We start from the raw sequence: 56419 nt of genomic DNA, 5'->3' as shown, positions 1-56419 counted from the left end.
GGAGGATCTCGGCGACCAGGGCGAGATCAACGCGCTGCTCGAGCGGCGCAGCGATGACGAGCTCGCGCAGCTGATGACCAATCTGGCGGGCCATGACCTGCCGACCCTTCTGGAGGCGTTCGCGCACCGGACGGACGACCGCCCGGTGGTTTTCCTTGCCTACACGGTCAAAGGCTTCGGCCTGCCACTGGCGGGTCACAAGGACAATCACGCCGGCATGCTGACACCGGCGCAGATGGACGGCTTCCGCCAGATGATGGGCATCCGGCCGGGGCATGAATGGGACAGATTCGAGGGCCTGAGATATGATGAAGCGGCTCTGTCCCGCTTCATTTCGGAGGTACCCTACAACCGGCTGAAGCAGCGCCGCCGGCAGGCCGAGGTGATTCCGATCCCGGACTCCCTGCCCGCGCCGCAGCAGCCCGAGATGTCGACACAGCAGGGCTTCGGCCTGATTCTCAACGAGATCGCGCGGTCATCGGAGGGCTTTGCCGACCGCATCGTCACCACCGCGCCGGACGTGACCGTCTCGACCAATCTCGGGCCCTGGGTCAACCGTCGCGGTCTTTTCGCCCAGGAGGCAATGGCGGATCTGTTCCGCAAGGAGAAGATCCCTTCCACCTTCACCTGGGAGTTCTCGCCCAAGGGGCAGCATCTGGAACTCGGCATCGCCGAGATGAACCTGTTCACGCTGCTCTCCGCGCTCGGCCTGTCGCATTCGCTGTTCGGCGAGCGGCTGCTGCCGATCGGCACGCTGTATGATCCCTTCATCTGCCGCGGCCTGGATGCGCTGAACTATGCCTGCTACCAGGATGCCCGCTTCATCGTCGTCGCAACGCCATCGGGCGTGACCCTAGCGCCGGAAGGCGGCGCGCATCAGTCGATCTCAACGCCGCTGATCGGCATGGCGCAGGACGGACTCGCCTCCTTCGAGCCGGCCTATGTGGACGAACTGGCTGTCATCCTGCGCTTTGCCTTCGATTACCTGCAGCGCAACGGCGAGGGTCAGCCGAACGAGCGCAACTGGCTGCGCGACGAAATCGGCGGCTCGGTCTATCTGCGGCTCTCGACCCGCAGCCTGGAGCAGATCCGCCGCGACATGACGCCGGACCTGCGCCACGGCATCGTTGACGGCGCCTACTGGCTGCGCCCGCCGGGCCCCAATACCGAAATCGTGATCGCCTATTCCGGCGCCGTGGCGCCCGAGGCCATCGAAGCCGCCGGCATGATCGGCGAGGCGCGGCGCGAAGTGGCGGTCCTCGCCATCACCTCGGCCGACCGGCTGAATGCCGGCTGGGCGGCCGCGCAACGCGTGCGGGAACGTGGTCTGGTTCATGCCCGCAGCCATATCGAGCGGCTGCTTGCCGGGCTGCCGGCGCATTGCGGCATCGTCACCGTCCTGGACGGCCATCCTGCGACCCTGGCGTGGCTGGGAGCCGTTCACGGGCACCGGGTCCGGTCGCTCGGCGTGGAGCATTTCGGCCAGACCGGCACGATTGGCGACCTTTACCGCCATTATGGCTTGGACGCGCAGGCCATTGCTGCCGCCGCGCAGGCCCTGGTGCCGGGCCGGCCGGTGCGGCGCCTGCACGCAATCTGACGGGAACCCCCAGCAACTCCCGGGGGTTACATTCGGGTGTAGCCCCGCCGTCACATGAGTTGCTGATGAAAGTCCTGGTTCTTGAAGACGACGAATTGCTCGCCAGCCTGCTGGCCGAAGAGCTCTCCGAGGCTGGCTACGAGGTGCTCGGCCCGGCCGAAACGGTTGCCGGTGCCTTCGGCATCATTGCCCAGGGGCAGATGCCGGACTTGGCCCTGGTCGATATCCGGCTGCGCTATGGCAGCCGCGGGACCGAATTCGTGAAGGAAGCGCGAGAGCGTTTCGACTTCCCCTGCATCTTTGTCAGCGCCGAGGCGAGCGAAGCCTTCCTCCACCGTCATCTGGCGCTAGGCTATATCGGCAAACCTTATCCGCCGGCGCATATCGTCGAATGCGTCGCCATGGCCGAAGAGATGATCGAGGGCAGGCAACCCGAGCGGATTCCCGAGGGCTTTCACCTCTTCGCCTGACCGGATTCAGGCAATCAGCTGGAGGAACCGCGCGAGTCCCTCGGACAGCGGCCCGTCATTTTCGCAGACCACGACGTCGTCACCGTTGGACAGATCGGCTGGAACCGCGCGCTGAAGCCGGGCGGCGATTTCCGCCTCGGTTTCGCGGCCGCGCTGCCGCAGGCGCGCGGCGATCACGGCCGGAGCGGCCGTGACGTGAACGATGCGGAGAGCGTGATACTGCCGTCGCGCCGCATCGAGTATGGCGCGGGACGCATTCACCACGACCTTCCGCTCCTGCCGCAGATCCTCGTCGATGTCGCGGGAAATGCCGTAATGCAGCCCATGTGCCGACCAGTGCAGGGCGAATCGCGACTGCCGCTGCAATTCCAGAAACTCTGCCTCGGACACCGCGATGTAATCCTCGCCCCCCAGCCCCGGCGGGCGCGTGATGATGCGGCGGGGAAACACAATGTCGTCGCGACCGGCCAGAGCCCTGCGCGCTCCGTCCAGCAGGCTGTCCTTGCCGACTCCGCTGGCGCCGACCACCAGAATCAGGCGCCCGCCAGGCAGATCGGCCGGATGGCGCAGAGACACGCCGTCCTCCTCTCCCATGATCAGGTCTGCTCTTTTGCCAGCATGGCTTCGACGCGCTGCCGCAGCTGGTCCTTGTGAAAGGGTTTGCGAAGGATCTGGAAGCCCTCCCGCAGGGCAACCTCGCTCGCCTCGCTGTAGCCGGTGGTGAGCAGGACGGGAAGCGAAGGAATGCGCTGGCGGATCGTGCGGGCAAGTTCGATGCCGTCGATGTCGCCGGGCATCACGATATCCGAGAAGACCAGATCGAAATCGCGGTCCTTCTCCAGGATGGCGAGCGCCGCCGAGGCATTCGGGGCCTGCACCACGCCATAGCCGAAATCCTCGAAATTGGCGGCATTGATCTCCGCCACATCGGGATTGTCTTCCACCAGCAGAACCCGGCGCGCGGGACCGGCGGGGCGCGGCGGCGGGGCATCCGGCCCCGGCGCGGCGGTGACGTCCTCCGTGCTGCGGGGCAGATAGATGAGGATCTCCGTCCCCATCCCCTGCCTGCTGATCGCCACCGCCGTACCGCGGGCCTGGGTGGCAAAGCCATAGACATGGCTCAGGCCGAGGCCTGTGCCCTTGCCAATGTCCTTCGTGGTGAAGAAGGGTTCGAAGATCTTCCCGAGCAGCCGTTCGGGTATGCCATGGCCGGTATCATGCGCGGAGAGGACGACGAAATCGCCGCGGATGCCGTTCGGCCCTTCCTTGATGGTCTCGTTGCGCGCCGTCAGCGTGAACCGCCCGCCTTCCGGCATGGCGTCGCGTGCATTGACGGCAACATTGATCAGCGCGAGTTCCAGTTCGGTCGGATCGATCTTCACCGGCCAGAGATCATCCGGCACCTCTGCCGAAAATGCGATATTGCCGCGCAGCGAGCTTTTCAGCGTGTCGCTGATTCCCGGCATGAGATCGGCCAGCCGGACGACGACCGGCAGAACAGGCTGCAGGCGCGAAAAGGTCAGCAGCTGGCGAGTCAGCTTCTCGCCGCGCTCGGCGGCGCGGGCGATCGCCTGCACGTAACGCCGGAACTTCTCCGGCATCTCCAGCTTGCCCAGACGGTCCGCGCCGCCGGAAATGATCATCAGCAGATTGTTGAAGTCGTGCGCCACGCCGCCGGTGATCTGGCCGATTGCCTCCAGCCGCTGACCCAGGCGCAGGCGCTCCTCGGCGGCATTGCGCTGCGCCACCTCCTGCCGCAGGCGCACCAGTGCAGCCTCCTCCGCCTGCGCCCGGCGGATGGACAGCCAGGAGAACAGCAGCAGGACCAGCGCGGCCACTGTGGTGATGATGCCGTAAACCGCCAGATTGTCATGCCACACCCCCAGTATCGCCGAGCGGTCGAGACCGAAGCCGACATAGACCGGGTGCGGGAAGACGCGGCGCAGATGGCCCAGTCTCTCGACGCCATCGATGGGTGATATGCCCTGGAAGGCATCACTGCTGCCAGCCTCGGCGATGCTGCGCAGCAGCGCGACCTGCTCGGGCCCCGGCGGGTCACCGCTGACTTCCGGATGCCGGGCCAGAATCTTGCCGTCATTGCGGATCAGAATCGCCAGATGCCCCGTCTTCGGCACGGCCTCGGCATAGAAGCTCTCGAAATAGGCCGAGCTGAGAGCAACGTGAACCGTGCCGTCGAAGCCGTCGCGACCCGGCCGCCGCCGACTGACGGCAAACGACGGCGTATGGGTTGCCCGGCCGGTGAAGGGCCCGCTGACATACGTTCCCACATCGCGCTCGACATGAACCGCAAAGAACTCCCGGTCGGCGATGGAGATGCTGCGATCCCAGTCGCGGCTGCCGGCCCGGACGAACCCGTCGCGATCGGCGATCCATATCGACACGATCTGGTCGAAGCGGGCATTCAGTGCCCGCAGCCGGCGACTGGTTTCCGGTGCGGCGATCTCGTCCCAGGACTTGTTTCCGGTTTCCGCCTCGACGAGGTCAAGGACGAGTTCGACCGTATCGAAGACCTTGCGGGCATGCTCATGCATGATCGCGGTGGTGCGCAGAACCGTCTGCCGGCCATCGGCGCGGACGTCGCGGTAATTCAGCCATGCAGCACCGGAAAACAGGGCGAGGGGTATCGCGACGGAGGCTACAACCAGCAGCTTGTGGATCAGCGGCTTCATTGTCCCGAGCCTAGCCTCACCTTCACCCTAACGGCAATTGCCCGATTCAGGGCGAAAGACTTCTCGGCCCGCTCAGGTATCGGCTGCCGCGCAGATAGAAGCGGAGCGGGCGGTCGATTTCGCGGCTGATGCCAATCCGCACGCTGACGCCGATTGCGTCGGGTGCAACCGCTTCGCGTATATCTGCGCCCAGCCACAACGGTCCGCTGCGGCAGAGATCGATGCCGTTCAGCGCCGACCCGATTGCCATCGCCTGGCAAAGCCGGCCGGGTCCCGCGGCAATGACGCGCTCGCTGGCACCCGGCCGGTTCCTCGCCATAAGATCGATGCCGAGGACCGGTTCAACGGCGCGGATCAGAACGCCTGCCCCGACGCCCGCGTGCTCACTGGAGACATTCAGCATCTGCCACATGCCGTAGGTGAAATAGACATAGGCATGGCCGCGCCGGAGAAAGAGCGCGGCATTGCGCTCCGTCCTGCCCTTGAAGGCATGACAGCTGGCATCGCCGACCGGATAGGCCTCCGTCTCGACGATTCTGCCCGCCATCGCGCCGTCAGCAACGACGCGGACGACGCTCTTGCCGATCAGGTAGCGGGCCAGGGCGGCGGTGTCGGCCGGCAATTCGGCGCGACGCAGCGGGCGCGGAATGGAACGAGCCATAAATTTGTTTGTAGCGCGAGGGCGGATTCGGGGGAACGGATGGCCCGGCCGGACGTTACCCATTGGTCTGCAAAAGCAGCTGTGCCCCCTCAACCGGGGCCGGAGGTGTGCCATGTCCGATCAACCCGCACTGCCGCGCCGCGACTTCCTCCGGACTCTGGGCACCGTGTCCACGGCCGCCGCTGCCGCTGCCGTGATCCCCGTCACCGCGGGCGACGCCCAGGCCTATAACCCGGGCCAGGAGGAAACCCGCGCCCGTTACCAGCCCGACAGTCCCGATGTGCAGGCCTTCTACCGCACAAACGGCTACGAGACGCTGAAGAAGTGAGGGCCGGGCCATGCTGATCAAACGCAGTGCCACGCGCGAAAATTCCGGAAAACCGCAGCGATTCATGTTTGCCGGCTCGCCAGCTGCGGCGCCGCTCGACCGTCGCAGCTTCCTGCGGCGCTCCGGCCTCGCCGCGGGCGGCCTGGCGGCCTTCGCCAGCCTGCATCCCGGGGCGGTGAAACCCGCCAGGGCGATTGTTGGCCCCGACCCGAAGGCGGAGATCACACGCCGCAAGAATATCTGCACCCATTGCTCGGTCGGCTGCACGGTGATCGCCGAAGTGCAGAACGGCGTCTGGACCGGCCAGGAGCCGGGCTGGGAAAGCCCGATCAACCGCGGCACCCATTGCGCCAAGGGCGCCTCGATCCGCGAGATCGTGCATGGCGAGCGGCGGCTGAAATACCCGATGAAGATGGTCAACGGACAGTGGCAGCGGGTGTCCTGGGACCAGGCGATCGACGAGATCGGCGACAAGCTGCTGCAGATCCGCGAACAGAGCGGCGCCGACGCCGTTTCCTGGCTGGGATCGGCCAAATTCACCAACGAAGCCGCCTACCTGATGCGCAAATTCGCGGCCTTCTGGGGCACCAACAGCGTCGATCACCAGGCCCGCATCTGCCACTCCACGACGGTGGCCGGCGTCGCCAATACCTGGGGTTATGGCGCACAGACCAATTCCTACAACGATCTGCGCAATGCCAAGACGATGCTGATCCTGGGCGGCAACCCGGCCGAGGCGCACCCGATCGCGATGCAGCATGTGCTGGCCGGCAAGGAGATCAACCGCGCCAATCTGGTCGTCATCGACCCGCGTTTCACCCGCACGGCGGCGCACGCCACGATGTATATCCGCATCCGCCCCGGCACCGACATCCCGCTGCTGATGGGCATCATGTGGCATGTCGTGAAGAACGGCTGGGAAGACAAGGAGTATATCCGCCAGCGCGTCTACGGCATGGACCAGGTAATCAGGGAAATCGAGAAATATCCGCCCGACGAGGTCGAGCGGATCACCGGCGCCAGCGGCGAGCAGTTGCGCCGCGTTGCCGAGATGATGGCCAAGGAAAAACCGGCGACGCTGATCTGGTGCATGGGGCAGACCCAGCACACGGTTGGCACCGCCAATGTGCGGGCTTCCTGCATCACGCTGCTGCTTACCGGCAATGTCGGCAAGCCGGGCACCGGCGCCAATATCTTCCGCGGCCACACCAACGTGCAGGGCGCGACGGATCTGGGCCTCGATGTGACCAGCCTGCCGCTCTATTACGGCCTGACCGAAACGGCATGGCGCCACTGGGCGCGCGTCTGGGAAGTCGATTACGAGTGGCTGCAGAACCAGTTCGACGAGGTACCGGCCAAGGGCGGGCGCAAGGCCCGCACGCGCAAGGAAAACATGGCTGTGCCGGGCATCACCTCGACGCGCTGGTTTGATGCCGTGCTGCTGCCGGACGAGGAGATCGACCAGCGCAGCCCCATCCGCGCCCTTCTCATCATGGGCCATGGCGGCAACACGGTGGCCCGCATCCCCGAGGCCGTGAAGGGCATGGAGAAGCTTGACCTCGTGGTGGTGGTCGACCCGCATCCGACCTCCTTCGCGTCGATGTCGGAGCGCAAGGACAATTTCTACCTGCTGCCGGCCTGCACCTCGCTGGAGATGGAGGGCAGCCGCACGGCATCCAACCGTTCGCTGCAATGGGGCGAAAAGATCGTCGAGCCGGCCTTCGAGTCGAAGAACGACTACGAGATCATGTATCTGCTGGCCAAAAAGCTTGGCTATGCCGACATGATGTTCAAGAACATCAAGGTCGAGGACAACAAGCCTTCGGCGGAAGACCTGCTGCGCGAGATCAACCGCGGCGGCTGGTCCACCGGCTATTGCGGCCAGTCGCCCGAGCGGCTGAAGGCGCATATGCGCAATCAGAGCAAGTTCGACATCGTGACGCTGCGCGCGCCGAAGGAGGAACCGGAGATCGGTGGCGATTACTACGGCCTGCCCTGGCCTTGCTGGGGAAAACCCGAAATCCGCCATCCGGGTTCGGCCATTCTCTACAATACCGGTCTGCATGTGATGGATGGCGGCAGCCCGTTCCGGGCGCGTTTCGGTCTCGAGCGCGACGGCGAGACGCTGCTGGCCGAGGACTCGTTCACGGTCGGGTCCGAGCTGACCGACGGCTATCCCGAATTCACCATGGGCGTGCTGAAGAAGCTCGGCTGGGATCGCGATCTGACGCCCGAGGAGCGGGCGGTCATCGAAAGCATCGGCGGCAACAACGTCGACGGCGTTTCCTGGGCCATTGATCTTTCCGGCGGCATCCAGCGCGTCTGCATGCAGCATGGCGTGATGCATTACGGCAACGGCAAGGCCCGGGCCGTGGCCTGGAACCTGCCCGATCCGATCCCGGTGCATCGCGAGCCGATCTACTCGCCGCGTCCGGATCTGGTGGCGAAATACCCCACCCTGCCGGACGCACGGCAGTTCCGCATGCCCAATATCGGCTTCTCGGTGCAGAAAGCGGCAGTCGACCGCAACATCCCGAGAGAATTCCCGATCGTCCTGAGCAGCGGCCGCCTGGTCGAATACGAGGGCGGCGGCGAGGAAACGCGCTCGAACCGCTGGCTGGCGGAACTGCAGCAGGACATGTTCGTCGAGATCAATCCTGCCGACGCTGCCGAACGCGGCATCCGCGACGGGCAATGGGTCTGGGTCTACGGCGCGGAGAATTCCGCCAAGGCGCGGGTCAGGGCACTGGTCACCGAGCGCGTCGGCAAGGGCGTTGCCTGGATGCCCTTCCACTTTGCCGGCTTCTACCAGGGCGCGGACCTGCGCAGCCGGTATCCGCAGGGCGCCGATCCCATCGTGCTGGGCGAGAGCGTCAACACCATCACGACCTACGGCTACGACCCGGTGACCAACATGCACGAGACCAAGGCGACGCTCTGCCAGATACAACCGGCCTGAGCCGGAGGAGGCTGCGATGGCCCGTATGAAATTCCTTTGCGACGCCGATCGCTGCATCGAATGCAACGCCTGCGTCACCGCCTGCAAGAACGAGCATGACGTGCCCTGGGGCATCAACCGCCGCCGCGTCGTCACGCTGAATGACGGCAAGCCGGGCGAGCGTTCGATCTCGATGGCCTGCATGCACTGCACCGATGCACCCTGCGCCGCAGTCTGTCCGGTCGACTGCTTCTACAAGACCGACGACGGCGTGGTGCTGCATTCCAAGGACCTGTGCATCGGCTGCGGCTACTGCTTCTACGCCTGTCCGTTCGGCGCGCCGCAGTATCCGCAGGTCGGCAATTTCGGCAGCCGCGGCAAGATGGACAAATGCACCTTCTGCGCCGGCGGCCCCGAAGCCGATTCGTCGGAAGAGGAATACCGCAAATACGGCCGCAACCGTCTGGCCGAGGGCAAGCTGCCGCTCTGCGCCGAGATGTGCTCGACCAAGTCGCTTCTCGCCGGCGACGGCGAAGTGATCGCCGAAATCTACAGGATGCGGGTGACACAGCGCGGCTACGGCTCCGGCGCATGGGGCTGGCAGACCGCGTACAAGGAGAACGTCACCTGAGCTTCCAGGAGGAATGAGCATGATGCCGGTCCGCTGTCTGCGGAGACTTTCCGTCCTGCTGCTGACGCTGCTGCTTCTCGTGCCCGGCACCCTGCCGGCGCAGGAGGCGCAGCCGTCTCCCTCCGGCTCCAACCCGACCGCCATGTCCGCCAACGAGCAGCAGCTTCTGCAGGAGCTGGGCAAGCTGCAGGGCCGGGTCACGCTGCCCTATCAGCATGCCGGCGTGCTGCAGCAGCCCCAGGGGCGCAGTTACCAGATGTTCCACGAGGCATGGCTGCCCTGGATCGGGGCCATTCTCATACTTGCCACCATCGTCGCCCTGGCCGCCTTCTATGTGTATCGCGGCAGGATCCGTCTGCGCGAGGGCGAGCTGACCGGCCGCAAGATTCTCCGCTTCAACGCCTTCGAGCGCCTCACGCACTGGATGACGGCCACCTCGTTCATCGTGCTGGCGATCAGCGGCCTGAACTACATTTTCGGCAAGCGGCTGCTGATGCCGCTGCTCGGCGCCGATACCTTCGCCACCTGGTCGCAATGGGCGAAATACGCCCATAATTTCCTCGCCTGGCCCTTCATGCTCGGCATCATCCTGATGTTCGTCCTGTGGGTCAGGGACAACATCCCCGACAAATACGACATTCCGTGGTTCAAGGCGGGTGGCGGTCTGGTCGGGAACAGGGAACCGATCGCCGGCCGCTTCAATGCCGGACAGAAGCTCGTCTTCTGGTCCGTCGTGCTCGGCGGCATCCTGATGTCGGCCAGCGGCCTCATGCTGCTCTTCCCGCTTGCCCTCCTGGACGTGAACGGCATGCAGATCGCGCAGTACGTCCATGCCGGCGTGGGCATCGCGCTGATCGCCCTGATCCTGGGCCATATCTATATCGGTTCGATCGGGATGGAGGGCGCCTATGGCGCCATGGGAACCGGCGAGATCGACCTGTCCTGGGCCATGCGGCATCATCGCGCCTGGGTGGAGGAGCAGCGCGCGAAAGGCAGGATTGCCGTGCCGCCTGCGGACCGGCGCTCAGGCCGCGCCGCACCGGCGGAGTGAGCGATGAAGGTCGTCATAGCCGGGATTGCCCTCGCCGTCGCCATCGGCATCGCCGTCGGACTGACCCTGCCCTCCGCGCGCGAGCCTGCCTGGCAGGCTTTCTCCACGTCAAGCACGCGGGTGGATGACCCCGGCTCGAATCTGGTCGGGCCCGACTGGCGCCCGGAGAAGTGAACGGAGCACGCCATGGATGTCTTCGATATCGGTGTGATCGTGGTGAAGCGGCAGGTGACGGCCGGCCCATGGACAAGCCATGCCTGGCTCCCCTATGCCGTGCTGCCGGCGGTTCCGGCCGCAACGCCCGGTGCGGAACTGGGTGGCGATGCCGAGGACACTTTCTTCTATGCCGGGCCGGCGCAGGTGGTTCTGGAGCGCAGCGCCACCGCGCATTACCGCGACAATCTCACGTCCACGCGCCCCTCGCTCTGGGTTTCCCTGAAAATGACCGAGGACGGCTGCGAGCTGACCTCCGTGACCGCCGATCCGTATGAGGGCGAGGCCATGACGGAAGCAATCGGCAGCGTCGTCGAGGCGGTTCCGATGCCGGAGAAAATCCGGGCCGGCATCGCGGATTTCGTGGCAGCCTTTCATGTAGAACGGCCCTTCATCAAGCGGCAGCGCAACCGGCATGATCCCGACCGCCGCCGCGCGGAGCCGGAGCAGCGGCCATGAACGAAGGCTTTCTCGAACGCTGGTCGCGGCTGAAGCGGGGAGCGGAAACGGCGCCGGATGCACCGGAACACGCGGAGCCCGCCGGGCCGGAAGAGCTGACGGAAGAGGAGATCGCCGCCCTGCCGCGACCGGAAGAGCTGACGGCGGACAGCGACGTCACCTGCTTCCTGCGGCCCGGCGTGCCGGCAGGGTTACGCAATGCGGCCCTGCGCCGGATGTGGCTGCTCGACCCCGCCATCCGCGATTTCGTCGGACCGGCACGCGACTATTCCTATGACTGGAACCTCGCGGGCGGCGTGCCGGGCAGCGGGCCGCTGGACTCCACGGAAGCGGTTGCCGCTCTGCTGCGTGGGGTGTTCGGCGATGCCGGGCCGCGACAGGAGCCGCCGGCGCAATCATCACCGGCAACCGACGATGTCGTGGCCTGCGAAGACAGACCTTCTGCATCAGGAGAGTCCCATGCGTAGCATTGCAGCAGCCCTTCTGGGCGGTTCGCTTCTCGTCGCCGGCAGCGTTCCGGCGCAGCCATCCGGCCCGGCCGATCTCTGCCGGGAATTGCTGGCCTTCGCGGAGAAGAAGGCGAGCGAACCGGAAAAACCCGATCAGGGTAAGCCGATGTCCGGCGAACGGCACGATGACAAGGCATCCGGCACCCAAGGCGGCGGCAGCACGAATTCGACCAGTTCCTCCGGCACGGCATCGCAGAAGGACGCTGCGCCGACGGCGCCCGTCTCGAGCGGTGCCGCCGCGGAAGCCAGCACCAGCGGCCATTCCACCGACCAGTCGAGCGGAACTGGCGGTCCGGGCGATCTCGGCGGCGGCGTGACCCTGCAGCAGGTCCGCGATGTTGCCGGCCAGGGCGACCGTCAGGCCTGCCGCGATGCGGCCCAGACCATGCGCCGTGCCGGCGCGGAAATGCCCGCCGCGCTGCTCGCGCTCGCCGCCTACGAACCGCAGCAGGCGCGCTAGACGGCCACCTGTTCGCGCAGTACACGCTTCAGCAGCTTGCCGTTGGCATTGCGCGGCAGCGGCTCGTCCAGCAGCGTGAAGCTTTCCGGCACCTTGTAATCGGCCAGCCGCTCGCCGCAGAAGGCCTTCAGATCCGCCTCTGAGACATCGGGCGACCTGCGCGCCACGAAGGCGTGCACGCGCTCGCCCAGCACCGGGCAGGCGCGTCCGATGATGGCGCTCTCCAGAACACCCGGATGGTGGCTCAGCACATTTTCCACCTCGACGGAAAAGATCTTGTAGCCGCCGCGATTGATCATGTCCTTGACGCGGTCGAAGACCCGCACGAAGCCGTCGGCGTCGATCGAGCCGATGTCGCCGGAATGCCAGAAGCCGGCGGTGAACTCACGCCGCGTGGCTTCGGGGTTGTTCCAGTAACCCGGCACCACCATGGGACCGCGGATCCAGATCTCGCCCGGCTCGCCGCGTGGCACCTCGCGTCCATCCGCATCCACCACGATCACGTCGGCGCAGGGCAGTTCGAGTCCGACGCTGTCGGAATGACTGGCCGTGAACCGCGGCGGCATCATGGTGGTCGGCGAGGTCGTCTCGGTGGCGCCATAGGCATTCATCAGCTGCAGCTGCGGCAGCACCTTCGCCAGCCCGGCAATGGTTGCCTGCGGCATCGGCGCGCCGCCATAGCCGCCGACGCGCCAGGAGGACAGATCGAATTCTCCGAAATCCGGCTGCAGCAGGCAGAGATTGTACATGGCCGGAACCATGATCGTATGCGTCAGCCGCTCGGCCGCCGCCAGCGCGAGGAACTCGCGCGTCTTGAATTCCGGCATCATCACCACGGCCCCGCCGCCCTGCCAGGCCGCGATGATGATGGCGACCAGCCCGGTGACATGGCTGGCCGGCACCGCCAGCAGCGAGCGGTCGGAGGGCGTCAACCCCATGCCGTACTGAAAATGCAGCGCCGAATGGACGATGTTGAAATGGGTCAGCATGGCGCCTTTCGGCCGCCCGGTGGTGCCGGAGGTGTAGAGGATCACCGCGGTCTCTTCCTCGGCCGGCGCGCCGGGCGCCGGCGCGTCTCCCGCATCCGCAAGATCGCTGAACGGCTGCGAGCCCGGGCAGGTGCCGCCGACGGCAAACCGGTGGCGCAGCTGCGGCAGGTCACGGGCGGCCGGCAGCCGTTCCGCCAGATCCGCCTCATGCACCAGCAGGCTGGCGCCGGCGTGGTCGAGGATATAGGCGATTTCGGGTCCCTGCAGGCGGGTACCCAGCGGCACGGCGATGGCGCCGAGCCGGAAAGCCGCCAGCAGGACGGTAACGAATTCGATCCGGTTGCCGAGCAGCATGCCGACCCGCATCCCCGCCCCAATGCCGCATTTGGCCATGCCCGCCGCAATGCGGCCGGCCTCCGCGTCGAGCTGGGCATAGGTCAGGCGCCGGTCGCCCGCCACCAGCGCCTCGGCATCCGGACGTTCCTGCAGATTACGGCTGAACAGTGCATAACAGTGAGGGGCACGATCGGCGAAACAGCGCACCACGCGGTCGCCGAAATGCGCTTCGTGTCGGATGACGATCTGCGGATCGAGGTTCCAGGCCATGGCAACTCCGGCGATGGATGGCGAGAATCCCGTTCCGGGATATGAACAGGCAGGGGACCCGGCAACTATACTGGGACGGACACAGGAGACTGCCCATGAAGATTGCCGCCGTAACCGGCGGGGCGCAAGGCATCGGTCGCGCGGTCGCGCTCCGTTTCGCCGAAGCGGGCTACGCCGTTTCCGTCGCCGATGCCGATGAAGAGGCCGGAACGGAGATTCGCCGGATGCTGGAGGAGCGCGGCGCCAGGGTGCTGGTCCGCAGCTGCGACATCGCCGATCCCGAAGCGGCGACGGCCTGGGTGACGCAGACCGTCGAGAGGCTCGGCTGTCCGGACGTTCTGGTCAACAATGCCGGCATCATGGTCCGCAAGCCGTTCCTTGAGCTGCCGCTGGCGGATTTCGACCGCGTGCTCGCGGTCAACCTGCGCGGTGCCTTCGTCTGCGCCCAGGCCGTGGCGCGGCAGATGGCGAGGAGCGGCAAGGGCGGCGCCATCATCAACATCTCCTCGACCCGCGCCTTCATGTCGGAACCGGATACCGAAGCCTATACCGCCTCGAAGGGCGGCATATCCGCGCTCACGCACGGCATGGCGATCAGCCTGGCGCCGCATCGCATCCGCGTGAACTGCATCGCGCCGGGCTGGATCGAGACCCGCGACTGGCAGTATTCGCCGCGGGCGCAGAAGCCGGTGCATTCGGAGGCCGACCGCGAGCAGCATCCGGTCGGGCGTGTCGGCCGGCCGGAAGATATCGCGGATGCCTGCATCTTCCTTGCCGAATCGGCCGGCTTCATGACCGGCCAGACCATCGTCATCGATGGCGGCATGAGCGTGAAGATGATCTATGCGGAGTGATGTGTTTCAGCGGTAGAAGACATGGTCGCCGATGCGGCCGATCCGCTGATGCTTGCCATCCCATTTCGGATTGACCGTGGTGCTGTGGAAGAACAGCGCCCCTTTCGTCGGGTCGCTGGCAGACCGGTTTCTGGCGGCCCGCGCGGCTTCCACCGACTTGTCCCACTGCTCCTGATCCTCGGGCGCGTCATGCTTGCCGTCGCACCACCAGGAAAACTGGCAGGACTTTCCGTTCGGCGTCTTCTGCGCCACGACGCCGCAGATCGTGTCGGGGAATTCGTCATGGCCGACGCGGTTGAGCACGGTATGGGCGATGGCCAGCTGCCCTGCCCTGCTCTCCGCGCGCGCTTCCCAGTACACCGCCAGTGCCAGGCACCGGGTTTCGGCATCCAGCTGCGCCGCGTCGGGCACCGCCACGGTCGCCAGCGCCGCGCCTTCGACGGTCTCAGCCCGGGGCGGTTCTGCCGCAGCGCGGCCGCCGGCCAGAAGGACGAAGGTGAGAACCAGATGGAGCTTGAGCAGAAGCCGTAGGGCTGCCATGTCCATATGCAGGGTTATTCCGGCTGCGGTTAAACCCGCCGCGCGAGCGCGCGTTCCAGGAAGTCGAGCCGGTCCTGGCCCCAGAAAAGCTCGCCGTCCAGCGCATAGGTCGGTACGCCGAAGACATTGGCGGCGATCGCGCGGTCCGTATCGGCCGCCATGGCCGCGGTTGTCGCCTTGGCATCCGCCGCCCGGAACAGGGGCGCGGGATCGAGGCCGGCTTCGGTGACGATCTCCTCCAGCACTTCCGGATCGGCGATGTTGCGCTCTTCCGCCCACAGCGCGCGCCCCAGCAGATGGGCGAAATGCAGCATGTCGATGCCCAGCTCCCGTCCGGCGGTGACGAGACGTGATGCCGGCTCCGGATCGACCGGCAGGCAGCGCGGCTGCGCGACCAGCGGCATATCGAGGAATTCCCGCCAGCGGGCGAGTTCGGTCAGACGATAGGCCTGGCGCTGCGGCGCGCGTTTGGCAAGCGGCAATCCGCCGGACACAGGAAAGACCTGGCCGAGATCGATCGCCATGATCCGCACGGTCGCCCCGTGGCGCCGGACCATGTCGTTGAACCTCAGGCTGCCGAGATAGGCCCAGGGCGAATGCGGTGCGAAGTAGTAGTCGATATGGGCCATCTGTTCGCGTCTCCGGTGCCGCTTACTGCAGGCCGCGCAGGCGCTGGAACTGCTTCAGCGCGTAAGAGTCGGTCATGCCGCTGATGAAGTCGGTGACGCTGAGCAGCCATTCATAGCGGCTGGCCGCGGGTCTGGGTTTCTGCGGCATCAGGCGCAGCAGCGCGCGCTGGCGCGGCGCCAGCTGCTTCAGGTCGCCGCCGGCCCGCTCCAGCGCAAGATGGGCATCGCAGAAGGCTTCCAGCAGGCTGGTGAGGATTTCGCCGCCCATCACCTCGGTCTGGAATCGCTCGCGGGTTTCGAAAATCCGCGTCCGGGTCAGCACCGCGATTTCCGCCAGCGCCGGCGCAGCAAGGGTCTGCTGCAGCAGGTCACCCTGCATGCGGCCTTCCATGATCTGCGCCTCGCAGTCGAGGAAGACTTCCACGGCCATGTCGATGAGGTCGCCGATCACCTTGGCGCGCAGATAGGCGATCTTCCAGGTCTCGTCCTCGATCTCGCGGTAGCGCGGCGGCATGCGGCGCAGCAGGCTGTGCAGCTGCGTCTCCGCCTCCCTGAAGGTGATGCGCCCCAGCTTGAAGCCGTCCTCGATATCGACGACCGAATAGCAGATGTCGTCGGCCGCCTCCACCAGATAGGTCAGCGGGTGGCGGGCATAGCGCCCCTCGCCGAGGCGCAGCAGGCCGACATTGCGCGCCATCTCCTCGAACAGCTCGGCCTCGGCGGTGAAATGACCGATCTTGCCCTTGGCCGGATCGGCCTGCAGTGAGCCGAAGGGATATTTCATGAAGGTGGCCAGCGTCGCGCAGGTCAGCCGCAGGCCGCCGGCATCGCGCCAGTTCTGCAGCCGTGTCATGACGCGGAAGCCCTGCGCATTGCCCTCGAAATGCAGGAAGTCGCGGCGCTCCCGCTCGCTCAGGCCGGCGACCAGCGCGGCGCCTGGGCCGGAGCGGAAGAAATGCTGGATGGTCGCCTCGCCGAAATGGCCGAAGGGCGGATTGCCGATGTCATGCCCGATGCAGGCCGCGGCGACGATATGGCCGAACTCGGCCGCGCTCAGCCCCGTCAGATCGCGGCCATGCCGCTCCATGACCGACTGGCCGACCTGGGCGCCCAGCGAGCGGCCGACCGAGGAAACCTCAAGCGAATGCGTCAGCCGGTTGCGCACATAGTCGCTCTCCGGCAGCGAATGGACCTGGGTCTTGTCCTGCAGGCGGCGGAAGGCCGAACAGAAGACGACGCGATCCCAGTCCTTCTGGAAGGGATTGCGCGCCGGCGTCACCGGCTCGGCACCCTTGTGCCCGAGCCGCTGGGCCGACAGGAGCCGGGACCACTGCATTGACATGCGCCGGAGTGTGAAGAGAGCAGGCGAGCGATGCAAGCGCTTCGCACGTGATACGTGCAAGGCGCAAGTTTTAATTGAAATGGAATCTTTTCAAACGAAAGATGGGCCGGAGAGACTGTCTGCCCATGCTGCCTGTCGTTGCCGTCACCACCCTGTCGCCCCTCGTGGTCGCGGCCATCTGCGTCTACGCCTGGCGGCGCCTCGGTGGCGGCCGGCATCTGCTGTTCTGGGCCCTGGGCCATGCTGCCCTGTCCGTTCCCATCCCCATCCTTGCCCTCGCCGACTGGCAGGCCGGCATTCCCCTGCATCTCATGGCGCTCGGCTCGGTCAGCACCTGCCTGGCCGTCGTTCTGATCGCCAGCGGCATCCGCGTTCTGACCGGCCGCAATGATCGCCTGCTGCCGGCAACCGGTCTGGCCATCATCATCGGCACGGTCATCGTCGTGCTGCAGCAGACGGTCATACCAGTGACCTCCGGACTGCCCGCCGCATTCGGGGGCGCGACCCTCCTGTATGCCGGCAGCCTGCTGATCATCCACCGGCGGTCACCGCTCTATATCGCGGTCGGCATCCTCATGATCGCGCGCGGCGTCTTCGCGCTTTCCTATACGGGCCAGGTCGCCGAAGCCGCGGCCGACCTGTCGACGGCTTTCCCGGTCGCCATCTTCGTCAATCTGCTCACCGGGCTCGGACTCATCATGATCGAGTTCGACAACGGCCGTCGCCGCGAACAGCAGGCCCGCGAAGACGAACACCGCACCCGGCAGTTCGTCGAGACGGTGCTCGACTCGATGCCGGCGACGATGACCTACAAGGATCGTGACCTGCGCTTCCGCATCATCAACCGGCAGATGCGCGAGCTGCTGACCACCTATGGCGACGACCTGCTCGGCCGCACCTGGTCGGAAATCGCCGGTGCCGATGCCGCCGCCGTGGTGGAGGAGCAGGACCGCAAGATCCTCGCCACCGGGGAATCGCTGTACATGGAGCAGGGCTGGTCGGACCAGGACGGCCGGCCCATCGTGGTCTGGGCGCTCAAGGTGCCGCTGAAGGACAGCAGCGGCGAGATCCAGGGGATCGTCACCTGCGGCATCGACATCACGCGGCTGAAGGACACCGAGACGCAGCTGATCGAGCAGCGCGAGGCCGCCGAGGCCGCGAGCCGGGCCAAGAGCACCTTCCTCGCCAACATGAGTCACGAACTGCGCACACCGCTGAATGCCATCATCGGCTTTGCCGAGATGATGAAGGAAGGCTACCTCGGCAGCCTCAGCGACCGGCAGCAGGAATACGCCACCCACATCTTCCAGTCGGGCGAACACCTGCTGCGGCTGGTCAGCGACCTGCTCGATCTCTCGAGGCTCGAGAGCGGCAAGCTGGAGATCAATGTCGCCGACTGCGATTTCGACCGGATCGCCGCGTCCGCCTTGGCCATGGTGGAGCCGCAGGCGCGCCGCTCCGATGTCCGGCTGGAATTCGAACCGACCGGCCTGACATTGCGCGCCGACGAACGGGCATTGACCCAGATCCTGATCAACCTGCTGGGCAACTCGGTGAAGTTCAACCGGCCCGGTGGCCGCATCACCCTGCAGGCCGCGAGCCGCAACGGCATTGTCGACATCGCCGTCGAGGATACCGGCATCGGCATGAGCGATGCCGAAAGCCGGGCCGCGATCCAGCCGCTGCACCGGGTGGATGTCTATCGCGCCCGGGCCAACAGCGGCGCCGGTCTGGGGCTGTCGATCTGCCGGAGCCTGGTGGAGCTGCATGGCGGCAGGCTGGAGATCCGCAGCCGCCCGGGCGCGGGCACGACGGTGCGGATCGCGCTGCCCGCCTGAATACCGGCGTAAGCGCGGCGACCGGACGGCCGGGCGCGCACGGCCGGAGCGCACGATGCTTGTCTTTGCCCCGGCAAGTCCTCACACTCCCGGACAAGACCACATGATAACCGGGAGAAACGCCATGTTGGATCGCAGGCATTTCCTTCGCACGGCTGCCATCGGCGCCACCGCCGCGGCCATGCTGCCGTCCTTCGCCGGTCCGGCGCGGGCGCAGGCTTTCGACACCCTGAAGCTCTTCGTGCCGGCCAACCCTGGCGGCGGCTGGGACCAGACCGCCCGCAGCATGGAGCAGGCGCTGAAGGCCGCCGGCCTGATCAGGAACGCCCAGGTGACCAATGTGGGCGGCGCGGGCGGAGCGGTCGGCCTGCCGCAATTCGTCAACCAGTGGAAGGGCCAGGGCAACGCGCTGATGATCGGCGGCATGGTGATGGTCGGCGCCCTGATCGCCAACAAGGCACCGGTTAAGCTGTCACAGATGGTGCCGATCGCCCGGCTCACCGGCGAGTTCGAAGTCGTGGTGGTGCCGGCCTCGTCGCCGCACAAGTCGCTGCAGGACCTGCTCGCCGCCTTCAAGGCGGACCCGGCCAAGGTGTCCTGGGCGGGCGGCTCGGCCGGCGGCACCGACCATATCCTCGCCGGGATGATCGCCAAGGCGGCCGGCCAGGATCCGAGGAAGGTCGCCTATGTCGCCTATTCCGGCGGCGGACCTGCCATCGCCGCACTGCTGGGGGCGCAGGTGACCTGCGGCATCTCCGGCTGGGGCGAGTTCGGCGAACAGGTGAAGGCGGGCAAGCTGCGCGCGCTGGCGATCTCGGCCGACAAGCGCCAGCCCGGCATCGACGTGCCGACCATCAGGGAGCAGGGCCTCGATGTCGAACTGTTCAACTGGCGCGGCGTGTTTGCGCCGCCGGGCGTGAAGGACAGCGAGCGCGCGGCACTGATCGACCTGGTGACGAAGATGAATGCCAGCCCGCAATGGGCCGAGCAGCTCAAGGCCAAGGACTGGACGTCGATCTTCCTTGCCGGCGACGATTACGCGAAGTTCATCGAGCAGGAGAATGTCCGCATCGAGGGCATTCTGAAGGATCTCGGCCTCGCCTGAGGCCGCTGCTTCATGCAGCGCCTGCGCAGACCGGAATTCCTGCTGGCCGTCGGCGTCGTCGCGCTCGGCTGCCTCGCCTTCTACGAGACCACGCAGATTCCGGTCTCCCCCATGTATGCCAGGGTCGGCCCGACCGTCATGGCCTATGGCGCCAGCGCGCTGCTGCTCGGCCTCGGACTCGCGCTGGCGGTCGCGGCCTGGAGCGGCCGCTGGACAAGCCCGCCGGAGGAAGCGGAGGTCAGACTCGACTACCGGGCGATCGGCTGGCTGCTGCTCGGGCTTGCGCTGAATGTCGGCCTGATCAAACCGCTGGGTTTCGTGCCGGCTTCGGTTCTGCTCTTCGTCTGCACGGCGCGGGCCTTCGGCAGCCGGCGGCCGCTGCGCGACGCGCTGGTCGGATTGCTTCTCTCGGCCGCGGCCTATTTCGGTTTTGCCAAACTGCTCGGCCTCAATATCGGCGCCGGGCTGCTGGAAGGCGTCATCTGAATGGAGACGCTGAGCCTGCTCGCCGATGGCTTCGCCGTCGCCCTCCAGCCCGTGAACCTGCTCTGGGCCCTGGTCGGCGTGACCCTGGGCACCGCGGTCGGCGTGCTGCCCGGCCTCGGCCCGGCGCTGACCATTGCCCTGCTGCTGCCGATCACCTTCCACGTTCCGGTGACCGCCGCCTTCATCCTGTTCGCCGGCATCTACTACGGCGGCATGTATGGCGGCAGCACCACCTCGATCCTGCTGAACACGCCGGGAGAGAGCGCCACGATCATCACGGCGCTGGAGGGCCACAAGATGGCCCGCAAGGGCCGCGCCGCGGCGGCGCTGGCGACGGCAGCGATCGGCAGCTTCGTCGCCGGCACCATCGGCACGCTCGGCCTGACCTTCGTGGCGCCGCCGCTGGTCGAGCTCGCGCTGCAGTTCGGTCCGGCCGACTACTTCTCGCTCATGGTGCTGGCCTTCGTCGCCGTGTCCGCCGTGCTCGGCAACTCGGTGCTGCGCGGACTCACCGCGCTGGCGTTCGGCCTGCTGCTGGGCCTGGTCGGCGTCGACCTGCAGACGGGACAGCCGCGTTTCACCTTCGGCATCCCCGAACTGCTGGACGGCATCAACGTGGTCATCGTCGCCGTCGGGCTCTTCGCCGTGGGCGAGACGCTGTATCTCGCCGCGCGGCCGAAGGCGGCGGCAACCGTCATGGCGCTGAAGGACGGCGGCGGCATGACGAAGGAGGACTGGCGCCGCTCGTGGAAGCCGTGGCTGCGCGGCTCCGCGCTCGGTTTTCCCTTCGGCGCACTGCCGGCCGGCGGCGCCGAGGTGCCGACCTTCATCAGCTATTTCCTCGAGAAGAAACTCTCGAAGCATCCCGAGCAGTTCGGCCATGGCGCCATCGAGGGCGTCGCCGGACCCGAGGCGGCGAACAATGCCGCCGCCGCCGGTGTGCTGGTCCCGATGCTGGCGCTCGGTCTGCCGACCTCGGCGACCGCGGCGATCATGCTGTCGGCCTTCCAGTCCTACGGCATCAATCCGGGACCGCTGCTGCTGCAGAACCAGCCCGAGCTGGTCTGGGGCCTGATCGCCTCGCTCTATGTCGGTAACGTCATGCTGCTGGTGCTCAACCTGCCGATGGTCCGTCTCTGGGCGAAGATCCTGAGCATTCCCGCGCCATGGCTCTATGGCGGCATCCTCGTCTTCGCCACCATCGGCACCTACGGGATCAGCCAGTCGCCGGTCGACCTCGTGCTGCTCTATGCTATCGGTGGCATCGGCTATCTGATGCGGCGCTTCGACTTCCCGACCGCGCCGGTGGTGATCGGCCTGATCCTCGGACCCTTCGCAGAGCAGGAATTCCGCCGCGCCATGACGATATCCGGCGGCGATGTCACAGTGCTCGTCACACGGCCGCTGAGCGCCACATTGTTGACACTAACCGTGATTCTGCTGTGTCTACCGCTACTTCTGCGGCTTCGCGGCCTGCGCCGGCGCCGGTGAGCTGTGATTCCCGACACAGTTTCGCCATAGCGATGATAAATCGCTGACCGTGATTGCGGTCACTGTAAATGGCTCCGGGACATCCTATATCAGACTCATCGAAACGGGACTGATGTTGCAGCGTCTTCTTGTTTCGATTTTTCCTCCCCCGAGAATCCCCCCAACTGAGGGACGATCGAAAGATCGTCCCTCTTTTTTTGCCGCCTGCGCCCGGTCTGCCGCCTTGCAACGACGCGCGGGCTGCGTCATCAACGCAGCCATGTCCCGCCGTCGTCCCGCTCCCCATCCCGTCCCCGAAGGCTTTGTCGTCCTGCCGCCCGTGTCGCCCTTCTTCGCAGGGCTGGGCAAGGTCTATGTGCGCGATCCGGGCGACGGCAGCCCGCCGGTCTACGGCGTGCATGTCCGGCCGAAGCATGCCAACCGCCACGGCACCGGCCATGGCGGCTTTCTCGCCACCCTGGCCGACACCTTCATGGCCGCCTTCGTGCATCACCAGCGGCGCGAGATCGGGCGGCTGTGGACCCTGCGGCTGGGCATCGAATACAAGCGGCCGGCCGTCATGGGCGCATGGCTGGAATGCCATTTCGGCGGCATCGAGCGGGACGGCAATTTCGTCACCGTCCATTGCGACCTGCGGATCGGCGACGTCGTCGCGGCCAGGGCAAACGCCGTGTTCAAGGTGGAAGACAGGGCGGCCGGCGCCTGATGCCGGCTCAGCTGCCGGCCGTGCAGAGGATGGCGCGGCCGGAGGTGTCCTGCAGCTGCAGGGCATCGCCGCGGCGTTGGGCCGCCCAGCCATTGCCCAGGTAGTCGTACAGGCCGCCGCGGGCCTGCCGGGGCAGCACGACGGGGTCGCGGCCCGGCGGCGCCACCACGAGCGATTCGCCTTTCGCGCCGACGATGGCGAAGAGATTGTCGGCGCAGCGGAAGATCGTGTGCTCGCCCTCGCCCGCCAGACGCCGTGTTTCCGCCGACGGAGCCTCCTCGACCGGTGCCTGGATCACCGCAAAGCTGCTGCCCTGCTCGCGCCGGGTTTCCTGCCAGGCGGGCCTGGTGACGGCGACACGCTTCAGCGCGGCATCGGCCTGGGCCCGGGCGCTGTGAATGTCCTGCTGGTCCACCGGCGCGGGCTGGCCGTCGATCTCCTTGCGGCCGCCGGTATTGCGGCCATCGGCGAAGGACAGATGCAGTTCGACATGCCGGATGCCGCCCTGGGCGGTCCGCCGTTCCGACCGCTCGGCGTAATGCATGAGCTGGCCGTCATGGAAACTGAAGATCACGTTGCCGGTGCCGTAATCGGCGTAGTTGCGCCACTCGACGATCCGCTCGGGCTGGCCGTTGCGGATGGCGGCCTCCCATTCGGCATTGTTGTCGCCGATCGTATACTGGCCCCGCACGATGGTGGCGCCGGCGACGACATCCTCCGTGGCCGCATCCGTCTCCGGCGCCGGCGTTTGCGCATCGGTCTGGGCGCGGGCCGGCTGCCAGGCCAGCAATCCGCAGACGGCAAGGAGAATGGCGCGGTGGCGCCAGCAGGGGACGTGCAGGTCGGTCATGATTTTGCTCCAACCCGAGATTAGAGGCGCATTGGAGACCGGAAAAGCGGCAACAATCGGGCATCGGCGGGCCTTAAAAACCCGCGCGCCGCCATGGTATGAAGGCGCATGAGGCGCGCGATCCCGCTGCAGCAGCTGCTGATGGCCATGATCCTCCTGCTGGCAGCCCCTGCCGCCGGCGCGCAGACGGCCGACACCGCCGGGACGGCCGCGGATTCCCGCCCCGAGCTGCGGATCGTCAGCCCCGTCCGCCTCCCCTACGTTGCCGAGCAGGACGGCGGGGCCGCGGGCCCGGCCGCGGAGCTGGCAATGGAACTCGCCCGGGAGGCGGGATTTTCGCCGACCGTCCGCATCATGCCCTTCCAGCGCGCCGTGCTGGCGCTGGAGCGGGAGAAGGCGATCTATCCGGCGCTGCTGCGCACGCCCGACCGCGAGCGCAAATATGTCTGGATCGGCGAGGTCCATGCCGATCAGGCGCGGTTCTTCTTCCTCGCCGACGGGCCGGCCTTTCCCGACGCGGAAGCGGCGCGGCAGGCTTCGGCGATCACCATCCTGCGCGGATCGGAACTGCAGAAAACCCTGGCGACGCTCGGGCTGGGAAATGCCGAGCCGAATGCGTCGGAGATCGACAATGCGCGGCTGCTGCGCCATCGCCGCGTCGATGCGTGGTTCGCTCTCGACGCGGTCGGCCGCGCCACCTGGCGGGAACTGGGCTACGATCCGGCGCTGCTGCGCGCCAGTGCGCCGGTTGACGATTTCAGCTTCTGGATTGCAGCCTCGCCGAACCTGCCGGCGGATGCGGTTGCGCGGCTGCGCGCCGCCTACCAGACCATGCGCCGTGACGGGCGCTATGCGCGGATCGTGGCGCCGCTCGCGGCGCTGAACTGATCCTGTCCGGAAAACGAAAAGGGCCGGGATCGCTCCCGGCCCTGCGCTTCCCTGCCTGCGGCGGGATTACTCCGCCTGGGCGGCCTCGGCTTCGCCGTTCTCGGCCTTCGGCTTGAGCGACAGGTCCTCGCCGGTCGCCTGGTCGACCACCTTCATCGAGAGACGGACCTTGCCGCGCTCGTCGATGCCGAGCACCTTGACCCGCACTTCCTGGCCTTCCGAGACCACGTCGCTCGGCTTGTTGACGCGCTTGGGCGCCATTTCCGAGACATGGACGAGGCCGTCGCGGCTGCCGAAGAAGTTCACGAAGGCGCCGAAGTCGACGATCTTCACGACCTTGCCCTTGTAGATCACGCCGACCTCGGGCTCCGAGACGATCGACTTGATCCACTGCACGGCGGCATCCGACGCGGCCGGATCGCTGGAGGCGATCTTGATCGTGCCATCGTCCTCGATGTCGATCTTGGTGCCGGTCTTCTCGACGATCTCACGGATCACCTTGCCGCCGGAGCCGATCACTTCGCGGATCTTGTCCTTCGGCACGGTCATCGTGGTGATACGCGGCGCATTGTCCTTCACGCCGGCGCGGTTCTGCGAAATCGCCTTGGCCATCTCGCCGAGGATGTGGATGCGGCCGGCCTTCGCCTGGTCCAGCGCCACACGCATGATCTCCTCGGTGATGCCGGCGATCTTGATGTCCATCTGCAGCGAGGTGACGCCATCGGCGGTACCGGCCACCTTGAAGTCCATGTCGCCGAGATGGTCCTCGTCGCCGAGGATGTCGGACAGCACGGCGTAGCGCTCGCCTTCCAGGATCAGGCCCATGGCGATGCCCGCCACCGGCGCCTTCAGCGGCACGCCGGCATCCATCAGCGACAGCGAGCTGCCGCAGACGGTGGCCATCGAGGAGGAGCCGTTCGATTCGGTGATCTCGGAGACCACGCGGATTGTGTAGGGGAATTCCTCCTTGCTGGGCAGCAGCGGACGCACCGCGCGCCAGGCCAGCTTGCCGTGGCCGATTTCGCGACGGCCCGGCGAGCCCATGCGGCCGGCTTCGCCGACCGAATAGGGCGGGAAGTTGTAATGCAGCATGAAGCTCTCGCGGTATTCACCCTCGAGGGCGTCGATGATCTGCTCATCGGTGCCGGTGCCCAGCGTGGTGACCACCAGCGCCTGGGTCTCGCCGCGGGTGAACAGCGCGGCGCCATGGGCGCGCGGCAGCACGCCGACTTCGCACACGATCGGCCGCACCGTCTTGGTGTCGCGACCATCGATGCGCAGGCCGGTATCGAGGATGTTGAAGCGCACGACCTTGGCTTCGAGATCCTTGAAGGCGTCGGCGATGTCGACCGGATTGGCCTCGTCCTCGGCGAACAGCGCCTTGGCCTTGGCCTTCACCTCGGCCACCTTGGCATAGCGGGCCTGCTTGACCTTCTCCTGGTAGGCGACGCGCAGCTCGGCCTCGATGCCCGAGTCCTGCAGCTTCTTCACGCAGGCCTCGTAGCCCGAGCGCTCGGCCAGCGGCATCGGCTCCTTCGCGGCGCGTTCGGCCAGGCCGATGATCGCCTCGATGACGGGCTGGAAGCCCTTGTGGCCGTGCATCACGGCGCCGAGCATGACGTCTTCCGGCAGCTGCTGGGCTTCCGATTCCACCATCAGCACGGCGTCGGCAGTGCCGGCCACGACGAGATCCAGCTTGTTGTTCGGATCCGCCATCTGCGAGCGGGTCGGGTTCAGCACGTATTCGCCGTTGATGTAGGCGACACGGGCGGCGCCGATCGGGCCCATGAAGGGAATGCCCGAGATGGTGAGCGCGGCCGAGGCGCCGATCATGGCGACGATGTCGGGATCGTTCTCCATGTCATGCGACAGCACGGTGGCGATCACCTGCGTCTCGTTGCGGAAGCCTTCGGCAAAGAGCGGACGGATCGGGCGGTCGATCAGGCGCGAAACCAGCGTCTCCTTCTCGGTCGGGCGCCCTTCCCGCTTGAAGAAGCCGCCCGGAATCTTGCCGGCGGCAAAGGTCTTCTCCTGGTAATTCACGGTGAGGGGAAAGAAATCCACGCCCGGCTTCGGCGCCTTCGCGGCGACGGCGGTGCAGAGCACGATCGTGTCGCCGTAAGTCACCATGACGGCGCCGTCGGCCTGGCGGGCGACCTTACCCGTCTCGATGACGAGCTTGCGCCCGCCCCACATCAGTTCGGTCTTATGGATGTTGAACATTGTCTACCTTCTTCCTTCTAAGGCGCCGCCGTCCCTGACGGACGGCACCCGGCGGAACGGCGCCCATCGCCTTCCGCCCGGCCGGCAGGGCTGCTTTCAGCCCTGCGCGGCAAACCGGCCGTCGAGCCCATCCCGACAACCGGCCTGACCGGACCACGCCGTAAAAACAACGCCCGTTCCCGGCTGTTGCCGGGAACGGGCGAGAAAAGTCGTGTCCGGCCTACGGCCGCCTGCGTCCTCTGTTGCGCCAGCGGCCATATTCCTTACTTGCGCAGTCCCAGACGCTGGATCAGCGTGTCATAGCGCGCCGAGTCGGTGCGCTTGAGATAGTCGAGCAGGCTGCGACGCTTGCTCACCATCATCAGCAGACCGCGACGCGAATGCACGTCCTTCTTGTGCGTCTTGAAATGCTCGGTGAGATTGTTGATGCGCTCGGTGAGCAGGGCCACCTGGACCTCCGGCGAACCGGTGTCGCCCTTCTTGGTGGCGTATTCGTTGAGCAGCGCGGCCTTGCGCTCGGCAGTAATCGTCATCGTCTAACTCCGCGACATCACAGGTTGAACAAACGCAGCGGGCGGACCTCGTCGGCGGAACGCTCGGCCATGCCGACGGCCTTGCCGCCTGCCATGACGAGGATTTCGCCTTCCGGGGGGAGTCCGGGAGCCGCAGTCGCGATCCGTATCGACTGGCCATGCCTGAGGCGGTCGGCCTGAGGGCCGGTCACAACCAGGGCCGGGATGTCGTCCAGCGCGGTTTCAACCGGCAACAGATACGCGTGCGCGGCGCCCTTTTGGCACAGATCGGCCAGTGAATCCAGCGAAAAGGCCGATTTTTCATCGAACCGCCCGACCCGGGTCCGCCGCAGGGCGGTGACATGGGCGCAGGTGCCCAGCGCCTGGCCCAGATCCCGGGCCAGGGCCCGCACATAGGCCCCCTTGCCGCAATCGACCTCGAACACGGCATGATCCGCCTCCGGAATATCCACCAGCCGCAGCCCGTCGATCCGGACCGGGCGGGGCGCCAGATCCGGCGCCCGGCCGGCCCGGGCCAGGTCGTAGGCCCGCTCCCCGGCGACCTTGAGCGCCGAGAAGGCCGGCGGCTTCTGCAGAATCTCGCCGGTGAAGCGCGGCAGGACGGCCTCGATGGCGGCCCGGCCGGGGCGATGGTCCGAGCGGGCGACGATCTCGCCCTCCATGTCGTCGGTCGCGGTGGCCTCGCCCCAGCGCGCGGTAAAGCGGTAGGTCTTGCCGGCATCCATGACCCAGCTGACCGTCTTGGTCGCCTCGCCCAGGGCGATCGGAAGAATGCCGGTGGCCAGCGGGTCCAGCGTGCCGCCATGGCCGGCCTTGGCGGCGTTGGTGAGATGGCGGACCCTGGCGAGGCATTGCGTCGAGGTCAGGCCGGGCGGCTTGTCGACATTGATCCAGCCATGCACCGGCTGGCCGCGGCGGCGTCGGCTCATTCCTCGGGCGTCTCGGTTTTCTCGATATCGGCGCGCACCGTCGGCTGCTGCAGCAGCCTGGACACCCGCTCCGCCTCGTCGAAGCTGTGGTCCAGCTTGAACGAGAAGGTCGGCGCGACCCGCAGGTTGATCTGCTTGACGGCCTCGGTGCGGATATAGGCCTGGGCGCGGTTGAGCGCGGCGATGATCTTCGGCCCGTCCTTGCCGCCCAGCGGCATGATGAAGGCGGTGGCCGCCCTCAGATCCGGGCTGACGCGCACTTCCGTCACCGTCACCGCCAGGTCGGCGAGATCGGGATCGCGGAAATGGCCGTTGCGCAGCACGTCCGAGAGGATATGCCGCAGCTCCTCGCCGACACGCAGCTGGCGCTGGCTGCGCCCGCCGGGCAGTTCGTCACGGCCGCCGCCTGCACGCTTGCGCTGTGCCATACAGCCTGCTCCTGGAAAAAAGGCCGGCGCGCGGCTTACAGCTCGCGCGCCACACTCTCGAGTTCAAAGCACTCGATCACGTCGCCCTGCTGGATGTCGTTGTAGTTCTCGAACGACATGCCGCAATCCATGCCCTGCTTGACCTCTCGGACGTCGTCCTTGAAGCGCTTGAGCGTGGAGAGCTGACCCTCGTGGATCACCACGTTGTCGCGCAGCAGGCGCACCTTGGCGCCGCGCTTGACCAGGCCTTCGGTGACCATGCAGCCCGCGACCTTGCCGACCTTGGAGATGTTGAACACCTCGCGGATCTCGGCGTAGCCGAGGAAGTTCTCGCGGATGGTCGGCGCCAGCATGCCGGACAGCAGCGCCTTCAGGTCGTCCATCAGGTTGTAGATGATCGAGTAGTAGCGGATGTCGACGCCGTCGCGCTCGGCCAGGTCGCGCGCCTGCTTCGAGGCACGGACATTGAAGCCGATGATGGCGCCCTTCGAGGCCGCCGCCAGGGCGACGTCCGACTCGTTGATGCCGCCGACGGCGCCATGCAGCACGCGCACCGCCACTTCGTCGGTGCTGAGCTTCTTTGCCGCCGCCAGGATCGCTTCCAGAGAGCCCTGCACGTCGGTCTTGACGACGATCGGCAGTTCCTTCTGCTCGCCGGCCTTGATCTTGGAGAACATCTGCTCGAGCGTGCCGCGCGCCGACACCGCGGAACGGGCCTCGCGTTGCTTGCGCTCGCGGAACTCGGCGACCTCGCGGGCGCGGGCCTCGTTCTCGACCACGACGAACTCGTCGCCGGCCTCGGGCGTGCCCTGCAGGCCGAGCACCTCGACCGGCACCGCCGGCCCGGCCGACACGACGTTCTTGCCCTTGTCGTCGATCAGCGCGCGCACGCGGCCCCAGCTGCTGCCGGCCACGAAGACATCGCCGACATGCAGGGTGCCGCGCTGCACCAGCACGGTGGCGACCGAGCCGCGGCCGCGTTCCAGCTTGGCTTCAACCACGACGCCTTCCGCCTTGCGGTCCGGATTGGCCTTGAGGTCGAGGATTTCCGCCTGCAGCAGGATCGCCTCTTCCAGCGCATCCAGGCCCTTGCGGGTCTTGGCCGAAACCTCGACCGACTGGACCTCGCCGCCCATCTGCTCGACCACGACCTCGTGGTTCAGCAGCTCCTGGCGCACCTTCTGCGGGTTGGCCTGCGGCTTGTCGCATTTGTTGATCGCCACGACGAGCGGCACGCCGGCCGCCTTGGCGTGATGGATCGCTTCCACCGTCTGCGGCATGACGCTGTCGTCGGCCGCGACCACCAGGACCACAATATCGGTGACCTTGGCGCCGCGGGCGCGCATCTGGGTGAAGGCTTCGTGACCCGGCGTGTCGAGGAAGGTGATCGACTTGCCCGACTGCATATGCACCTGGTAGGCGCCGATATGCTGGGTGATGCCGCCGGCTTCGCCGCTGGCGACGTCGGTCTGGCGCAGCGCGTCGAGCAGCGAGGTCTTGCCGTGGTCGACATGGCCCATGACGGTGACGACCGGCGGACGCGGACGCAGCGTGTCCTCGGCATCCTGCTCGCCGCCCAGGCCGAGTTCGACGTCGGATTCGGCAACGCGCTGGACGCGGTGGCCGAACTCGCTCACCACCAGTTCGGCGGTATCGGCGTCGATGGTCTGGTTGATCGTCGCCATCACGCCCATCTTCATCAGGGCCTTGATGACGTCGACGCCGCGTTCGGCCATGCGATTGGCGAGTTCCTGGACCGTGATGGTCTCGGGGATGACGACGTCGCGCAGGATCTTCTGCTGCTGCTCCGAACCCTGGTGATGCGCCCGCTTCTCGCGCTCGAGGCGGCGGCGGAACGAGGCAACCGACCGCACGCGCTCGTTCTCGTCGAGCGCGCTGGTGATGCTGAGCTTGCCGGCGCGGCGCTGGGCGCCGTCGCGGCCGCGACCCGGGGTCGCCTTCGGCGCCACCGTGCGGGCGCCGGGGCGACGCTTGCCGCTGCCTTCCTCTTCATCGTCGTCCGCCGGACGGCCGGCAGGCGCACCCGGCGCGGCGGCGGTTCCCTGGGTCTCGGCGGCGGCCAGACGGCGGGCAGCCTCGGCTTCCGCCTTCTTGCGCGCCTCTTCCTCGGCCCGCTTGCGGGCGTCTTCCTCGGCCTGGCGGCGCAGCGCGGCTTCGCGCTCGGCATGCACGCGGGACAGTTCGTCCTGGCGGCGGCGCATGTCCTCTTCGGCCACGCGGCGCATCTCGCCCAGCTTGCTGCGGAGGTCGTCGTTGCGGGCGCGGGCCTGCTTCTCTTCCTCGGTCAGCGACTTCAGCACCATGCCGGTCGGACGCTGCGACCGGGCGGTGCGATCCGAACGGCCCGGACGCACATCGCCGGTCGGCTGCGCCGTCATGCGCGGTCCCTGGCGCGGCGTGGCCGCGGCCGGCGACGGGGCTGCAGCAGCGGCCGGGGCGGTTCGGCCCTCGGGCTCGGGCGCGCGCGCCTGCGCAGCAGCCGGAGCGGCTGCCTGGGCAGTCGCCTGCTCGGCGGCGCGGGCCGCTTCCTCGGCGGCCTTGGCGGCCTCATGCTCGGCGAATTTCTCGGCCAGCGATGGCACATGCACGCTGGGCGCCGCCGCGGTGCGGGCCGCCGCGGGCGGCCGGGCAGCCGGCGATGCGGCCGGCTCGGCGGCGGGAGCAGCGGGCTTCGCGGCGCCGGGCGGTACGATGGTGCGCTTCTTGCGCACCTCGACGGTCACCGCCTTGGTGCGGCCATGGCTGAAGCTCTGCCGGACCTGCCCGGTCTCGACCGTCTTCTTCAGCTCCAGCCGCTTGGGCCGCGCCGTCGCCTTTTCCTTGTCCTGCTCGTTCACGTCGCTCATACCTAATCCGCTTCCGCCTGCCGCCACGCGGCTCTCTACTCGTCCCGCCACTGCCGCAACCGCTTCACCCCTGCGAAGTCAGCCGCGCCAGCAGCGCCATATCCGCCGCAACCCGACGCGTCAGCGGCGTCTGCTGCGACATGGGCCCGTCCTGCCACAATCCGGCACGCCGGGCCCTGGCAACCTGCTCGGCCACATGCGCCGACCAGGCTTCCACACTACGCGCCGCCAGATCCTCCGGCACGCGCACCTTGCGCTTGGCACCGCGGGCAAACGCGCCCTTGGACCTCGCCAACTCCACCGCCCCCGGCGCCGGTGCGAGCCAGAGCCCGCGTCCCGGCAATACACGCGCCGGGTCCGGCACCACCACGCCAGCCGCATCCACGGCGAAGCGCAGCAACGCGTCCGGGTCGGCCCGCACGCCGGTCAGAATGCACCGGCGCTGCGGCCTGCCCGGCATCCGGTCAGGCCTCGGCGCCGCCTTCCTGGCCGCCGTCCTGCTCGTCGCCGAACCAATGCTGACGCGCCGCCATGATGATGGCGTTCGCATCCTCATTCGAAAGCCCCTCGCCGACGATTTCCTGCAATTCGTCGCCGGCCAGGTCGGCGAGGTCATCGAGCGTCTTCACGCCCTTCTCGCCCAGCGCCACCAGCATCGCCGGCGTGAGGCCGTCCATCGCGGCCACCTCGTCGGTGACCCCGAGCGCCTTGCGCTTCTCTTCCATTTCGGCATTGACGCGGTCGACATACTCCACCGCGCGCTCATGCAGCTCGTTGGCGATGTCGCCGTCGAAGCCCTCGATTTCCGCCAGTTCCTCGACCGGCAGATAGGCGAGTTCCTCGACCTTGGTGAAGCCTTCGGTGACCAGCAGCTGGGCCAGCGTCTCGTCCACATCCAGCGCATCGATGAAGAGCTGGCTGCGCTCGCGGAATTCCTTCTGGCGGCGCTCGGATTCTTCTTCCTCGGTCAGGATGTCGATGTCGTAGCCGGTCAGCTGCGAGGCCAGGCGCACGTTCTGGCCGCGGCGGCCGATGGCGAGCGACAGCTGGTCGGTCGGCACGACGACCTCGACCGAATTGGCTTCCTCGTCGAGCACCACCTTGGCGACTTCCGCCGGGGCCAGCGCGTTGACGATGAAGGTGGCCGGATCGGGCGACCACTTGATGATGTCGATCTTCTCGCCCTGCAGCTCGTTCACCACCGCCTGGACGCGGCTGCCGCGCATGCCGACGCAGGCGCCGACCGGATCGATGGAATTGTCGTTGGACAGCACGGCAATCTTGGCGCGGCTGCCCGGATCGCGGGCGACGGCGCGGATCTCGATGATGCCGTCATAGACTTCCGGCACTTCCTGGGCGAACAGCTTGGCCATGAACTGCGGATGCGAGCGCGACAGGAAAATCTGTGGCCCGCGCGGCTCGCGGCGCACGTCGTAGATATAGGCGCGCACGCGGTCGCCCTGGCGGAAGGTCTCGCGCGGCAGCAGCTCGTCGCGGCGGATGATCGCCTCGGCGCGGCCGAGATCGACCGTCACGTTGCCGTATTCCACGCGCTTGACCTGGCCGTTGATGATCTCGCCGATGCGGTCCTTGTATTCGTTGTACTGCCGCTCGCGCTCGGCCTCGCGCACCTTCTGCACGATCACCTGCTTGGCGGTCTGGGCGGCGATGCGGCCGAAGTCGATCGGCGGCAGCGGCTCGGCGATCACGTCGCCGATCTGGGCGTCGGGATTGCGGCGCTGCGCTTCCGCGAGGCCGATATCGGTCGCGTCGTTCTCCACCTTCTCGACGACCTGCAGATGGCGCTCCAGGCGGATCTCGCCGGTCTTGCGGTCGATCTCGGCATGGATGTCGTTTTCCAGGCCGTAACGCGAGCGCGCCGCCTTCTGGATCGCGTCTTCCATCGCCATCAGCACGACGTCGCGCTCGATGGCCTTTTCGCGCGCGGCGGCATCGGCAGCCTGCAGCAGCTCGAGCCGGTTGAAACTGGTTACCGTTTCCATTGTTCCTGTTCCTCGAACTCTTTACCTGAACCTCATTCGGCCGCGCCATGCGCGCCGGCCGGCGAACGCCCGGCCATGCTGGCGGCAATCAGATCGTCGGTGACCACCAGCTTGGCATTGGCGATCTCGGCCACCGGCAGCCGCTGCTCGCCGCCGGATTCCTCGTCCTGCAGCACGATCTCCGCGCCCGACAGGCCGCGCAGACGGCCGCGGAAGCGCTTGCGCCCGTCCAGTGGACGGCCCAGCTCCACCTTGGCCTCGAAACCCTTGAACCGCTCGAAGTCGGCCGGCTTCACCAGCGGGCGGTCGAGACCGGGCGAGGACACTTCGAGACGGTAGGCGCCGCTGATCGGATCCTCGACATCGAGCACGGCGCTGATGGCGCGGCTGACCTCGGCGCAATCCTCCACGGTGATGCCGCCGTCATGGGGCGCACCGCCGGTGTCGCGCTCGAACATGATCTGCAGGACGGGACGCTGCGAACCCATCAGCCTGACGCGCACGAGCTGGAAGCCCATCGCGTCCAGCGTTGGCGCAATCATGTCCGCAATCTTACTCACCGCATCCATGCGTTGGCGACAAACCCTTGATGTTGCTGATCTTTTGCAAGCCAGCCAGAAGCAAATGGCAGAAACGAAAAATGGGCCTCACCGGCCCATCTTCAAACTCCCGATCCGACCTAGGACCCGGCCAGCAATGTTGGACGCTGTTATAGCGGCAAATTCAATGAATGCAAGGCCTTTCACCGGTCCGGGCGGCCTCTCCGGCTCCCCCCTGGGGCGCCCTCAGCGGTCCATGATCCGCCGGGCGGCAAGCACGGAAAACGCCCCCAGCAGCAGCCAGAACAGCAGATTCAGCCCCAGCAGCAGGACGGCATCCTCCCCGGCGGGATATTCCATCGGGTAGGGCGGCAGGATGGGCGGCGCGTCCGGCGGTGCATCGAGCGGCAGCGCCCCGCCGATGTCACCGGTCAGGCTGTCGGTTCCCAGGCCGGTATGCTCCCGCCAGGCCGAGGCCGGCGCCAGCAGGGGCGGGGCGGCCAGCAGGGCCAGGCCGATCAGCCGCCAGCGGTCGGCGACCGCCAGCAGCAGCCAGAGGCCGGCCCCCGTCACCGCCACGGTGAAGATCCAGAACAGCAGTGCGCCGCCGTCTTCGGTCGGGATCACCCCGGGCGGCTGCGCCGGCTGGCACCAGAGCGGCGCCAGCACGGCGGCGGCGAAACCGCCGGCGCCCCAGAGCAGGCTGCGGGGGTAGCTCGGCAGGCCGTGCAGCCGGTAGGCCAGCTGCAGCGCCAGCCCGCCGGCCAGGCCAATGCCGACATGCTGCAGCAGGAAGGTCTCGCGGGCGGCGATATCGGGCATGATCGGCGGATCGACGACGGCCCGCACGATCATCACCGACAGGGTGGCCAGGACCGCCGCCATGGACGCGGCGGCGATCAGACGGAGCGGCATGCCCCTCCTCCCGACTCTCAGACGCGCCTGAGACGATAGTAATGCGGGACCCGGCCCGCGGCGATGGCCTTCTGCTCGTACTTGCTGGCGGGCCAGTCGTCCGGACGCTGCAGCCAGTCGCGGCTGCGCTCGGCCGTCCACGCGAAACGCGGCTCGGCGAGGATGTGGTACAGCATCCAGCGCTGGTAGTCCGGCACGTCGGTGGCCAGCCGCAGCTCGCCGCCGGAGGGAATGATCCGCGCCCAGTCGGCCAGGGTGTCGGCATTGACGATGCGACGCCACTGGTGGCGCTTTTTCGGCCAGGGATCGGGAAACAGCACGAAGCCGCGCGCCACCGAATTGTCCGGCAGCGCCTTGAGCAGCAGCCGCGCGTCATCGGTCAGGATGCGGATGTTGTCGCGCGTATCGCCCCGCTCATGGCGATCGGCGATCTGCATCACCAGCTTGGCGACGCCATGCTCGTAGGGTTCGACGCCGATGAAGCCGATCTCGGGATGGCGCTCGGACAGCTCGAACATGTGCCCGCCATCGCCGAAGCCGATCTCGACCCAGTAGGCCTGTTTCGGCGCCGGGAACAGACTGGCCGGATCAAGGACCGTGCCCGGCTCGGGCGCGGCAAAACGCAGGCGCGGCAGCCAGGCTGCGAAGCGGTTTTCGCGGGTGGGGGAAAGCTTGCGGCCGCGGCGGCGCCCGTAGATCAGGCGCCGCTTCGCGGCCGCGGAGTCATGGTCCGACACTTAGCGGACGTTGAACGCCGACTTCAGGTCCCTGACCAGATCGGTCTTTTCCCAGGAGAAGCCGCCGTCCTTGTCCGGCTTGCGGCCGAAATGGCCGTAGGCCGCGGTGCGTTCGTAGATCGGGCGATTGAGCTTGAGATGCTCGCGGATGCCGCGGGGCGACAGGCTCATCAGCTCCTGCAGCACCTTGGCAATCCTCTTCTCGTCCGCCTTGCCGGTGCCGAAGGTGCTGACATAGACCGACAGCGGATGCGCCACGCCGATGGCGTAGGAAAGCTGGATCAGGCAGCGGTCGGCCAGGCCGGCGGCGACCACGTTCTTCGCCAGATAGCGCGCCGCATAGGCGGCCGAGCGGTCGACCTTGGTCGGGTCCTTGCCCGAGAAGGCGCCGCCGCCATGGGGTGCCGCGCCGCCATAGGTGTCGACGATGATCTTGCGGCCGGTCAGGCCGGCATCGCCGTCGGGGCCGCCGATGACGAATCGGCCGGTCGGGTTGACGTAGAAATGCTCGTCATCGCACATCCAGCCCTTCGGCAGGGCCTTCAGCACATAGGGGCGAACGATGCGCTTGATGTCGCCGGATTCGAGCTCGCGGCCCTTCTTGTCCTTGGCGGCATGCTGGGTCGAGACGACGATGGCGGTGGCGCCGGTCGGCTTGCCGTTCTTGTAGAGCAGCGTGACCTGGCTCTTGGCGTCGGGGCCCAGCAGCGGCTCCTTGCCGCTGTGGCGCGCCTCGGCCAGCAGCTTGAGGATGTTGTGCGACAGCTGGATCGGCGCCGGCATCAGCTCCGGGGTCTCGTTGCAGGCGAAGCCGAACATGATGCCCTGGTCGCCGGCGCCCTCGTCCTTGTTGCCGGCGGCATCGACGCCGACCGCGATGTCGGCCGACTGGCCGTGCAGCAGCACGTCGACCTTGGCGGTCTTCCAGTGGAAGCCCTTCTGCTCGTAGCCGATCTTCTTGATGGTGGCGCGGGCCACCTCTTCGATCTTCTTCTTGTTCACCGCGCCGGATTTCGACACCAGGCTGCGCGGGCCGCGGACTTCGCCGGCGATCACCACGCGGTTGGTGGTGGTCAGCGTCTCGCAGGCCACACGGGCATAGGGGTCTTCCTTCAGGAAGAGGTCCAGCACAGCGTCGGAGATCTGGTCGCAGACCTTGTCCGGATGACCTTCGGAAACCGACTCACTGGTGAACAGATAGGACGAACGCGCCACGCTCTTATCTCCTTTGTGGCCGCGCCAACCGGCCCCCGAGCTTCAGATCTTCCCGCACCGGCGCTTGGCGCTCGCCGGAATTGGGATCGTGGAAAGCCCGGTTATTTCGCAGAGCTTGCGGTTCGGGTCAAGATATCCCGCCATGTCAGGGCGGTGGCCGGCTTTACGCCGCCTGGTCTTCCTGGGCGCCGGCGGCCATGGCACGGACGAGTTCCATGACGCGGCGGCGCAGCGTCGGATTGGTGACCGACTGGAAGGCGCGCAGCAGCTCGATATCCTCGCGGCTGAAGGTGGCGAGCGGCGGGGTTTCCTGCGGCGCCGCCTCGAGCAGGGTGCCGTTGCGGGCCTCCACCGGCTGTCCCTCCAGGCCTTCGAAGAACCAGCCGGGCGGCACGTCAAGCACAGTGGCGAACTGGTAAAGGCGGCTGGCGCCAATCCGGTTGGTGCCCTTCTCGTATTTCTGGATCTGCTGGAAGGTCAGCCCGATGGTCTGGCCCAGCTTGTCCTGACTCATGCCGATCATGGTCCGGCGCAGCTTCAGGCGGTTACCGACATGAACATCAACCGGGTTTCGGGACACTGGACTCACCTCACACTGAACAACGCTACACAATAAAATCCGGCGGGCGGGCTTCACACTGCGGCCCGCCTCCCCAACGCCTGTCTTTTATGTAGGAGCCAAGGTTCTAGATGCTCGCCTATGGTGCGGTCAATGGCTTCGCGCACGTCGCGCCATGCGCCAGCCGAACAGCAGCCATGCCGCGACAAACAGCCACACCGGCTTGTCGTCCCAGCGCGCATAAAGCGTCGGCGGCAGCGCCGCGGGCAGCGGGCCGTCCACCACGCCGATCGCGTTGAGCCCGAGCCGCGCGAGCACGCGGCCATAGGGATCGACGATCGCGCTGATGCCGTTGTTGGCCGCGCGCACCAGCGGCAGGCCCTGCTCGACGGCGCGCATGCGCGAGGCGGCGAAGTGATGGAACGGCCCGGTGGACTGCCCGAACCAGGAATCGTTGGTGATATTCAGCAGTAATCCGGGCCTGGAGCCGTCACCGGGCACCATTTCGTCGGGAAAGATGGCCTCGTAGCAGATCAGCACCCGGGCATCGGGGAGGCCCGGCAGCGGCAGCGCCGATGCCGTGCTGCCGGAGGAGAAATCCACCGCGCCGACCGCCAGCTTGTCGAGCCCGAGCGGCGCCAGCAGGCCGCGGAACGGCAGATATTCGCCGAACGGCACCAGATGCATCTTGTCGTAGCGCGCCGCGATCGCGCCGGTGCCGTCCAGCGCGAACAGGCTGTTGTACAGCGTCAGCTTCCCCGCGGCGTCCAGGCTGCGGCGGATGCCGCCGGAAATCAGCGCGCCGCCGGGCGGCGCCAGCCGCGCCAGCGCCTGCCGCAGCGCCTCGGCTTCGTCGAGCAGATAGGGAATGGCGGTTTCCGGCCAGATGATATGGGTCGGCGCGGTTTCGCCCGGACGCAGGCTGAGCTGGATATGCTGTTCGAGATTCTTCTGCCGCAGCTCGTCCACCCAGCGCAGGGTCTGCGGAATGCTCGGCTGCACGAGGCGCAGGCGGATGCCGGGTTCGGTCTGCACCGGCCCCGCGGGCAGCCGCAGTGCGCCGGCCGCAACGATGGCGACAAGACCGAGCGGCAGGAGCAGCGCCGCCTGTCGGACGCGCCGCGTGCCGCCCGGATGCAGCGCGATGGCCGCGCCGCTGCAGGCCAGCAGGGTCGCGACGCCCAGTCCGTGGCTGCCGATCCAGGCCGCGGACTGCATCGCGGCCGGCCAGTCGGCCCAGACATAGGCGACCAGATTCCAAGGGAAGCCCGTCATGACGAAGCCGCGCAGCAATTCGCCAAGCGTCCAGCCCGCGGCAAACAGCAGGAAGCGCCAGACGCGGCTGTCGCCCGCCAGCCGGCAGGCCAGCCAGATGCCCGCCGCCGGATAGAGCGCCATCAGAAGCGGCAGGCCGAGCACCGGCAGCGGCAGCAGCAAGGCAAAGCGATCGGCATCGACGAAGAAGGCGATGCCGATCCAGTAGAGGCCCGCGACGAAATACGCATAGGCAAACGCATAGGCGGTGAGGAAGCAGCGCCAGCCATGGCCGCTTTCCGCCAGCATGAGCTGCAGCGCGATGAGGCAGAGCAGCGCGACGGGCCACAGGTAGAGCGGCGCATGGGAGGCGGCCAGCAGCGCGCCGAGCAGGGCAGCGAGCAGATAGCGCCGCCAGCCGGCCAGCGCCTGCAGACCGGCGATCACCCGCGCCAGCAGCGCCATGTCAGGCGGCGTCGGCGCTGGGCTGCGGAGGACGCAGGCGGATGCGCACCCGTTTGATCCGCCGCGGATCGGCGTCGAGAATCTCGAAGGCCAGTCCGGCCGGATGCTCGATCAGTTCGCCGCGCAGCGGCACGCGGCCGATATGGGCCACGATCAGGCCGCCCACGGTATCGATATCGTCATCCTCTTCGGGATCGAGCAGGCGGCGGCCGACCTGTTCCTCCAGATCCTCGATCGGGCAGCGGCCATGGGCCTCGAACAGGCCGTCGGCGCGCTTCACCAGCAGCGTGCCCTCCGCCTCGTCATGCTCATCGTCGATCTCGCCGACGATCTGCTCGACCAGGTCCTCGATGGTGACCAGGCCGTCGAGGCCGCCGTATTCGTCGACGATCAGCGCCATGTGGATGCGGGTGTCGCGCATCTCGCGCAGCAGTTCGAGCACCGGCTTGGACGGCGGCACCACCAGCAGGCGGCGCATCACCTTCTCCAGCGAGAATCCCTCGCGGCCGGCCAGATAGGGCAGCACGTCCTTCACGTGCACCATGCCCATGATGTCATCCAGTGACTCGCGGTAGATCGGCAGGCGCGAATGCTCGGCCTCGATCAGCGTCTGCACCAGCTTGTCGAAGGCGATGTCATGCGGCACGGCGATGATGTCGGTGCGCGGCACCCGGATCTCGCCGACGCGCAGGTCGCCGACCTCGAGCACGTTGCGCAGCAGCGCGCGTTCGGCGGTCTCCTCCGGGGTAACCGCCTCGCCGGCATGTTCCTCCAGCAGCTCCTCGATGCTTTCGCGCAGGGATTCCTCGCCGTCGCGGCCGCGCAGCAGGTTCACCAGCCGCTTCCAGAGCGTGCCGCCATGGGCTTCGCGTGCCTCGCTCATGCCGCCCTCTTCGGCCGGGCGGCCGCCGCCTTCTTCGGCTTCTTCACCGGTTTCGGCGCGGCGCGGCGCGTCACCGCAACATAGGGATTGGCGATACCCAGCGTTGCGAGGATCTCGACCTCGCGCGGTTCCATGGCGTTGGCTTCCTCTTCACTCATGTGGTCGTAACCGATCAGGTGCAGCACGCCGTGCACGGTGAGATGCACGACGTGATCGGCCAGGCTCTTGCCCTGCTCCGCCGCCTCGCGGCGGCAGGTGGCAAGGCCCAGCGCGATGTCGCCGAGATAGTCCGGCGGGTTGCGCGGATCGACGGCCGTCTCGGCCGGAAAGGACAGCACGTTGGTGGGCTTGTCCTTGTCGCGCCAGCCGGCATTGAGCTTGCGCATCTCGGCATCGTCGGTGAGCAGGATGCTCACGCCCGTCTCGCGCGGCGCGATCTCGTCCTTCAGGGCCGCGCGCACGGCGCGGCGCAGGGTGGCGGAAACATTGGGCATCGCCTTGCGCCAGCCGTCGCTCGCGATGCGGATATCGACGGCAACCGGAAACCGGCGACTCGATCCTTCAGGCATGGCGGTCTCAGCGCCGCGGCCGGCCGGAACCGTCGGGACGGCTCAGGCCCAGTTCGTTGTCGCGCTGGGCATAGGCGCGCACGATCTTGGTGACCAGCGAATGGCGCACCACGTCGGCCTCGCCGAAGCGCACGAAGGAGATGCCCTCGATGCCGTCGAGGATGTCGAGCGCATCGCGCAGGCCCGAGGGCACGCCGATCGGCAGGTCGATCTGCGACAGGTCGCCGGTCACCGCCAGCCGGGAATTCTCGCCCAGGCGGGTGAGCAGCATCTTCATCTGCACCGGCGAGGTGTTCTGCGCCTCGTCGAGAATGACATAGGCGTTCGACAGCGTGCGACCGCGCATGAAGGCGAGCGGCGCCACCTCGATCTCGCCGCTCTCGAGGCCCTTCACCACGCGCTCGGGCGGCAGCATGTCGTAGAGCGCGTCGTAGAGCGGCCGCAGATAGGGATCGATCTTCTCGCGCATGTCGCCGGGCAGGAAGCCCAGCCGCTCGCCGGCTTCCACGGCGGGACGCGACAGGATGATGCGGTCGACGCGGCCTTCCAGCAGCATGGAGACCGCCATGGCGACGGCGAGATAGGTCTTGCCGGTGCCGGCGGGGCCGAGGCCGAAGACCAGTTCGTGCTTCTGCAGCGCCTGGACATACAGCTTCTGCGTCGGCGAACGCGGGATGATCAGCCGCTTGATGGTCCGCACGGCGCCTTCCGGCGCCGGCCGATCACCCGCTGCTCCGCCGCGTTCCGTCCGCTCGCGCGGTTTGGCCGTCACCGGTGCGCTCATCGAACCTCCCGTTTCCCCCGCCCTCTGGCCTGCCTGCGCCATGCGGATGGCGCCGTCCACGTCGCCCATCTCGACGACGCCGCCCTTTTCCAGCCGTCCGTACAACTCGCTGAGCACGGTCTGCGCGTCGCGGCGGCCCTCCTCGGGGCCGCTGATCATCAGCCGGTTGCCGCGCGGGGTGACCGAGACGCCGAGCTGCTGCTCGATCCGCGCCAGATGCCGGTCATGCTCGCCGAACAGCAGCGCCAGCAGGCGGTTGTCGTCGAATTCGAGGACGATGGGTTGACCGGATGGCGCCGGACCGCGTGCATCGCTCACAGGCTTCAGCCTTTCGCTTACGAGCAGTTCTCTGTGCCGCGCCCGCGTCACGCCGCCTCGAGGCTGTCGCCGCAGCCCGCTGCGGCAACCGTGCCGCTCAGCGACGTCGCCGTCGCGGCCGTGATCGTCACGCTTGCCCGGTCGCCCATGCCGAGCCGCGCGTCGGAGACCACCACCGGCTGCATGTAAGGCGAACGGCCGATCATCTGGCCGGCGAATTTTCCGGGGCGGTCGAATATCACATCAAGTTCACGGCCGATGCAGGCCTGGTTGAACGCGGTCGCCTGCTCGAGCAGCAGGGCCTGCAGGCGCTGCAGCCGCTCGGCGCTCACGGCATCCGGCACCCGGTTGGGCAGCAGGCTGCCCGGCGTGCCGGGACGCGCGCTGTACTTGAAGGAATAGGCCGAGGCGAAGCCGACCTTGCGCACCAGCTCCAGCGTGGCCTCGAAATCCTTCTCGGTCTCGCCGGGAAAGCCGGTGATGAAATCCGAGCTGAAGGCGATGTCGGGCCGCGCCGCGCGCAGCCTGGCGATGATGTCGAGATATTCCGCCGCACCGTGGCCGCGATTCATCGCGCGCAGCACGGCATCCGAGCCGGACTGCACCGGCAGATGCAGGAACGGCATCAGGCCCGGCAGCTCGCCATGGGCGACGATCAGGTCGTCGTCCATCTCGCGCGGATGCGAGGTCGTGTAGCGCCAGCGCAGGCGCGGATGCTGCGGCTGGAAGCGGTCGTGCAGCTCGCGCAGCAGGCGGCCGAGCGACCAGGTCCTGCCGTCCGGCCCCTCGCCATGCCAGGCATTCACGTTCTGGCCGAGCAGCGCGATCTCCTGCACGCCGCCCTCGATCAGGCGCCGGGCCTCGGCGAAGATCGCCTCGGCCGGGCGCGAATATTCGGCGCCGCGGGTATAGGGCACGACGCAGAAGGTGCAGAATTTGTCGCAGCCTTCCTGCACCGCCAAGAAGCCGACGGCGCCCGGCGCTTCCGCGCTCTGCTCCGGCAGGTGGTCGAATTTCGATTCCACCGGGAAGTCGGTGTCCATCACGCCGGCGCCGGCCTGGCTGCGGCCGTTGCGCTTCGCCCGGGCGCGTTCGGCCTGCGCCAGCAGCTCGGGCAGGCGGTGATAGGCCTGCGGCCCGACCACCAGATCGACGAAGGGCGCGCGGGCGATGATCTCCTCGCCTTCCGCCTGCGCCACGCAGCCGGCCACCGCGATGGTCACGTCGCCGCCGGCCGCCCGCGCCGCGGTCTTGCGCTGGCGCCAGTGGCCGAGCTCGGAGAACACCTTCTCGGCGGCCTTTTCGCGGATATGGCAGGTATTGATGACGACCATGTCGGCGTCATCGGGCGTCTCGGTCCTGGCGTATCCCAGCGGAGCCAGCACGTCCGCCATGCGGGCGGAATCGTAGACGTTCATCTGGCAGCCGTAGGTCTTGATGAACAGCTTCTTGGCCAAGTCCGTGTGACAACGGGGCAGCCTGAACCCGGCGGCGCCCCAGACGCTCCTTTGGAAACGGATAACGATCGCTCCAAGGTAACATCTGCGACGGCGGAATCAAGGCGGCGAAGTGGCAGCGGCCCCTGCCGCAATCGATTCTTCACAAGGATATCAATGGCTTGCCAGACATCGGCAGGCGGGTCAGGGCAAAAAACCGCGCGGAAGGGCGTTCCGCCGGCGGCGCGACGCTCCGCTGCATCGCATTTCCGGCCCAATGGGGTCCGCCAGAATCCGCTGCGGCCCGCTGGCGCCCATTGGCGGTTCACTGCGGTCCACTGGAGCCCGCTGGAGCCCGCTGGAGCCCGCTGGAGCCTATGGCGGGTTCACCAGAAGCAGAGCCAGCTTTCCAGCTGGAACATATAGTGTACACCTCCCGATCTGTCAAGCCAGTTCGAGGCGGCGCAGCCGGTCAGTGGCGAAGTCGAGGAAAGCCCGCAGGCGGGCCGAAACCCGCCGTCCCTCGGCATGGACCAGATGGATCGGGATCGGCGGCCGCTCATAGGCCTGCAGCACCAGCCGGAGCCGCCCCTGCCTCAGCGGCTCGGCGATCTGGTAGGACAGCACCCGGGTGATGCCGTGGCCGGCCAGCGCCGCGGCGATGGCTACGTCGGCCGCGTTGACCACCATCCGGGCCGGCGGGCGGATACGGAACGGTTTGGCATCCGGGCCGAAGACCCACTCGGCCTCGGCGCCCTGGGCCCAGAAGCCGATCGTGTCATGCTGCGGCAGGTCGGAGGGATGCTGCGGCTCGCCCCGGCGCTCGAGATAGGCCGGCGCGGCGCAGGTCACCCGGCGCACGCTGCCGACCTTCACGGCATTCAGCGACGAGTCCGGCAGATGGGCGATGCGGACCGCCAGATCGATCCCCTCCTCCAGCAGATCGGTCACGCGGTCGAGCAGCAGCAGCCGGACACTGACCTCGGGATACAGGGAGAGGAATTCCGAAACGACGGGCGCGACATGCATGCGGCCGAACATCACCGGCGCCGTCACGGTGAGCAGCCCGCGCGGCCGGGCATGGTCGCCGGCTGCCGCCGCTTCCGCCTCGTCGATCTCGGCCAGGATGCGCCTGGCATCGGCCAGAAACCGCGCCCCCGCCTCGGTCAGCCGGACGATCCGGGTGGTCCGGTGCAGCAGGCGGGTACCGATCCGCTCCTCCAGGGCGGCGATCGCCCGGGTGACGGCAGGCGGCGACATGCCGAGCTGCCGTGCCGCGGGCGCGAAGCCCCGGGCTTCGGCCACCGCGATGAACACCCGCATGCTGCCGACCTTGTCCATGGATTATTCCTGCAAGCGGAATAATCCCTTGTCAATTGGAGGGATTAAATCAGGCGGCTCTCGGCACCATTCTGGCGTGGACCTGTCCCTTATTGCCGGAGTGTCCCATGAACCATCCGCCCCAGCCGATCCGGCTTTACCGCCATGCCCTCTCGGGCCATGCCCATCGCGTCCAGCTGATGCTGTCGCTGCTCAACCTGCCCGTGGAACTGGTCGAGGTGGATCTGGCGAAGGGCGAGCACAAGAGCCCGGACTTCCTGCGGCGCAATCCCTTCGGCGAGGTGCCGGTGATCGAGGATGGCGACGTCACGCTGGCCGACAGCAACGCGATCCTGGTCTATCTCGCCTCGCGCTATGATGCGTCGCGGCGCTGGTATCCCGACGAGCCGGTGGCCGCCGCCAGCGTGCAGCAATGGCTCTCTGTCGCAGCCGGGCAGCTGGCATTCGGCCCGGCCATGGCGCGGGTGATCCATCTCTTCCGGCGCAAGGCGGACACAACCTTCTGCAACGCGATTGCCGCCAAGCTGTTCGGCGTGATGGAGGCGCGGCTGTCGGAGCAGAACTTCCTCGCCGCCGGCCATCCGACCATCGCCGATGTGGCGCTGTACAGCTACACGGCCCACGCGCCCGAGGGCGCCCTGTCGCTGGAGCCCTATCCGGCGATCCGCACCTGGCTTACACGCATCGAGGCCCAGCCCGGCTTCGTCGCCATGCCGCGCTCGCCCCTGCCGGAGGCAGCCTGACCATGTCGGCGCTGCTGTCCAAAGCCATGGCGCAGGCGCAGGCCGACGCCTTCCATCCCGGCGAGCAGGCGATGCAGCTGCTGGCCGGCTCCCGGGCGCGTATGGCCGAGATCGGCCAGCGCGTCATCCGCGACTTCATGCCGGACCAGCATCGCGAGCTGTTCGAAAAGCTGCCCTATCTCTTTGTCGGCAGCCTCGACGCGCAGGGCAGGCCCTGGGCCTCGATGCTGGTCGGCAGGCCGGGTTTCGTGCAGACCCCGGACGAACGGCACATGATCGTGGCAGCGAAACCGGCGCCGGGCGATCCGCTGGCCGACCATCTGCGCCCGGGCGCGCCGATTGCCGTCATCGGCATCGAACTGCATACCCGCCGGCGCAACCGCATGAACGGCCGCATCGCCGCGCGCGACGACGACGGCTTCACCATCCAGGTCGACCAGAGTTTCGGCAACTGCCCGCAATACATCCAGGCACGGCAGCCCTTCTTCCGCGCCTCGCCGCAAAGCTTCTCTGAACCGCATCCGGTGGAAACCGAAAGCGCGCTGCTGTCGGCGGAAGCGGCCGCGATGGTGCGAAATGCCGATACCTTTTTCATCGCCACCGCTTCGGCCTCCGCCGGCAATGACGAGCGCCACGAAGGCGTCGACGTTTCCCATCGCGGCGGCCGGCCGGGCTTCGTGCGGGTGACGGAGGAAGATGGCTGCAGCGTGCTCACCGCGCCGGATTTCGCCGGCAACAATTTCTTCAACACGCTGGGCAACATCGCGCAGAACCCGAAGGCCGGGCTGATCTTCGCGGATTTCGAAACCGGCGACCTGCTGCAGGTCACCGGCGCGGCCTCGATCGTTCTGGAAGACCCCGAGATCGAGTGCTTCCCGGGCGCGCTGCGGCTGCTGCGGATCGAGGTGGAGGAAGGCCGCCTGATCCGCGGCGCAATCCCCTTCCGCTGGGATTTCTCCAGCTATGCGCCGCAGCTGGCGCGGACGGGCGTGTGGGAGAGACAGACGCTCTGACCAAAGACTCAGTTGTCATGGCCGGGTTTGTCCCCGCCATGATACTGTCATTTTACTCCGTCGAGGCCGCCGTATAGAGCCGGCCCTCGTGGAGCGCGACGATGCGGTCCATGCGTTTGGCCATGTCGATGTTGTGCGTGGCGATCAGCGCGCCGATGCCGAAATTGCGCACCATGGCGACCAGTTCGCCGAACACCGTCTCGGCGGTTTTCTCATCCAGATTGCCGGTCGGCTCGTCGGCCAGCAGCAGATCGGGCTTGCCGACCAGCGCGCGGGCGATCGCCACGCGCTGCTGCTCGCCGCCCGACAGCCGCGCCGGACGGTGGTCGAGGCGGTCCATCAGGCCGAGATCCTTGAGGATGTCGCTGGCGAGATGCTTGGCCGGCTTCTCCTTCTCGCCGCGGATGCGCAGGGGCATGGCGGCATTCTCCAGCGCGGAGAATTCCGGCAGGAGATGGTGAAACTGGTAGACGAAACCGATCCTGTGCCGCCGCGTGAGCGTGCGCTGATGCTCGCCCATCCTGGTGCAGTCCTGCCCGGCGATGATGACCTGGCCTTCGCTCGGCTTCTCCAGCAGGCCGGCGATATGCAGCAGCGTCGACTTGCCCGAGCCGGAAGGTCCGAGCAGGGCCACCGTCTCGCCGCGCTGCACGGCGAGGTCGATGCCGCGCAGAACCTCCAGCGTCACGCCGCCCTGCCTGAAGGTGCGGCGGATGCCTTTCAGTTCGAGGACGATGCGGGGGCGCTCACTCATAGCGGAGGGCCTCCACCGGATCGAGGCGGGCCGCGCGCCAGGACGGGTACAGCGTCGCCAGCAGCGACAGCGCCAGTCCCATCACCACGACATACATGACTTCGGTGGAATCCACCTTGGCCGGCAGCTTGGAGAGGAAATAGATCTCGGCCGAGAACAGTTCGGTGCCGGTGATGCTCTGCAGGACCTGACGGATCCGCTCGATGTTGAGCGAGAAGGCCAGCCCGAGTGCGAAGCCGGCGGCGGTGCCCAGCACGCCGATGCTGGCGCCGGCGATGACGAAGACCCGCATGATGGTGCCGCGGGAGGTGCCCATGGTGCGCAGGATGGCGATGTCCCTGCCCTTGTCCTTCACCAGCATGATCATGCTGGAAATGATGTTGAAGGCGGCGACCACGATGATCAGGGTCAGGATCAGGAACATGACGTTACGCTCGACCTCCAGCGCATTGACGAAATGCGCGTTGGCCTGCTGCCAGTCGTAGAGCCGGTATTGCGGGCCGAGCCGCTGGCCGATCTGCCGCGCCGCCTGCCGCGCCTGTTCGGGTTCGGCCAGGCGCACCTCGACCGAACTCGCCTGGTCGGGCATCCGGAAATAGACCTGCGCAGTCTCCATCGGCATGTAGACGAAGCTGGAGTCATATTCGAACATGCCGACATCGAAGATCGCGGCGATCTGGTAGCGCGCCAGCCGCGGCACGGTGCCGAAGGGCGTTGCCGTGCTCTGGGGCGAGATCAGCGTGAGCTGGTCGCCCAGCCGCAGGCCCAGCTTGCGCGCCAGCCGGTGGCCGATGGCGACGCCGTCCTCGGTGAAATCCTGCAGGCTGCCCTGCACGATGCCGCGGGCGACGGCGCCCTCGGCGCTCAGGTCCTCCTGCCGCACGCCGCGCACCACCACGCCGGCGGCGGTATTGTTGGCCGTCGCCATCACCTGGCCTTCGATGATCGGATTGGCCCGCACGACGCCGGGCATGCCGGCAACAGCCTCGGTGACAAATTCAAAGTCCCGCAGCGACGTGCCGGCTTCGGCATGGATGGTGAGATGGCCGTTCAGGCCGAGAATGCGGCCCATCAGCTCGGCCCGGAAGCCGTTCATCACGCTCATCACGATGATCAGCGTCGCCACCCCCAGCATGATGCCGAGGAAGCTGAACACCGCGATCACGGAGATGAAGCCCTCCTGCCGCCGCGCTCTCAGGTAACGCAGGGCCAGCAGCCATTCGAGACGGGAAAAGAAGGGCATCCGGAATCCTGGTTACGCGGCGCGGGCGGTGTTGAGCAGATTGAGAACCGCGTCGGCCGTGATCTCCTGCTTCTCGCCGGTGGCGCGGTTCTTCACCTCGACCAGCCCCGCCTTGACGCCGCGGGGACCGATGGTGACCTGGTACGGCAGGCCGATCAGGTCCATGGTGGCGAACTTGGCGCCGGCGCGTTCGTCGCGATCGTCATAGAGCACGTCGAATCCGGCGCGCCGCAGCTTACCGTACAGCTCGTCGCACGCCCTGTCGCACTCGGCATCGCCGACCTTGAGGTTGATCAGGCCGACATGGAAAGGCGCCACGCTCATCGGCCAGATGATTCCGGCATTGTCATGGCTCGCCTCGATGATGGCGCCGACCAGGCGCGAGACGCCGATGCCGTAAGATCCCATCTCCAGCGTGATGCTCTCGCCGTTCGGCCCCTGCACCACCGCCCCCATGGGCTTGGAATACTTGGTGCCGAAATAGAAGATATGGCCGACCTCGATGCCGCGGGCCGCCACCTGGCGCTCCTTCGGCAGGGCCTCGAAGCGGGCCGCATCATGCTTCTCGTCGGTGGCGGCATAGGGCGCCGTCCAGCTGTCGACGATCGGCTGCAGGTCGCTGTCGTAATCCACGGCCTCGCTCAGCACGTCGCGCTCGACCAGCGCCTTGTCGCAGAAGACGCCACTCTCGCCGGTTTCGGCCAGGATGATGAATTCGTGGCTGAGGTCGCCGCCGATCGGGCCGGTTTCGGCCTGCATCGGGATCGCCTTCAGGCCCATGCGGGCATAGGTGCGCAGATAGGCGACGAACATGCGATTGTAGGAGCGCCGCGCGCCGTCCTTGTCGAGGTCGAAGGAATAGGCGTCCTTCATCAGGAATTCGCGGCCACGCATCACGCCGAAACGCGGACGCACCTCGTCACGGAACTTCCACTGGATGTGGTAGAGGATCTTCGGCAGGTCGCGGTAGCTCTTCCACTCCTTCGCGACGATGTCGGTCAGCATTTCCTCGTTGGTCGGACCGTACAGCATCGGCCGCTCGTGACGGTCGGTGATGCGCAGCATCTCCTTGCCGTAATCGTCGTAGCGGCCGCTTTTCTGCCACAGCTCGGCCGGCTGGATCGTCGGCATCAGCAGTTCCTGGGCGCCGGCAGCATCCTGCTCCTCGCGCACGATCTGCTCGATCTTCTTCAGCACCCGGAAGCCGAGCGGCAGCCAGGTGTAGATGCCGGCCGCGGTCTGCCGGATCAATCCGGCGCGCAGCATCAGCCGGTGGCTGACGATCTGGGCTTCGGAGGGATTTTCCTTGAGGACGGGCAGGAAGTAGCTGCTGAGCCGCATTTCTTTGTTTTCCCGGAAGGCAGAGCGGTGTGGCGGGGCAATGGGGCGTTTTTAAGGCCGCAGGCCATGCCCTGCAATGGCTTAGCCTGTGGCCGGCAAAGGCGTCAGCGCGGCGGGCGCAGGCCGGCGAGATACTCGCGGCAGGCCATGGTGACGGCATCCTCGCCGCGCGGTTCCAGGGGCTGGCCGTTCATGGTCACCCGGCCACTGGCCGGATCGATGGCAACCCGCGCCACGGTGAGTTCGGAATAGCCGGTCCGCGGCGGGGCGCGGTCGCCGAGCAGATCGCTGAGGCGCAGATCAATGGGCAGTTCCAGCAGTCCGCTCAGCGGCATGGCACTGCTGTCCGTCAGGTCGGCCGGAGCAATCGGGCGTCCGGCGGAATCGACATCCCGCCCTGCCCTGTACGTCACGTCGGGATCGGGCCGGTGAACCGTGGCGGTCTGATTGCGTGCGACGAGGCGGCGGCAATCGGCGGCATCGAGGGAAATCACCAGGGGCAGGTCACCGGCCGGCGGATTCGGTACCTGCGCAACGGCCATTCCGGCCCAGAACAGGCCCATGGCGACCAGAAAATGAACCGGATTCGAATGCATTTCTGCAACCATAGCGGGTCGCCATTAACATTCTGTTAGATTCATGTCATTTTCTGGGTGACACAGGTTTCATCATTCGATATAGATTTGTGCAACCGCTTGGTAACAGGCGGCCCAAGTCTGGGGAGGCTTAAACTTACCCGTGCGAGACGGGGTACGGAGCGAGGCACGTCCTTGCTCCTTTTCTTTTTCTGGGCCTTCCCTGCCCAGCCGATGAATCGCGGAATGGTTGTAGCTGCAAGCGCCTGAGCGTCGGCACCTCATGCCCCGCCGGTGAAAAGGTCCCGCAGCCCCAGCAGGTCGTAATAGCCGACCACGTAATAGATCCCGAACAGCACGACGCTGATCGCGAAAGCGAGCAGGAACTTGAAGCCGAGGCGCGGATTCACCGGTGCCGAATCCGCCTGCCCCGGCAGTTTCGCCTCGCCGGCCTCCTCGGCGGTCTTCACGCCGATCGGCAGCACGCAGAACAGCACCACCATGTAGATGATGACGAAGGCGATGCTGTTGTTGAACCAGTTCATCGGAAGCCGCCGCTCAGACCTGCTCGAGCTCCACCAGGGTGCCGCAGAAATCCTTCGGGTGCAGGAAGAGGACCGGCTTGCCATGGGCGCCGGTCTTCGGCTCGCCGTCGCCCAGCACGCGGGCGCCTTCGGCCTTCAGCCGGTCGCGGGCCGCGATGATGTCCTCCACCTCGTAGCAGACATGATGCATGCCGCCGGCGGGATTGCTGGCAAGGAACTTGGCGATCGGCGAGTTGTCGCCCAGCGGATGCAGCAGCTCGATCTTGGTGTTCGGCAGTTCGACGAAAACCACGGTGACGCCGTGATCCGGCTGCGGCACCGGCTCCGATACTTTCGCACCGAGCGTGCCGCGATAGGTCGCAGCCGCGGCAGCGAGGTCGGGAACGGCAATGGCAACGTGGTTGAGGCGGCCGATCATGGTGTGAGGTCCTGCTGATATCTCGTTCTGTCGCAATGCAATATGATGGTGCGACAGGCTGCGATCAAGCCATGCCCTAGGGCAGCCGGGTGATATGCACCTGCACCGGCGGCTTCCGCCCGGTCAGGCCGCGCAGGCGGGCCCGCAGGGTGCGGATCGCCGTCTGCTCGAGATTGCTATCTTCCCGCTGCGGGCCGGGCCGCAGGCCCTCGAAGGCCTCGGCGATGGCAGCCGAGATCTCGTCGGCGACGTCCTCGGGTTCGACATTGACGACGCCGTGCAGGCCGACCTTGGGATCGGCCAGCAACTCGCCCTCGCGATCCACCACGATGCTGATCGAGGCGGCGCCGTTGAAGGCGAGTTTGCGACGCTGCGCCAGCGCCCCGCCCTGCACCGCCACCAGTTCCTCGCCGTCGATGGCCAGACGTCCGGCCGGCACCTGCTCGATCACCTCCGGCAGGCCGGGACTGAGGCGGATCAGGTCGCCGTTGCGCGGCACGATGCCGTGCGGCACCTGCAGGCTCTGGGCAAAGCGGGCATGCTCCACCAGATGCCGCGGCTCGCCATGCACCGGGATCGCTATCTGCGGCCGCGCGAGGCGGTACATCTCGGCGAGCTCGTCGCGCGAGGGATGGCCCGAGACATGGACGAAGGCATCCTTCTCGGTGATCACGTCGATGCCGCGGCTGACCAGCTCGTTGTGGACGCGGAACAGTGCGCGTTCGTTGCCAGGGATGATCTTGGACGAGAAGACCGTCAAATCGCCGGGCTCCAGAACCACGCTGGGATGGCTGCCGAAAGCGATGCGGGACATGGCGCCGCGCGGCTCGCCCTGGCAGCCGGTACAGATGTAGAGAATCTTGTTCGGCGGCAGATAGCCCGCCTCACGCTCATCCACCAGATTGGGGATGCTCTGCAGGTAGCCGTTCTCCTGTGCGGCTGCGATGAAGCGGTGCAGCGAGCGGCCGATCAGGCAGACATGGCGGTCGAGATGCTGCGCCACCGCGGTCAGCGTCTCGAGGCGGGCGAGATTGGAGGAAAACGTCGTCACCGCGATGCGGCCGGGCCGGCCCTGCAGTACCTGCATCAGGCTGTCTCGCACCTCGCCTTCCGACCCGGAACTGCCGGGGCTGAAGACGTTGGTGCTGTCGCAGACCAGCGCCAGCACGCCGCGGTCGCCGTAGGACCGCAGCGTCTCGATCTCGGTCTCGGGTCCGAGCATGGGGCGCGGATCCAGCTTCCAGTCGCCGGTATGGAGGATCACGCCGCGCGGCGTCTCGATCGCCAGCGCCTGACTTTCCGGCGTCGAATGGGTGATGCTCATCGAGCGGATGGTGAACGGGCCCAGCTCGATCGTGTCGCCGGGCCTGTAGACGTGCACCGGCACCTCGTCCTGCATGTTCTTTTCCGCCAGCTTGCGGCGCAGCACGCTGGCGGCGAAGCCGGTCGCCCAGACGGGAACCTGCAGCTCGTTCCACACATGGCTGACGGCGCCGAGATGGTCCTCATGGGCATGGGTCAGCACGATGCCGAGCAGCTTCTCACGCCGGCCGGCGATCCAGGTCACGTCCGGGGCCACCAGATCGACGCCGGGCATGCCCTCGTCGGCAAAGCTGGTGCCGAGGTCGATCATGATCCAGCAATCCCCGTAGCCGTAGAGATTGAGATTCATGCCGATCTCGTTCACCCCGCCCAGAGGCAGGAAGTACAGAGCGTCTTTCTCGAGGCGTTCCGACATACGGGATTATCTAGTGCTGCGACGGTAGATTTCGATCAGCCCCCGCACCGTGAGGTCAGGGACGATCTGCTCGATCACATCGGTCGCGCCGTCGAAGACCGGCGCGAGACCGCCGGTGGAGATCACCTTCATCGGCCGGCCGAACTCGGCGCGGATGCGGGCGACGATGCCGTCAATCAGCCCGACATAGCCCCAGAACACGCCGGAATGCATGCAGGCCACCGTATCGGTGCCGATCACCTTTTTCGGTTTCTCGACGACGATGCGCGGCAGCAGGGCCGTGGCATTGACCAGAGCCTCGATGGAAAGATTGATGCCCGGCGCGATCACGCCGCCGCAGTAACTGCCCTCCTCGTCCACCACATCGAAGGTGGTCGCGGTGCCGAAATCCACCACGATCAGCGGCGTTTCCGGAAAGAGGATGCTTGCGCCAACCGTGTTGCAGATGCGGTCGGCCCCGGCGCCGGCGCCCTTGATCTGGACGCCGTATGTCACATTCGGCTCTCCCAGTACCAGCGGCTCGGTACTGAAATAGCGGGTGCAGAGCCGGCGCAGGTTGAAGGTCGCCTGCGGCACCACGCTGGCGATGATCGCGCTGTCGATGACCTTCGGATCGATGCCCTCGATCTCCATCAGCTGCAGCAGCCAGACGGCATGCTCGTCGGCGGTGCGCATCGCGGAGGTATGCTGGCGCCACTCGCCGACGATCCGGTCGCCGTCGATCACGCCGAATTTGACATTGGTGTTATTGGCGTTGATGGCAAGCAGCATGGCTTCTCCTCTCAGCCCACGGGGAAGACGTCGCCGGCGGTGATCGCCTGGCGACGGCCGTCGGGCAATTCCAGCAGAAGCGCGCCGCTGTCGTCCAGCGCCGCGAACCGGCCGTGCAGCTCGCCCTCCGGCAACCGCACGACGATCTGCTGCCCCAGCCCGTGAGCGCGCTTCAGCCACGCCTCGCGGACCGGCGCGAAGCCATCGGTTTTCCACCGTGCGTACCAGTAGCCGAACCGTGCCAGCAGCCATCCGGCGAAATCCACCGGATTGTGGATGTCGCCGTGATCGGCCAGCGCGGTCGCCGGATACAGCGTGTGGATCGGCTTGTGCACGAGATTGGCGCCGATCCCGGCGATCACCCAGTCGAGCGCTCCGTCCGGCCGGGTGCGCGATTCCAGCAGGACGCCGGAAACCTTGGCGCCGTCCACCAGCACATCGTTCGGCCATTTGCAGCGAACGCGACCGGTCAGTCCCGGCGCCGCCAGTTCGATGGTTTCGCCCAGCGCCACGGCGGCGAGGAAAGACAGCTTCGCCGCCTCGGCGGGCGGCACCGCCGGCCGCAGCAGCAGCGAGAGGAACAGGTTGCCCTCAGGCGATTCCCAGGAGCGTCCGCGCCGGCCCCGGCCGGCCGTCTGGCTTTTTGCCAGCACGGCGACACCCTCGGGCGCGCCGGCATCGGCCAGGCGCCACGCCTCCTCGTTGGTGCTGTCGAGGACGTCGAACGTCCGGAGATCCCAGTTCATGCCGGGCTCCGGACGATCAGCGGATCAGGGAAACAGTGCCCTGGCGGCATTGCCGGCCGCAGCCAGGATCGGCGCCGGAAAGACGAAGAACAGGATGGTGAACAGCCCGGTGACGGTCATCACCACGCCGAGATCGCCGCGCACCGGCCTGGCCAGGGGCTCAGCCGCCTCGTCGAAATACATCAGCTTGACGATGCGCAGATAGTAATAGGACCCCACGACCGAGGTCAGCACGCCGAGGATGGCCAGTGTGTAAAGCTCGGCGTTGATGGCCGCCATGAAGATGTAGAACTTGCCGAAGAAGCCGGCCAGCGGCGGAACGCCGGCGAGCGAGAACATGAAGGCGGCCATCATGAAGGCCATGCCCGGATGGGTCCGCGCCAGACCGGCGAGATCATCAATGCCCTCGACCATCCGGTCCTTCTGGCGCATGGCGAGGATGACGGCGAAGGTGCCGAGGGTCATGGCGACATAGATCGCCAGATAGATCAGGATGCCGCGCACCCCCTCTTCCGTGCCGGCGGCCAGGCCGATCAGCGCATAGCCGACATGGCCGATGGAGGAATAGGCCATCAGGCGCTTGATGTTGGTCTGGGCGATGGCGGCGAAGGCACCGAGGATCATGCTGAGCGCGCTGATCGCGATGACGATCTGCTGCCAGTCGGCGGCAATGTCACCGAACGGCGTCAGCATGGCGCGGACGAACAGCGCCAGCGCCGCCACCTTGGGTGCGACGGCGAAGAAGGCGGTGACCGGCGTCGGGGAACCCTCGTAGACGTCCGGCGTCCACATATGGAAAGGCACTGCCGAGGTCTTGAACGCCAGACCGGCAATCAGGAATACGATGCCGACCACGATGCCGATGGAGGCCTGCCCGCCACCCTCGAATGCCTGGGCGATCAGCGGGAAGCTGGTGGCGCCGGCAAAGCCGTAGATCAGTGAAGAGCCATAGAGCAGCATCCCCGACGACAGCGCGCCGAGCACGAAATACTTCAGGCCGGCCTCGGTGGCGCGGCCGGAATCCCGCTTGATGGCCGCCATCACGTAGAGCGACAGCGACTGCAGTTCGAGGCCGAGATACAGCGCGATCAGGTCGTTGGCCGAGATCATCATCATCATGCCGGTGGTGGCCAGCAGGATGAGGACGGGGAACTCGAAACGCTCCATCCGCTCGGTACGGAGGTAGCCGAGCGACAGCACGATGGCGAAGCCGGAACCGATCAGGACGAGCAGCTTGGCGAAGCGGCCGAACTCGTCGGCGATGAACATGTCGCCGAAGGTGGTTTCCGCCGCCTCGGGCTGCGTCAGGATGATCCCCGCGGCGACGACGAGCGCGGCGATCGAGAACCAGGAAACCAGGCGGGTCGAGGTATCGCCCCGGAAGACGCCAAGCATCAGCATCGCCATGGAGGCGAGCGCGAGCCAGATTTCCGGATAGGCGGGCGCGAGGACCGGGAGCGTTGCGTTCACGGGTTCAACTCCTAGCGGGCGGCAGTCGCCACCGCCTTGGCGGCGGCAAGCGCGGTCTCGTGCTGGTCAAGCAGATGCTGCACCGACACGGCCATGACATCGAGGAATGGCGCCGGATAGATACCCATCCACAGCGTCAGGATCACCAGCGGCGCGAAGATGGCGATCTCGCGCGGGCTGAGGTCGAGCATCTTCTTGAGGTCGTCCTTGGTCAGTTCGCCGAAGATCACCTTGCGGTACAGCCAGAGCGCATAGGCCGCCGACAGGATCACGCCAGTCGTGGCGAGCAGCGCAACCCAGGTATTGGCCTGGAAGGCGCCGACCAGGGTAAGCAGTTCGCCGACGAAGCCGCCGGTGCCCGGCAGGCCGACATTGGCCATGGTGAAGAGCATGAAGACCAGCGCGTAGCGCGGCATGTTGTTGGCCAGGCCGCCGTAACGCGCGATCTCGCGGGTATGCAGGCGGTCATAGACCACGCCGACGCAGAGGAACAGCGCGCCCGACACGATGCCGTGGCTGAGCATCTGGAAGATCGCGCCTTCGACGCCCTGGGTATTCAGCGCGAAGATGCCCATGGTCACGAAGCCCATATGGGCGACCGACGAATAGGCGATCAGCTTCTTCATGTCCTCCTGCATCAGCGCCACCAGCGAGGTGTAGATGATGGCGATGACGCTGAGCGCGAAGACCAGCGGAGCAAAGTAGTCGCTGGCCAGCGGGAACATCGGCA

General features: G+C 67.0%; 56 protein-coding genes (1 of these 56 cut by a window edge). 19 read left to right on the top strand and 37 right to left on the bottom strand.

All coding sequences use genetic code 11. The features are described from left to right. A protein-coding gene (locus VKZ87_RS09090; protein WP_324220933.1) for a transketolase crosses the window boundary here: on the top strand, positions 1-1600 show its 3' portion. Its footprint begins 818 nt before the window's first position; only the last 1600 of its 2418 coding nucleotides appear in the window; its start codon lies beyond the left edge, outside the window; the stop codon is at positions 1598-1600. 65 nt (positions 1601-1665) lie between these two features. Next, positions 1666-2070, top strand: a complete 405-nt coding sequence (locus VKZ87_RS09085) for a response regulator (RefSeq protein ID WP_324220932.1) — start codon at positions 1666-1668, stop codon at positions 2068-2070. 6 nt (positions 2071-2076) lie between these two features. On the opposite strand, the gene phnN is transcribed toward VKZ87_RS09085, so the two are convergent. Genes phnN through VKZ87_RS09070 form a run of 3 tightly spaced genes read right to left on the bottom strand, consistent with a single transcriptional unit; the run spans position 2077 to position 5421 of the window. Next, positions 2077-2646: a phosphonate metabolism protein/1,5-bisphosphokinase (PRPP-forming) PhnN gene (phnN, locus tag VKZ87_RS09080; RefSeq protein ID WP_324220931.1), complete on the bottom strand. Its 570-nt coding sequence runs from the start codon at positions 2644-2646 to the stop codon at positions 2077-2079. A gap of 20 nt (positions 2647-2666) precedes the next feature. Beyond that, positions 2667-4760 carry a hybrid sensor histidine kinase/response regulator gene (locus VKZ87_RS09075; RefSeq protein WP_324220930.1) on the bottom strand — a complete coding sequence of 698 codons (2094 nt, stop codon included), beginning with the start codon at positions 4758-4760 and terminating at the stop codon, positions 2667-2669. A 46-nt stretch (positions 4761-4806) separates the two neighbouring features. Next, the gene (locus tag VKZ87_RS09070; protein WP_324220929.1) at positions 4807-5421 is read right to left on the bottom strand and encodes a DNA-3-methyladenine glycosylase; all 615 of its coding nucleotides are present in this window, start codon (positions 5419-5421) and stop codon (positions 4807-4809) included. 112 nt (positions 5422-5533) lie between these two features. Between VKZ87_RS09070 and VKZ87_RS09065 the strand changes: the two genes are divergently transcribed. From VKZ87_RS09065 to VKZ87_RS09030, 8 genes are read left to right on the top strand one after another with little or no spacing between them, the layout of a single operon-like run. Next, positions 5534-5749: a hypothetical protein gene (locus tag VKZ87_RS09065; RefSeq protein ID WP_324220928.1), complete on the top strand. Its 216-nt coding sequence runs from the start codon at positions 5534-5536 to the stop codon at positions 5747-5749. Between the two features lie 10 nt (positions 5750-5759). Next, positions 5760-8708 (top strand): formate dehydrogenase subunit alpha, encoded by a 2949-nt coding sequence (locus VKZ87_RS09060; protein ID WP_414655639.1) that lies wholly within the window; start codon positions 5760-5762, stop codon positions 8706-8708. A 16-nt stretch (positions 8709-8724) separates the two neighbouring features. Further along, on the top strand, positions 8725-9318 hold the full coding sequence (gene fdh3B / locus VKZ87_RS09055; protein ID WP_324220927.1) for a formate dehydrogenase FDH3 subunit beta: 594 nt from the start codon (positions 8725-8727) through the stop codon (positions 9316-9318). 19 nt (positions 9319-9337) lie between these two features. Next, positions 9338-10369, top strand: a complete 1032-nt coding sequence (locus tag VKZ87_RS09050; protein ID WP_324220926.1) for a formate dehydrogenase subunit gamma — start codon at positions 9338-9340, stop codon at positions 10367-10369. Positions 10370-10372: 3 nt separating this feature from the next. Then, positions 10373-10543, top strand: a complete 171-nt coding sequence (locus tag VKZ87_RS09045) for a hypothetical protein (RefSeq protein WP_324220925.1) — start codon at positions 10373-10375, stop codon at positions 10541-10543. A gap of 12 nt (positions 10544-10555) precedes the next feature. Beyond that, positions 10556-11041, top strand: coding sequence for a DUF3305 domain-containing protein (locus VKZ87_RS09040; RefSeq protein ID WP_324220924.1), 486 nt, complete (start codon positions 10556-10558; stop codon positions 11039-11041). Next, positions 11038-11508, top strand: coding sequence for a DUF3306 domain-containing protein (locus VKZ87_RS09035; protein WP_324220923.1), 471 nt, complete (start codon positions 11038-11040; stop codon positions 11506-11508). Before VKZ87_RS09040 ends, VKZ87_RS09035 begins: the two co-directional genes overlap by 4 nt. Next, the gene (locus tag VKZ87_RS09030) at positions 11501-12010 is read left to right on the top strand and encodes a hypothetical protein (protein ID WP_324220922.1); all 510 of its coding nucleotides are present in this window, start codon (positions 11501-11503) and stop codon (positions 12008-12010) included. The genes VKZ87_RS09035 and VKZ87_RS09030 overlap by 8 nt, the downstream gene beginning before the upstream one ends. Here the strand turns inward: VKZ87_RS09030 and VKZ87_RS09025 are convergent. Then, the gene (locus tag VKZ87_RS09025) at positions 12007-13605 is read right to left on the bottom strand and encodes a class I adenylate-forming enzyme family protein (RefSeq protein ID WP_324220921.1); all 1599 of its coding nucleotides are present in this window, start codon (positions 13603-13605) and stop codon (positions 12007-12009) included. The two genes, VKZ87_RS09030 and VKZ87_RS09025, sit on opposite strands and share 4 nt — an antisense overlap. A gap of 95 nt (positions 13606-13700) precedes the next feature. Between VKZ87_RS09025 and VKZ87_RS09020 the strand changes: the two genes are divergently transcribed. After that, entirely contained in the window at positions 13701-14459 is a 759-nt protein-coding gene (locus tag VKZ87_RS09020) for a glucose 1-dehydrogenase (protein WP_324220920.1), read from the top strand. A gap of 6 nt (positions 14460-14465) precedes the next feature. On the opposite strand, the gene VKZ87_RS09015 is transcribed toward VKZ87_RS09020, so the two are convergent. From VKZ87_RS09015 to VKZ87_RS09005, 3 genes are read right to left on the bottom strand one after another with little or no spacing between them, the layout of a single operon-like run. Beyond that, positions 14466-14999 carry a cell wall hydrolase gene (locus VKZ87_RS09015; RefSeq protein ID WP_324220919.1) on the bottom strand — a complete coding sequence of 178 codons (534 nt, stop codon included), beginning with the start codon at positions 14997-14999 and terminating at the stop codon, positions 14466-14468. 29 nt (positions 15000-15028) lie between these two features. Further along, positions 15029-15628, bottom strand: a complete 600-nt coding sequence (locus tag VKZ87_RS09010; protein ID WP_324220918.1) for a 2-hydroxychromene-2-carboxylate isomerase — start codon at positions 15626-15628, stop codon at positions 15029-15031. 22 nt (positions 15629-15650) lie between these two features. Continuing rightward, positions 15651-16964, bottom strand: a complete 1314-nt coding sequence (locus VKZ87_RS09005) for a deoxyguanosinetriphosphate triphosphohydrolase (protein ID WP_324220917.1) — start codon at positions 16962-16964, stop codon at positions 15651-15653. Positions 16965-17095: 131 nt separating this feature from the next. Here VKZ87_RS09005 and VKZ87_RS09000 point away from each other — a divergent pair, with 131 nt between their 5' ends. The 5 genes from VKZ87_RS09000 (at position 17096) to VKZ87_RS08980 (ending at position 22596) form a co-directional block, all read left to right on the top strand. After that, positions 17096-18808, top strand: a complete 1713-nt coding sequence (locus VKZ87_RS09000; RefSeq protein ID WP_324220916.1) for a PAS domain-containing sensor histidine kinase — start codon at positions 17096-17098, stop codon at positions 18806-18808. 124 nt (positions 18809-18932) lie between these two features. Continuing rightward, positions 18933-19913 (top strand): Bug family tripartite tricarboxylate transporter substrate binding protein, encoded by a 981-nt coding sequence (locus VKZ87_RS08995; protein ID WP_324220915.1) that lies wholly within the window; start codon positions 18933-18935, stop codon positions 19911-19913. A 12-nt stretch (positions 19914-19925) separates the two neighbouring features. After that, positions 19926-20399, top strand: coding sequence for a tripartite tricarboxylate transporter TctB family protein (locus VKZ87_RS08990; protein WP_324220914.1), 474 nt, complete (start codon positions 19926-19928; stop codon positions 20397-20399). Then, positions 20400-21890: a tripartite tricarboxylate transporter permease gene (locus tag VKZ87_RS08985; protein WP_324220913.1), complete on the top strand. Its 1491-nt coding sequence runs from the start codon at positions 20400-20402 to the stop codon at positions 21888-21890. Positions 21891-22149: 259 nt separating this feature from the next. Next, positions 22150-22596, top strand: a complete 447-nt coding sequence (locus VKZ87_RS08980; RefSeq protein ID WP_324220912.1) for a PaaI family thioesterase — start codon at positions 22150-22152, stop codon at positions 22594-22596. 7 nt (positions 22597-22603) lie between these two features. On the opposite strand, the gene VKZ87_RS08975 is transcribed toward VKZ87_RS08980, so the two are convergent. Then, complete coding sequence (locus tag VKZ87_RS08975; protein ID WP_324220911.1) at positions 22604-23446, bottom strand: hypothetical protein; 843 nt, start codon at positions 23444-23446, stop codon at positions 22604-22606. 108 nt (positions 23447-23554) lie between these two features. Between VKZ87_RS08975 and VKZ87_RS08970 the strand changes: the two genes are divergently transcribed. Further along, complete coding sequence (locus tag VKZ87_RS08970; protein ID WP_324220910.1) at positions 23555-24334, top strand: transporter substrate-binding domain-containing protein; 780 nt, start codon at positions 23555-23557, stop codon at positions 24332-24334. A 66-nt stretch (positions 24335-24400) separates the two neighbouring features. Here VKZ87_RS08970 and pnp read toward each other — a convergent pair whose 3' ends face one another. The 18 genes from pnp to VKZ87_RS08880 form a co-directional block, all read right to left on the bottom strand. Further along, positions 24401-26557 carry a polyribonucleotide nucleotidyltransferase gene (pnp, locus tag VKZ87_RS08965; RefSeq protein ID WP_324220909.1) on the bottom strand — a complete coding sequence of 719 codons (2157 nt, stop codon included), beginning with the start codon at positions 26555-26557 and terminating at the stop codon, positions 24401-24403. 263 nt (positions 26558-26820) lie between these two features. Beyond that, the gene (rpsO, locus tag VKZ87_RS08960; RefSeq protein WP_324220908.1) at positions 26821-27090 is read right to left on the bottom strand and encodes a 30S ribosomal protein S15; all 270 of its coding nucleotides are present in this window, start codon (positions 27088-27090) and stop codon (positions 26821-26823) included. A gap of 17 nt (positions 27091-27107) precedes the next feature. After that, a complete protein-coding gene (gene truB, locus VKZ87_RS08955) occupies positions 27108-28019 on the bottom strand; it encodes a tRNA pseudouridine(55) synthase TruB (RefSeq protein ID WP_324220907.1) in 912 nt (303 codons plus the stop codon). Continuing rightward, positions 28016-28447, bottom strand: coding sequence for a 30S ribosome-binding factor RbfA (rbfA, locus tag VKZ87_RS08950; RefSeq protein WP_324220906.1), 432 nt, complete (start codon positions 28445-28447; stop codon positions 28016-28018). The genes truB and rbfA overlap by 4 nt, the downstream gene beginning before the upstream one ends. A gap of 35 nt (positions 28448-28482) precedes the next feature. Then, a complete protein-coding gene (gene infB, locus VKZ87_RS08945; RefSeq protein WP_324220905.1) occupies positions 28483-31314 on the bottom strand; it encodes a translation initiation factor IF-2 in 2832 nt (943 codons plus the stop codon). A 64-nt stretch (positions 31315-31378) separates the two neighbouring features. Beyond that, positions 31379-31774: a DUF448 domain-containing protein gene (locus VKZ87_RS08940; protein WP_324220904.1), complete on the bottom strand. Its 396-nt coding sequence runs from the start codon at positions 31772-31774 to the stop codon at positions 31379-31381. Positions 31775-31778: 4 nt separating this feature from the next. Beyond that, positions 31779-33317: a transcription termination factor NusA gene (gene nusA, locus VKZ87_RS08935; RefSeq protein ID WP_324220903.1), complete on the bottom strand. Its 1539-nt coding sequence runs from the start codon at positions 33315-33317 to the stop codon at positions 31779-31781. A 32-nt stretch (positions 33318-33349) separates the two neighbouring features. Then, positions 33350-33886 (bottom strand): ribosome maturation factor RimP, encoded by a 537-nt coding sequence (rimP, locus tag VKZ87_RS08930; protein ID WP_324220902.1) that lies wholly within the window; start codon positions 33884-33886, stop codon positions 33350-33352. A gap of 216 nt (positions 33887-34102) precedes the next feature. Further along, the gene (locus VKZ87_RS08925; protein ID WP_324220901.1) at positions 34103-34771 is read right to left on the bottom strand and encodes a CbtA family protein; all 669 of its coding nucleotides are present in this window, start codon (positions 34769-34771) and stop codon (positions 34103-34105) included. Positions 34772-34788: 17 nt separating this feature from the next. Then, positions 34789-35508, bottom strand: a complete 720-nt coding sequence (trmB, locus tag VKZ87_RS08920; RefSeq protein ID WP_324220900.1) for a tRNA (guanosine(46)-N7)-methyltransferase TrmB — start codon at positions 35506-35508, stop codon at positions 34789-34791. Continuing rightward, complete coding sequence (metK, locus tag VKZ87_RS08915) at positions 35509-36723, bottom strand: methionine adenosyltransferase (protein ID WP_324220899.1); 1215 nt, start codon at positions 36721-36723, stop codon at positions 35509-35511. It abuts the gene before it with no gap. Positions 36724-36886: 163 nt separating this feature from the next. Then, positions 36887-37303 (bottom strand): helix-turn-helix transcriptional regulator, encoded by a 417-nt coding sequence (locus tag VKZ87_RS08910; RefSeq protein WP_324220898.1) that lies wholly within the window; start codon positions 37301-37303, stop codon positions 36887-36889. A gap of 129 nt (positions 37304-37432) precedes the next feature. Further along, positions 37433-39001 (bottom strand): apolipoprotein N-acyltransferase, encoded by a 1569-nt coding sequence (lnt, locus tag VKZ87_RS08905; RefSeq protein ID WP_324220897.1) that lies wholly within the window; start codon positions 38999-39001, stop codon positions 37433-37435. Between the two features lies 1 nt (position 39002). Then, positions 39003-39884 carry a hemolysin family protein gene (locus VKZ87_RS08900; RefSeq protein ID WP_324220896.1) on the bottom strand — a complete coding sequence of 294 codons (882 nt, stop codon included), beginning with the start codon at positions 39882-39884 and terminating at the stop codon, positions 39003-39005. Further along, positions 39881-40453 (bottom strand): rRNA maturation RNase YbeY, encoded by a 573-nt coding sequence (gene ybeY, locus VKZ87_RS08895; protein ID WP_324220895.1) that lies wholly within the window; start codon positions 40451-40453, stop codon positions 39881-39883. Before ybeY ends, VKZ87_RS08900 begins: the two co-directional genes overlap by 4 nt. Positions 40454-40460: 7 nt before the next feature. Then, entirely contained in the window at positions 40461-41555 is a 1095-nt protein-coding gene (locus tag VKZ87_RS08890; RefSeq protein ID WP_324220894.1) for a PhoH family protein, read from the bottom strand. A gap of 47 nt (positions 41556-41602) precedes the next feature. Further along, positions 41603-43012, bottom strand: a complete 1410-nt coding sequence (miaB, locus tag VKZ87_RS08885; RefSeq protein WP_324220893.1) for a tRNA (N6-isopentenyl adenosine(37)-C2)-methylthiotransferase MiaB — start codon at positions 43010-43012, stop codon at positions 41603-41605. A 423-nt stretch (positions 43013-43435) separates the two neighbouring features. Beyond that, positions 43436-44332, bottom strand: a complete 897-nt coding sequence (locus VKZ87_RS08880) for a LysR family transcriptional regulator (protein WP_324220892.1) — start codon at positions 44330-44332, stop codon at positions 43436-43438. A gap of 107 nt (positions 44333-44439) precedes the next feature. Here VKZ87_RS08880 and VKZ87_RS08875 point away from each other — a divergent pair, with 107 nt between their 5' ends. Beyond that, positions 44440-45075, top strand: a complete 636-nt coding sequence (locus tag VKZ87_RS08875) for a glutathione S-transferase (protein WP_324220891.1) — start codon at positions 44440-44442, stop codon at positions 45073-45075. A gap of 2 nt (positions 45076-45077) precedes the next feature. Further along, positions 45078-46088 carry a pyridoxamine 5'-phosphate oxidase family protein gene (locus VKZ87_RS08870; protein WP_324220890.1) on the top strand — a complete coding sequence of 337 codons (1011 nt, stop codon included), beginning with the start codon at positions 45078-45080 and terminating at the stop codon, positions 46086-46088. A gap of 52 nt (positions 46089-46140) precedes the next feature. On the opposite strand, the gene VKZ87_RS08865 is transcribed toward VKZ87_RS08870, so the two are convergent. The 11 genes from VKZ87_RS08865 to VKZ87_RS08815 form a co-directional block, all read right to left on the bottom strand. Next, positions 46141-46842: an ABC transporter ATP-binding protein gene (locus VKZ87_RS08865; RefSeq protein WP_324220889.1), complete on the bottom strand. Its 702-nt coding sequence runs from the start codon at positions 46840-46842 to the stop codon at positions 46141-46143. Then, positions 46835-48085 (bottom strand): lipoprotein-releasing ABC transporter permease subunit, encoded by a 1251-nt coding sequence (locus VKZ87_RS08860; RefSeq protein ID WP_324220888.1) that lies wholly within the window; start codon positions 48083-48085, stop codon positions 46835-46837. The genes VKZ87_RS08865 and VKZ87_RS08860 overlap by 8 nt, the downstream gene beginning before the upstream one ends. Before the next feature lie 12 nt (positions 48086-48097). Next, on the bottom strand, positions 48098-49426 hold the full coding sequence (gene proS / locus VKZ87_RS08855) for a proline--tRNA ligase (protein ID WP_324220887.1): 1329 nt from the start codon (positions 49424-49426) through the stop codon (positions 48098-48100). 104 nt (positions 49427-49530) lie between these two features. Next, positions 49531-50022, bottom strand: coding sequence for a hypothetical protein (locus tag VKZ87_RS08850; RefSeq protein ID WP_324220886.1), 492 nt, complete (start codon positions 50020-50022; stop codon positions 49531-49533). 260 nt (positions 50023-50282) lie between these two features. After that, positions 50283-50546, bottom strand: coding sequence for a DUF1467 family protein (locus VKZ87_RS08845; RefSeq protein WP_324220885.1), 264 nt, complete (start codon positions 50544-50546; stop codon positions 50283-50285). 13 nt (positions 50547-50559) lie between these two features. Next, positions 50560-50964, bottom strand: coding sequence for a methylmalonyl-CoA epimerase (mce, locus tag VKZ87_RS08840; protein ID WP_324220884.1), 405 nt, complete (start codon positions 50962-50964; stop codon positions 50560-50562). Between the two features lie 76 nt (positions 50965-51040). Further along, positions 51041-52702: a ribonuclease J gene (locus VKZ87_RS08835; protein ID WP_324220883.1), complete on the bottom strand. Its 1662-nt coding sequence runs from the start codon at positions 52700-52702 to the stop codon at positions 51041-51043. Between the two features lie 6 nt (positions 52703-52708). Continuing rightward, positions 52709-53473, bottom strand: coding sequence for a type III pantothenate kinase (locus tag VKZ87_RS08830; protein ID WP_324220882.1), 765 nt, complete (start codon positions 53471-53473; stop codon positions 52709-52711). Between the two features lie 11 nt (positions 53474-53484). Next, the gene (locus VKZ87_RS08825) at positions 53485-54219 is read right to left on the bottom strand and encodes a biotin--[acetyl-CoA-carboxylase] ligase (RefSeq protein WP_324220881.1); all 735 of its coding nucleotides are present in this window, start codon (positions 54217-54219) and stop codon (positions 53485-53487) included. 24 nt (positions 54220-54243) lie between these two features. Beyond that, the gene (gene nuoN, locus VKZ87_RS08820) at positions 54244-55689 is read right to left on the bottom strand and encodes an NADH-quinone oxidoreductase subunit NuoN (RefSeq protein ID WP_324220880.1); all 1446 of its coding nucleotides are present in this window, start codon (positions 55687-55689) and stop codon (positions 54244-54246) included. 11 nt (positions 55690-55700) lie between these two features. After that, a partial coding sequence (locus VKZ87_RS08815) for an NADH-quinone oxidoreductase subunit M (protein ID WP_324220879.1) occupies positions 55701-56419 on the bottom strand: 719 nt, incomplete at its 5' end.

The organism is Ferrovibrio sp., from assembly GCF_035304305.1.
Lineage (GTDB): Bacteria > Pseudomonadota > Alphaproteobacteria > Ferrovibrionales > Ferrovibrionaceae > Ferrovibrio.
This window is presented reverse-complemented; position numbering and strand designations above follow the sequence as displayed.

Bases quoted from the DNA above. Each gene is read 5' to 3' on its own strand.
- VKZ87_RS09015 (WP_324220919.1), bottom strand. From the start codon at position 14,999: ATGGCAGCCCTACGGCTTCTGCTCAAGCTCCATCTGGTTCTCACCTTC.
- ybeY (WP_324220895.1), bottom strand. From the start codon at position 40,453: ATGCCTGAAGGATCGAGTCGCCGGTTTCCGGTTGCCGTCGATATCCGC.
- rbfA (WP_324220906.1), bottom strand. From the start codon at position 28,447: ATGGCACAGCGCAAGCGTGCAGGCGGCGGCCGTGACGAACTGCCCGGC.
- VKZ87_RS08985 (WP_324220913.1), top strand. From the start codon at position 20,400: ATGGAGACGCTGAGCCTGCTCGCCGATGGCTTCGCCGTCGCCCTCCAG.
- VKZ87_RS08995 (WP_324220915.1), top strand. From the start codon at position 18,933: ATGTTGGATCGCAGGCATTTCCTTCGCACGGCTGCCATCGGCGCCACC.
- VKZ87_RS09075 (WP_324220930.1), bottom strand. From the start codon at position 4,760: ATGAAGCCGCTGATCCACAAGCTGCTGGTTGTAGCCTCCGTCGCGATA.
- VKZ87_RS09085 (WP_324220932.1), top strand. From the start codon at position 1,666: ATGAAAGTCCTGGTTCTTGAAGACGACGAATTGCTCGCCAGCCTGCTG.
- fdh3B (WP_324220927.1), top strand. From the start codon at position 8,725: ATGGCCCGTATGAAATTCCTTTGCGACGCCGATCGCTGCATCGAATGC.
- VKZ87_RS09050 (WP_324220926.1), top strand. From the start codon at position 9,338: ATGATGCCGGTCCGCTGTCTGCGGAGACTTTCCGTCCTGCTGCTGACG.
- VKZ87_RS08860 (WP_324220888.1), bottom strand. From the start codon at position 48,085: ATGCCCTTCTTTTCCCGTCTCGAATGGCTGCTGGCCCTGCGTTACCTG.
- VKZ87_RS09045 (WP_324220925.1), top strand. From the start codon at position 10,373: ATGAAGGTCGTCATAGCCGGGATTGCCCTCGCCGTCGCCATCGGCATC.
- VKZ87_RS09035 (WP_324220923.1), top strand. From the start codon at position 11,038: ATGAACGAAGGCTTTCTCGAACGCTGGTCGCGGCTGAAGCGGGGAGCG.
- VKZ87_RS08975 (WP_324220911.1), bottom strand. From the start codon at position 23,446: ATGACCGACCTGCACGTCCCCTGCTGGCGCCACCGCGCCATTCTCCTT.
- rimP (WP_324220902.1), bottom strand. From the start codon at position 33,886: ATGGATGCGGTGAGTAAGATTGCGGACATGATTGCGCCAACGCTGGAC.
- VKZ87_RS08845 (WP_324220885.1), bottom strand. From the start codon at position 50,546: ATGAACTGGTTCAACAACAGCATCGCCTTCGTCATCATCTACATGGTG.
- VKZ87_RS08870 (WP_324220890.1), top strand. From the start codon at position 45,078: ATGTCGGCGCTGCTGTCCAAAGCCATGGCGCAGGCGCAGGCCGACGCC.
- VKZ87_RS09070 (WP_324220929.1), bottom strand. From the start codon at position 5,421: ATGGCTCGTTCCATTCCGCGCCCGCTGCGTCGCGCCGAATTGCCGGCC.
- VKZ87_RS09025 (WP_324220921.1), bottom strand. From the start codon at position 13,605: ATGGCCTGGAACCTCGATCCGCAGATCGTCATCCGACACGAAGCGCAT.
- VKZ87_RS08880 (WP_324220892.1), bottom strand. From the start codon at position 44,332: ATGGACAAGGTCGGCAGCATGCGGGTGTTCATCGCGGTGGCCGAAGCC.
- VKZ87_RS09040 (WP_324220924.1), top strand. From the start codon at position 10,556: ATGGATGTCTTCGATATCGGTGTGATCGTGGTGAAGCGGCAGGTGACG.
- lnt (WP_324220897.1), bottom strand. From the start codon at position 39,001: ATGGCGCTGCTGGCGCGGGTGATCGCCGGTCTGCAGGCGCTGGCCGGC.
- mce (WP_324220884.1), bottom strand. From the start codon at position 50,964: ATGATCGGCCGCCTCAACCACGTTGCCATTGCCGTTCCCGACCTCGCT.
- pnp (WP_324220909.1), bottom strand. From the start codon at position 26,557: ATGTTCAACATCCATAAGACCGAACTGATGTGGGGCGGGCGCAAGCTC.
- VKZ87_RS09010 (WP_324220918.1), bottom strand. From the start codon at position 15,628: ATGGCCCATATCGACTACTACTTCGCACCGCATTCGCCCTGGGCCTAT.
- rpsO (WP_324220908.1), bottom strand. From the start codon at position 27,090: ATGACGATTACTGCCGAGCGCAAGGCCGCGCTGCTCAACGAATACGCC.
- VKZ87_RS09020 (WP_324220920.1), top strand. From the start codon at position 13,701: ATGAAGATTGCCGCCGTAACCGGCGGGGCGCAAGGCATCGGTCGCGCG.
- VKZ87_RS09030 (WP_324220922.1), top strand. From the start codon at position 11,501: ATGCGTAGCATTGCAGCAGCCCTTCTGGGCGGTTCGCTTCTCGTCGCC.
- VKZ87_RS08940 (WP_324220904.1), bottom strand. From the start codon at position 31,774: ATGCCGGGCAGGCCGCAGCGCCGGTGCATTCTGACCGGCGTGCGGGCC.
- VKZ87_RS08865 (WP_324220889.1), bottom strand. From the start codon at position 46,842: ATGAGTGAGCGCCCCCGCATCGTCCTCGAACTGAAAGGCATCCGCCGC.
- VKZ87_RS09005 (WP_324220917.1), bottom strand. From the start codon at position 16,964: ATGCAGTGGTCCCGGCTCCTGTCGGCCCAGCGGCTCGGGCACAAGGGT.
- truB (WP_324220907.1), bottom strand. From the start codon at position 28,019: ATGAGCCGACGCCGCCGCGGCCAGCCGGTGCATGGCTGGATCAATGTC.
- VKZ87_RS08925 (WP_324220901.1), bottom strand. From the start codon at position 34,771: ATGCCGCTCCGTCTGATCGCCGCCGCGTCCATGGCGGCGGTCCTGGCC.
- VKZ87_RS09065 (WP_324220928.1), top strand. From the start codon at position 5,534: ATGTCCGATCAACCCGCACTGCCGCGCCGCGACTTCCTCCGGACTCTG.
- VKZ87_RS08850 (WP_324220886.1), bottom strand. From the start codon at position 50,022: ATGCATTCGAATCCGGTTCATTTTCTGGTCGCCATGGGCCTGTTCTGG.
- nusA (WP_324220903.1), bottom strand. From the start codon at position 33,317: ATGGAAACGGTAACCAGTTTCAACCGGCTCGAGCTGCTGCAGGCTGCC.
- VKZ87_RS08875 (WP_324220891.1), top strand. From the start codon at position 44,440: ATGAACCATCCGCCCCAGCCGATCCGGCTTTACCGCCATGCCCTCTCG.
- VKZ87_RS08825 (WP_324220881.1), bottom strand. From the start codon at position 54,219: ATGAACTGGGATCTCCGGACGTTCGACGTCCTCGACAGCACCAACGAG.
- VKZ87_RS09060 (WP_414655639.1), top strand. From the start codon at position 5,760: ATGCTGATCAAACGCAGTGCCACGCGCGAAAATTCCGGAAAACCGCAG.
- VKZ87_RS08990 (WP_324220914.1), top strand. From the start codon at position 19,926: ATGCAGCGCCTGCGCAGACCGGAATTCCTGCTGGCCGTCGGCGTCGTC.
- proS (WP_324220887.1), bottom strand. From the start codon at position 49,426: ATGCGGCTCAGCAGCTACTTCCTGCCCGTCCTCAAGGAAAATCCCTCC.
- VKZ87_RS08830 (WP_324220882.1), bottom strand. From the start codon at position 53,473: ATGCTGCTTGCCATCAACGCCAATAACACCAATGTCAAATTCGGCGTG.
- VKZ87_RS09000 (WP_324220916.1), top strand. From the start codon at position 17,096: ATGCTGCCTGTCGTTGCCGTCACCACCCTGTCGCCCCTCGTGGTCGCG.
- VKZ87_RS08835 (WP_324220883.1), bottom strand. From the start codon at position 52,702: ATGTCGGAACGCCTCGAGAAAGACGCTCTGTACTTCCTGCCTCTGGGC.
- VKZ87_RS08980 (WP_324220912.1), top strand. From the start codon at position 22,150: ATGTCCCGCCGTCGTCCCGCTCCCCATCCCGTCCCCGAAGGCTTTGTC.
- infB (WP_324220905.1), bottom strand. From the start codon at position 31,314: ATGAGCGACGTGAACGAGCAGGACAAGGAAAAGGCGACGGCGCGGCCC.
- VKZ87_RS08970 (WP_324220910.1), top strand. From the start codon at position 23,555: ATGAGGCGCGCGATCCCGCTGCAGCAGCTGCTGATGGCCATGATCCTC.
- VKZ87_RS08900 (WP_324220896.1), bottom strand. From the start codon at position 39,884: ATGAGCGAGGCACGCGAAGCCCATGGCGGCACGCTCTGGAAGCGGCTG.